This window comes from Pseudomonas sp. MC6 (genome assembly GCF_054790575.1).
This window is the reverse complement of record NZ_CP186504.1, coordinates 4,237,501-4,293,818: the sequence shown is the minus strand read 5'-3', so window position 1 is coordinate 4,293,818 and position 56,318 is coordinate 4,237,501. Positions and strand designations below refer to the sequence as shown.

General features: G+C 60.3%; 51 protein-coding genes and 1 pseudogene (1 of these 52 running past the window's edge). 19 read left to right on the top strand and 33 right to left on the bottom strand.

Features of this window, described 5'->3' with window-relative positions:
- Positions 1-206: 206 nt before the first annotated feature.
- Positions 207-1,148 (top strand): IS110 family transposase, encoded by a 942-nt coding sequence (locus tag ACOYXE_RS19270; RefSeq protein ID WP_405124250.1) that lies wholly within the window; start codon positions 207-209, stop codon positions 1,146-1,148.
- 120 nt (positions 1,149-1,268) lie between these two features.
- The gene (locus ACOYXE_RS19265) at positions 1,269-3,266 is read left to right on the top strand and encodes a pilus assembly protein TadG-related protein (protein ID WP_460926451.1); all 1,998 of its coding nucleotides are present in this window, start codon (positions 1,269-1,271) and stop codon (positions 3,264-3,266) included.
- Here the strand turns inward: ACOYXE_RS19265 and ACOYXE_RS19260 are convergent.
- Entirely contained in the window at positions 3,263-6,016 is a 2,754-nt protein-coding gene (locus ACOYXE_RS19260; RefSeq protein ID WP_460926450.1) for a PAS domain-containing protein, read from the bottom strand. The genes ACOYXE_RS19265 and ACOYXE_RS19260 overlap by 4 nt on opposite strands.
- Positions 6,013-6,456, bottom strand: coding sequence for a TadE/TadG family type IV pilus assembly protein (locus ACOYXE_RS19255; RefSeq protein WP_095121976.1), 444 nt, complete (start codon positions 6,454-6,456; stop codon positions 6,013-6,015). Before ACOYXE_RS19255 ends, ACOYXE_RS19260 begins: the two co-directional genes overlap by 4 nt.
- A 75-nt stretch (positions 6,457-6,531) precedes the next feature.
- Between ACOYXE_RS19255 and ACOYXE_RS19250 the strand changes: the two genes are divergently transcribed.
- The 3 genes from ACOYXE_RS19250 (at position 6,532) to ACOYXE_RS19240 (ending at position 9,325) form a co-directional block, all read left to right on the top strand.
- Positions 6,532-7,002, top strand: coding sequence for a prepilin peptidase (locus ACOYXE_RS19250; protein WP_405122383.1), 471 nt, complete (start codon positions 6,532-6,534; stop codon positions 7,000-7,002).
- A gap of 126 nt (positions 7,003-7,128) precedes the next feature.
- Positions 7,129-7,917 carry a response regulator gene (locus ACOYXE_RS19245; RefSeq protein ID WP_460926449.1) on the top strand — a complete coding sequence of 263 codons (789 nt, stop codon included), beginning with the start codon at positions 7,129-7,131 and terminating at the stop codon, positions 7,915-7,917.
- A 1,045-nt stretch (positions 7,918-8,962) separates the two neighbouring features.
- A complete protein-coding gene (locus tag ACOYXE_RS19240) occupies positions 8,963-9,325 on the top strand; it encodes a DUF6124 family protein (protein ID WP_150706227.1) in 363 nt (120 codons plus the stop codon).
- A gap of 116 nt (positions 9,326-9,441) precedes the next feature.
- On the opposite strand, the gene ACOYXE_RS19235 is transcribed toward ACOYXE_RS19240, so the two are convergent.
- From ACOYXE_RS19235 to cpaB, 8 genes are read right to left on the bottom strand one after another with little or no spacing between them, the layout of a single operon-like run.
- Complete coding sequence (locus ACOYXE_RS19235; RefSeq protein WP_095121984.1) at positions 9,442-9,714, bottom strand: DUF3613 domain-containing protein; 273 nt, start codon at positions 9,712-9,714, stop codon at positions 9,442-9,444.
- Positions 9,715-9,724: 10 nt separating this feature from the next.
- On the bottom strand, positions 9,725-10,447 hold the full coding sequence (locus ACOYXE_RS19230) for a hypothetical protein (RefSeq protein WP_460926448.1): 723 nt from the start codon (positions 10,445-10,447) through the stop codon (positions 9,725-9,727).
- Positions 10,448-10,469: 22 nt separating this feature from the next.
- Positions 10,470-11,354, bottom strand: a complete 885-nt coding sequence (locus ACOYXE_RS19225; RefSeq protein ID WP_460926447.1) for a type II secretion system F family protein — start codon at positions 11,352-11,354, stop codon at positions 10,470-10,472.
- Position 11,355: 1 nt separating this feature from the next.
- The gene (locus ACOYXE_RS19220; RefSeq protein WP_160055512.1) at positions 11,356-12,240 is read right to left on the bottom strand and encodes a type II secretion system F family protein; all 885 of its coding nucleotides are present in this window, start codon (positions 12,238-12,240) and stop codon (positions 11,356-11,358) included.
- Between the two features lie 18 nt (positions 12,241-12,258).
- The gene (locus tag ACOYXE_RS19215; RefSeq protein ID WP_460926446.1) at positions 12,259-13,527 is read right to left on the bottom strand and encodes a CpaF family protein; all 1,269 of its coding nucleotides are present in this window, start codon (positions 13,525-13,527) and stop codon (positions 12,259-12,261) included.
- Positions 13,524-14,714 carry a pilus assembly protein gene (locus ACOYXE_RS19210; RefSeq protein WP_160055516.1) on the bottom strand — a complete coding sequence of 397 codons (1,191 nt, stop codon included), beginning with the start codon at positions 14,712-14,714 and terminating at the stop codon, positions 13,524-13,526. The genes ACOYXE_RS19215 and ACOYXE_RS19210 overlap by 4 nt, the downstream gene beginning before the upstream one ends.
- Positions 14,711-15,928: a type II and III secretion system protein family protein gene (locus tag ACOYXE_RS19205; RefSeq protein WP_460926445.1), complete on the bottom strand. Its 1,218-nt coding sequence runs from the start codon at positions 15,926-15,928 to the stop codon at positions 14,711-14,713. The genes ACOYXE_RS19210 and ACOYXE_RS19205 overlap by 4 nt, the downstream gene beginning before the upstream one ends.
- Positions 15,929-15,948: 20 nt before the next feature.
- A complete protein-coding gene (cpaB, locus tag ACOYXE_RS19200; RefSeq protein WP_110721137.1) occupies positions 15,949-16,890 on the bottom strand; it encodes a Flp pilus assembly protein CpaB in 942 nt (313 codons plus the stop codon).
- Positions 16,891-17,228: 338 nt separating this feature from the next.
- Here cpaB and ACOYXE_RS19195 point away from each other — a divergent pair, with 338 nt between their 5' ends.
- Positions 17,229-17,435: a Flp family type IVb pilin gene (locus ACOYXE_RS19195; RefSeq protein WP_405124240.1), complete on the top strand. Its 207-nt coding sequence runs from the start codon at positions 17,229-17,231 to the stop codon at positions 17,433-17,435.
- Between the two features lie 71 nt (positions 17,436-17,506).
- Positions 17,507-17,917 carry a response regulator gene (locus tag ACOYXE_RS19190; protein WP_405122379.1) on the top strand — a complete coding sequence of 137 codons (411 nt, stop codon included), beginning with the start codon at positions 17,507-17,509 and terminating at the stop codon, positions 17,915-17,917.
- A gap of 495 nt (positions 17,918-18,412) precedes the next feature.
- Here ACOYXE_RS19190 and ACOYXE_RS19185 read toward each other — a convergent pair whose 3' ends face one another.
- The 4 genes from ACOYXE_RS19185 to ACOYXE_RS19170 all read right to left on the bottom strand — a co-directional run bounded on the left by ACOYXE_RS19185 (position 18,413) and on the right by ACOYXE_RS19170 (position 24,310).
- Positions 18,413-20,083 carry a ShlB/FhaC/HecB family hemolysin secretion/activation protein gene (locus ACOYXE_RS19185; RefSeq protein ID WP_460926444.1) on the bottom strand — a complete coding sequence of 557 codons (1,671 nt, stop codon included), beginning with the start codon at positions 20,081-20,083 and terminating at the stop codon, positions 18,413-18,415.
- 134 nt (positions 20,084-20,217) lie between these two features.
- Positions 20,218-21,801, bottom strand: coding sequence for a collagen-like triple helix repeat-containing protein (locus tag ACOYXE_RS19180; RefSeq protein WP_460926443.1), 1,584 nt, complete (start codon positions 21,799-21,801; stop codon positions 20,218-20,220).
- A 299-nt stretch (positions 21,802-22,100) separates the two neighbouring features.
- Complete coding sequence (locus ACOYXE_RS19175) at positions 22,101-22,955, bottom strand: MaoC family dehydratase (protein ID WP_160055530.1); 855 nt, start codon at positions 22,953-22,955, stop codon at positions 22,101-22,103.
- 2 nt (positions 22,956-22,957) lie between these two features.
- Complete coding sequence (locus ACOYXE_RS19170) at positions 22,958-24,310, bottom strand: 3-oxoacyl-ACP reductase (RefSeq protein WP_460926442.1); 1,353 nt, start codon at positions 24,308-24,310, stop codon at positions 22,958-22,960.
- A 284-nt stretch (positions 24,311-24,594) separates the two neighbouring features.
- Between ACOYXE_RS19170 and ACOYXE_RS19165 the strand changes: the two genes are divergently transcribed.
- The 3 genes from ACOYXE_RS19165 to ACOYXE_RS19155 all read left to right on the top strand — a co-directional run bounded on the left by ACOYXE_RS19165 (position 24,595) and on the right by ACOYXE_RS19155 (position 28,728).
- Positions 24,595-25,872: an acetyl-CoA C-acetyltransferase gene (locus ACOYXE_RS19165; RefSeq protein WP_160055534.1), complete on the top strand. Its 1,278-nt coding sequence runs from the start codon at positions 24,595-24,597 to the stop codon at positions 25,870-25,872.
- Positions 25,873-26,310: 438 nt separating this feature from the next.
- Complete coding sequence (locus tag ACOYXE_RS19160) at positions 26,311-27,207, top strand: PA4780 family RIO1-like protein kinase (protein ID WP_160055536.1); 897 nt, start codon at positions 26,311-26,313, stop codon at positions 27,205-27,207.
- Positions 27,208-27,519: 312 nt separating this feature from the next.
- Positions 27,520-28,728, top strand: coding sequence for an MFS transporter (locus ACOYXE_RS19155; RefSeq protein WP_160055538.1), 1,209 nt, complete (start codon positions 27,520-27,522; stop codon positions 28,726-28,728).
- Here ACOYXE_RS19155 and cueR read toward each other — a convergent pair.
- Together cueR and ACOYXE_RS19145 are read right to left on the bottom strand one after the other, a co-directional pair.
- Positions 28,682-29,095 carry a Cu(I)-responsive transcriptional regulator gene (gene cueR, locus ACOYXE_RS19150; protein WP_160055540.1) on the bottom strand — a complete coding sequence of 138 codons (414 nt, stop codon included), beginning with the start codon at positions 29,093-29,095 and terminating at the stop codon, positions 28,682-28,684. The genes ACOYXE_RS19155 and cueR overlap by 47 nt on opposite strands.
- Positions 29,092-31,485 carry a heavy metal translocating P-type ATPase gene (locus ACOYXE_RS19145; protein WP_460926440.1) on the bottom strand — a complete coding sequence of 798 codons (2,394 nt, stop codon included), beginning with the start codon at positions 31,483-31,485 and terminating at the stop codon, positions 29,092-29,094. The genes cueR and ACOYXE_RS19145 overlap by 4 nt, the downstream gene beginning before the upstream one ends.
- 93 nt (positions 31,486-31,578) lie before the next feature.
- On the opposite strand from ACOYXE_RS19145, the pseudogene ACOYXE_RS19140 reads away from it, so the two are divergent.
- A pseudogene (locus tag ACOYXE_RS19140) lies at positions 31,579-31,671 on the top strand (metal ABC transporter ATP-binding protein); the annotation flags it as partial.
- 9 nt (positions 31,672-31,680) lie between these two features.
- On the opposite strand, the gene ACOYXE_RS19135 reads toward ACOYXE_RS19140, so the two are convergent.
- Entirely contained in the window at positions 31,681-32,064 is a 384-nt protein-coding gene (locus ACOYXE_RS19135) for a hypothetical protein (protein ID WP_160055544.1), read from the bottom strand.
- Positions 32,065-32,211: 147 nt separating this feature from the next.
- On the opposite strand from ACOYXE_RS19135, the gene ACOYXE_RS19130 reads away from it, so the two are divergent.
- Positions 32,212-32,409, top strand: a complete 198-nt coding sequence (locus ACOYXE_RS19130) for a cation transporter (protein WP_160055546.1) — start codon at positions 32,212-32,214, stop codon at positions 32,407-32,409.
- 89 nt (positions 32,410-32,498) lie between these two features.
- On the top strand, positions 32,499-33,701 hold the full coding sequence (locus tag ACOYXE_RS19125; RefSeq protein WP_007914685.1) for a multidrug effflux MFS transporter: 1,203 nt from the start codon (positions 32,499-32,501) through the stop codon (positions 33,699-33,701).
- Positions 33,702-33,707: 6 nt separating this feature from the next.
- On the opposite strand, the gene ACOYXE_RS19120 is transcribed toward ACOYXE_RS19125, so the two are convergent.
- From ACOYXE_RS19120 to ACOYXE_RS19110, 3 genes are all read right to left on the bottom strand, one after another.
- Positions 33,708-33,881 (bottom strand): hypothetical protein, encoded by a 174-nt coding sequence (locus ACOYXE_RS19120; protein ID WP_007914687.1) that lies wholly within the window; start codon positions 33,879-33,881, stop codon positions 33,708-33,710.
- 153 nt (positions 33,882-34,034) lie between these two features.
- Positions 34,035-35,048 carry a zinc-binding alcohol dehydrogenase family protein gene (locus ACOYXE_RS19115; protein WP_160055548.1) on the bottom strand — a complete coding sequence of 338 codons (1,014 nt, stop codon included), beginning with the start codon at positions 35,046-35,048 and terminating at the stop codon, positions 34,035-34,037.
- A gap of 32 nt (positions 35,049-35,080) precedes the next feature.
- On the bottom strand, positions 35,081-35,374 hold the full coding sequence (locus ACOYXE_RS19110) for a putative quinol monooxygenase (RefSeq protein ID WP_460926439.1): 294 nt from the start codon (positions 35,372-35,374) through the stop codon (positions 35,081-35,083).
- Between the two features lie 119 nt (positions 35,375-35,493).
- Between ACOYXE_RS19110 and ACOYXE_RS19105 the strand changes: the two genes are divergently transcribed.
- From ACOYXE_RS19105 to ACOYXE_RS19095, 3 genes are all read left to right on the top strand, one after another.
- Positions 35,494-36,423: a LysR family transcriptional regulator gene (locus tag ACOYXE_RS19105; RefSeq protein ID WP_160055552.1), complete on the top strand. Its 930-nt coding sequence runs from the start codon at positions 35,494-35,496 to the stop codon at positions 36,421-36,423.
- 317 nt (positions 36,424-36,740) lie between these two features.
- Positions 36,741-37,475: an ArsR/SmtB family transcription factor gene (locus ACOYXE_RS19100; RefSeq protein ID WP_160055554.1), complete on the top strand. Its 735-nt coding sequence runs from the start codon at positions 36,741-36,743 to the stop codon at positions 37,473-37,475.
- A 126-nt stretch (positions 37,476-37,601) separates the two neighbouring features.
- Positions 37,602-38,984, top strand: coding sequence for an MFS transporter (locus ACOYXE_RS19095; RefSeq protein WP_460926438.1), 1,383 nt, complete (start codon positions 37,602-37,604; stop codon positions 38,982-38,984).
- A 119-nt stretch (positions 38,985-39,103) separates the two neighbouring features.
- Here ACOYXE_RS19095 and ACOYXE_RS19090 read toward each other — a convergent pair whose 3' ends face one another.
- From ACOYXE_RS19090 to ACOYXE_RS19080, 3 genes are all read right to left on the bottom strand, one after another.
- Positions 39,104-40,057 (bottom strand): adenosine deaminase, encoded by a 954-nt coding sequence (locus ACOYXE_RS19090; RefSeq protein ID WP_008082147.1) that lies wholly within the window; start codon positions 40,055-40,057, stop codon positions 39,104-39,106.
- An 80-nt stretch (positions 40,058-40,137) separates the two neighbouring features.
- Positions 40,138-41,103, bottom strand: coding sequence for a 2-oxoglutarate and iron-dependent oxygenase domain-containing protein (locus ACOYXE_RS19085; protein WP_460926437.1), 966 nt, complete (start codon positions 41,101-41,103; stop codon positions 40,138-40,140).
- A gap of 142 nt (positions 41,104-41,245) precedes the next feature.
- Positions 41,246-42,319, bottom strand: a complete 1,074-nt coding sequence (locus tag ACOYXE_RS19080; RefSeq protein WP_160055560.1) for a BMP family ABC transporter substrate-binding protein — start codon at positions 42,317-42,319, stop codon at positions 41,246-41,248.
- A gap of 274 nt (positions 42,320-42,593) precedes the next feature.
- Between ACOYXE_RS19080 and ACOYXE_RS19075 the strand changes: the two genes are divergently transcribed.
- Positions 42,594-43,685: a calcium:cation antiporter gene (locus ACOYXE_RS19075; protein WP_160055562.1), complete on the top strand. Its 1,092-nt coding sequence runs from the start codon at positions 42,594-42,596 to the stop codon at positions 43,683-43,685.
- A 124-nt stretch (positions 43,686-43,809) separates the two neighbouring features.
- On the opposite strand, the gene ACOYXE_RS19070 is transcribed toward ACOYXE_RS19075, so the two are convergent.
- From ACOYXE_RS19070 to ACOYXE_RS19060, 3 genes are all read right to left on the bottom strand, one after another.
- Positions 43,810-45,168, bottom strand: coding sequence for an 8-oxoguanine deaminase (locus ACOYXE_RS19070; RefSeq protein ID WP_077570872.1), 1,359 nt, complete (start codon positions 45,166-45,168; stop codon positions 43,810-43,812).
- A 253-nt stretch (positions 45,169-45,421) separates the two neighbouring features.
- The gene (locus ACOYXE_RS19065) at positions 45,422-46,108 is read right to left on the bottom strand and encodes an SDR family oxidoreductase (protein ID WP_460929856.1); all 687 of its coding nucleotides are present in this window, start codon (positions 46,106-46,108) and stop codon (positions 45,422-45,424) included.
- Positions 46,109-46,130: 22 nt separating this feature from the next.
- Positions 46,131-46,481 carry a MerR family transcriptional regulator gene (locus ACOYXE_RS19060; protein WP_160055564.1) on the bottom strand — a complete coding sequence of 117 codons (351 nt, stop codon included), beginning with the start codon at positions 46,479-46,481 and terminating at the stop codon, positions 46,131-46,133.
- 83 nt (positions 46,482-46,564) lie between these two features.
- On the opposite strand from ACOYXE_RS19060, the gene ACOYXE_RS19055 reads away from it, so the two are divergent.
- Positions 46,565-46,999 (top strand): hypothetical protein, encoded by a 435-nt coding sequence (locus ACOYXE_RS19055; protein ID WP_460929854.1) that lies wholly within the window; start codon positions 46,565-46,567, stop codon positions 46,997-46,999.
- Between the two features lie 40 nt (positions 47,000-47,039).
- On the opposite strand, the gene ACOYXE_RS19050 is transcribed toward ACOYXE_RS19055, so the two are convergent.
- The 7 genes from ACOYXE_RS19050 to ACOYXE_RS19020 form a co-directional block, all read right to left on the bottom strand.
- Entirely contained in the window at positions 47,040-47,966 is a 927-nt protein-coding gene (locus ACOYXE_RS19050) for an ABC transporter permease (RefSeq protein WP_460926436.1), read from the bottom strand.
- On the bottom strand, positions 47,966-49,072 hold the full coding sequence (locus ACOYXE_RS19045; RefSeq protein WP_127925727.1) for an ABC transporter permease: 1,107 nt from the start codon (positions 49,070-49,072) through the stop codon (positions 47,966-47,968). Before ACOYXE_RS19045 ends, ACOYXE_RS19050 begins: the two co-directional genes overlap by 1 nt.
- A 13-nt stretch (positions 49,073-49,085) precedes the next feature.
- Positions 49,086-50,633, bottom strand: a complete 1,548-nt coding sequence (locus tag ACOYXE_RS19040) for an ABC transporter ATP-binding protein (protein WP_460926435.1) — start codon at positions 50,631-50,633, stop codon at positions 49,086-49,088.
- A 644-nt stretch (positions 50,634-51,277) separates the two neighbouring features.
- A complete protein-coding gene (locus ACOYXE_RS19035; protein WP_460926434.1) occupies positions 51,278-51,859 on the bottom strand; it encodes an IMPACT family protein in 582 nt (193 codons plus the stop codon).
- Positions 51,860-51,866: 7 nt separating this feature from the next.
- Complete coding sequence (locus ACOYXE_RS19030; RefSeq protein ID WP_064387743.1) at positions 51,867-52,517, bottom strand: TetR/AcrR family transcriptional regulator; 651 nt, start codon at positions 52,515-52,517, stop codon at positions 51,867-51,869.
- An 88-nt stretch (positions 52,518-52,605) separates the two neighbouring features.
- On the bottom strand, positions 52,606-53,994 hold the full coding sequence (locus tag ACOYXE_RS19025) for a uracil-xanthine permease family protein (protein WP_160055570.1): 1,389 nt from the start codon (positions 53,992-53,994) through the stop codon (positions 52,606-52,608).
- 131 nt (positions 53,995-54,125) lie between these two features.
- Entirely contained in the window at positions 54,126-55,046 is a 921-nt protein-coding gene (locus ACOYXE_RS19020; protein WP_460926433.1) for a LysR family transcriptional regulator, read from the bottom strand.
- Positions 55,047-55,184: 138 nt separating this feature from the next.
- Between ACOYXE_RS19020 and aptA the strand changes: the two genes are divergently transcribed.
- A protein-coding gene (aptA, locus tag ACOYXE_RS19015; protein WP_034154752.1) for an omega-aminotransferase AptA crosses the window boundary here: on the top strand, positions 55,185-56,318 show its 5' portion. 216 nt of this gene lie beyond the right edge of the window; 1,134 of the gene's 1,350 nt are visible here — the first part of the coding sequence; its start codon is at positions 55,185-55,187; its stop codon lies off the right edge, out of view.

Genomic DNA, 56,318 nt, shown 5'->3' with positions numbered 1-56,318 from the left:
TATGGTAGGACTTGAAGGGAGGAGGAGGGACAAGGCTCGATTCTGGCTGTTGACGCAGCACAGACCGTGGGAGATTTCGCCCCTCCTCCTTTCACCCAAGCGCCGATAAAGAATGCATCTGGCTAGACCGACGATAGGAACAAGCCTGCGCCTCTGGGTGAGCCCTTCAAGTGCTCAAACCTTATCCCGGAGGAAATCCTGTGGCAATGCCAGTCGCTCTATCAAATCCGATCGTTGGCGTGGATGTCGCCAAAAATGAACTGGTGATTTATCAGGCCGATAGCGATCTGCTTGAAGCGATTCCCAACACCAAAACATCCATCAAGCAGTGGCTGAAGGCCTTGCTCGGCCCCGTGTCTATTGCCATTGAGGCAACCAACATCTACCACCTGGAATTCGCTGATTTGGCCTATGCGGCCGGTTGCACGATTTACATGGTGGGTGGCTATGAACTCAAACATTACCGCGAAGGCGTGAAGATCCGCGCCAAAACCGACGCCTTGGACGCCAAGCTGCTGGCCCGTTACCTGAAGAACGAAGCCGAGGAGTTGCGCCCCTGGACCCCGCCATCACCGCTGTACCGCCAGCTCCTGAGCCTTTTCCGCCGCCGCGCGGCTTTGGTCCAGGCAAGGGTCGGCCTGGTGCAGAGCTGGTCGAATGAGCCGCTGTTGAAGGCAGCTTTTGCTGAACAAATAAAATCCATGCAGCGGCTTGAAACGATGATCGAAAAGACGATCAACGATCAGCTCAAACAAGCCGGTTTGCTCTGCCAATTGAAGCGTTGCCTGAAAGTTGAGGGCATTGGATTTCTGACCGGAGCGCGCCTGCTCACGGCGTTTCAGCGGGGGGAATTTAGCAACGCGGATGCGTTTATCGCCTTCCTGGGCATGGATTTACGGGTATCGAAATCAGGGCAAAAGGACGGTCGCCGCAGCTTGACCAAGCGCGGAGACCCCGAGGCCCGCCGACTTTTGCACAACGCAGCGATGTCGGCTAGCCGTACGATAGCCTGGAAAGGGTTTTACGAAGCCCAAAGAGCACGGGGTTTCAGCACCACGCAGGCGTTGGTGATGCTGGCTCGCAAACTTGCTCGGGTGGTATTCGCCTTGCTGAAAGGGCAAAGCGAATATCAGACAAAAGTCAGTTGAGGGCTTCCCCTCAACCATAGAATCTCCCACAGGGATGTTTGTCTGTTCAAAATGGCGCGTTGCCATTAGGCGTGTCTACACTCAATTGCACCAATGGAGCTAGCGGCAAAGGAGTGCGCCATGTCGCCTCGTTCGCGATTCAACGGCCCGGCCCGCCAGCGCGGGGCGATTGGCTTGATGGCGGCGGCCACCCTCAGTCTGGCGGTGGTGATGCTGCTGTTGGTGGTCGACACCGGCCGCTTGTACATGGAACAACGCAAATTGCAGCGGGTGGTCGACAACGCCGCCCTCGAAGCCGTGAGTCGTGGCGGTAATTGCCTGCCGGGGCTGAGCGCCGCCAGTTACGCCGGGCAAAGCGCCGTGCGCAATGGCTACATTGTTGATGTCAGCAACACCCTCGCCACTACGTGCGGCACCTTGGTGACGGCCGCCACCGGCCTGCGCACGTTCGCGGTAGATGCCACGCAAGCGGCAGCGGTCAAAGTCGTTGCCAGTCGCACGCTGACCACCAGTTTTGCCGGTGGTATACAGGCCTTGTTCAGCGGTACACCGGTCAGTCTCAATACCACGCTCAATGCCTCGGCGGTGGCCGCCAAACCGCAGCCGACGGTGGCGCAACTGAATATTCGCAGCACCCTGGCCAGCATCGATACGGCCCAGTCGAACATCCTCAATCCGCTGTTTTCCGGGCTGCTAGGCGGCAACGTCAACCTCACGGCACTGGGCTGGGATGGCCTGCTGAACACCGACATCAACCTGCTCAAATACCTTGATCAACTGGCGATCAATCTCAACGTCGCGGCGGGCAATTACACGCAGTTGCTCAACACTCAGGCCACGGTGACGCAACTGATCCAGGCGGCGGCGACCGTGGTGCAACTCAATGGCGCGACCGCGCAGGTGACCACTGCGCTGGGCCAATTGCAGGTGGCGGCGATCAACGCGGCGCCGGTCAAACTGGGCGACATCCTGCAATTGCAGACCGGCACTACATCGGCAGGATTGGACGCCAATCTGCAACTGCTGCAGCTGATTCAGGGCGTGGTGCAACTGGCCAACAGCAAGAGTGCGGTGGCGGCGACGTTGCCGATCAGTGTGCTCGGGCTGGCGAATGTCACGGTGCGGGTGAAAGTGATCGAACCGCCGCAGTTTTCCGCGATTGGCGATCCGGCGCGGGCCAAGGTCAATCCGACCGGGGCGGACCGGATTTATGTGCGTACGGCGCAGGTTCGCACGCTGGTCTCCGTGAATCTGCCGGTACTGTCCGGGGTGACGGGGCTGACCAATGCCGTGCTGGGGCTGGTCGGTGGATTGACCCCGACCCTCAATGCACTACTGAGTCTGAATCTGGTCAGTACGCTCAATTCGGTCCTGTGCCTGTTGGGCGCGGGTTGCGAGCAACTTGATCCACAATTGCTGCCATCACCGCAAATCGACATCAGTCTGGATGCCGGCGGCGCCAAGAGTTATGTCACCGATTACAGCTGTCCGACGGGCACCACCGGCACCAAGAGCCTGACTGCGCATACCATTACGTCCATCGCTGACTTGAAACTCGGCAAGATCGATCCGGCCAATGCCTTTTCTTCAGCGGCCGAACCCACGGTGGCGCCTTTGGCGCTGATCGATCTGGGGATCGTCACCTGTCACAAAATCCTGCTGCTCGGCACCTGTGATCCTGCCACCCATGTTCCTTTCGGCGCGGGAGGCATCGGCATCATGCTCGACACCAGTGTCGGGCAAACTTCGCAAGACCTGGTGTTCACCAGCAGCACGCCGTTCGCCACCCCGGCCAACCTCAAACTGCCGCCGAGCATCTTGCCGGCCGCGCCAACCAGCAACATCGTCGGCAGCCTGTCGAGCACCCTCGCGGGCATCAACCTGATCGTCTACAAACCGCAGGGCAGCAACCCGTTGGGTGCCATCGTTACCGGCGTTGCCTCGTTGATCAGCGATGTCACCAACCGATTGTTGCCCGTGGTGACCGGTGCACTTAGTCCGTTGCTCGACCCGCTGCTGAACAACCTGCTCAAAGGTCTGGGCATCAATCTGATGGACGTCGACGTCGGTGCCAATATGACCTGCGGCCAGACCGGCAAGGCCTATCTGGTGATCTAGGCGTCCACGGCAACCGGCAACTCGATGCAGAACCGCGCGCCCTCCGCCGAATTGCGCACGCTCAACTGGCCGCCCATGTTGTCGATGATGCCGTAGCTCACCGACAACCCTAGCCCGGTGCCGACGCCGATCGGTTTGGTGGTGAAGAACGGCTCGAAGATCCGCTCCAGCAGACGCGGATCAATGCCGCCGCCGTTGTCCTCGACCCACAACCGCACGTTCTGTTCATCGCGCTCGGCGTAGATCGCAATCCACGGTTTGAAGCTCGAGTCCTTCTCGCGTTTGCTCAACAACGCGTCGCGCGCATTGACCATCAGGTTGATCAGAACCTGCTCAAGCTGATCGACGTAGCCACGCACTTGCACCTCGAACCCTGTCTCGCTGATGTGCAAATCCACGCCTTTACCGCGCATGCCTTCGGCCAGCAGCGACAGCGTGCCTTCGATGGCCGAGGCGGGGTTGAACAGTTGCTGCTCAATCTCCGAACGCCGGCCGAATACCCGCATGTGATCGACCACTTTCGCGGCGCGCTGCACCTGCGCATCAATGCGGTTGAGTTTGTCGGTCAGGTAGTCGACCTGCACATCGCCGTTGCCCAGACGCTTGAGCACGTTGACGATGGCCATGCGCATCACGTTCAGCGGCTGATTGATTTCATGGGCAAGGCCGGTGGCCATTTCGCCGAGGGTGGCCATTTTCGCGCTTTGCGTGAGTTGTTGCTGCGAGCGGCGCACTTCGGTGTTGTCGCGGCCCACTGCTTGCACTTCGATCAATTGGCCGTGTTCATCGAACACGCCGCGATCGGACCAGACCCACCAGGCGTGTTCGCGGCCGGGCAGTTGCAGGCTGATTTCTGCGGTGCTTACCGGTTCATCTGTGGTCAGTGAAGCGAGGCGCAGGACGAATGCGGCGCGTTGTTCTTCGGACATCCAACTGCCCAGATCGACCCCCGGCAGTTGCTCCGGTGTGCATTCCAGGTACGTCGCCAACGGCCGGTTGCCGAAAGTCAGAATCAGGTCCGGGCGGTAGCGACAGATCATTGCCGGCGAGTCCTCCACCAGAATCCGGTAGCGCTCTTCACTCTTTTTCACCTGCTCGGCCGCCAGGGTCGCTTCGGTGACGTCCAGCCACAAACCGACCGCTTCCACCGGCAGGCCGAGGTCATTGCGCAGCAACCTGGCTTCATCGAGCAGCCAGTGATATTCACCGTGACGGTCGCGCAGGCGATAACGCGCGCGTACCGAACCTTCGCGTAACAGCTGACGGCTGCGGGCGAAATAAAGGTCGCGATCTTCGGGATGGATCATCTCGACCAGTGCGCCGTCGCCGCAGTCCTCAAGGCTCCAGCCCAGCAAGGGTTGCAGACTGGCACTGAAGAACGCCGGGATCAGCGCGCCTTCTTGGTAGTGCTGGACGTAAATCACCGCCGGCGAACTGGCGATCAGGTTGTCCAGCCGTGCATGTGCGGCGGCGGCCCGTTGTTGCTGGTTCTGGATGTCGCTGATATCGAGCATGAAACCGACCAACCGGCGGTACTCGCCATTGCCAATCACTTGGCCCTGCACGCGATACCACGTGGGCGCCTGTTCGTTATTAACGCCGCGCAGGCGCACCGATAACGTCAGGGCTTCACCGTGTTGTTGCAAGGCTTGCAGACGGCTGCGCAACTCGTCGCGGTCGGCGGGATGGATTTGCGCCAGCCAGTCTTCCAGCGCTAATCCGCCAGAGTTCACGTTCAGGGCCGCCGCCAGCGCGGGGGCCAGTTGAATGTGGGCGTCGCCTGCCAAAATCTCCCACCAACCGGTGCCCAGCAGGGTTTGCAGCGACTCGATACGTTCCAGTTGCAGGTGATGTTGTTGTTCGCGCAGGCGTCCGAGCAACGGTCCGGCCAGTGCGCCGACCAGCGTTATCCAGTCGCGCTCGGTGAGGTATGGCGCGGCGCTGTCCACGGGATAAAAACCGCAGAGCAGCCAAGCCACCACACCGCGCTCATCGCTGTACGGCACTGCGAAACCTTCGGCACTGCCGAACAAAGCCTGCACCCGCGAATGTTCATCGAGGCCATGGTGTGCGCCGACGCGTTGCGGCGCGGCGCCGTTCAGGCTGTCCAGCGGCGTGCCCAGGCGCTGGCCGTCATGCCACAGGGTCGGTGCATCGTGGGCGCGATACTGGCGATGGATTTGCCACCCCTGTTGTTCATCATCAAGCAAGGCCAGCGCCAGACAGGGGATATGCCAGCGCTGGGCGATCATTTGCAATTGTTCGCTTACGATCACCGGCAAACGCACTTGGCTGCAAGCGCGTAACTGTTCGCTGACCTGCCCGGCAATCAATTGGCAGGCATCACGCTGACGCGATTGTTGGCGTTCGAGCAGCAAGTCAGCGATGTCGATCAGCTGCATCAGCCAGCCTTCGCCCAGCGGCTGTACCCAGCCCCGCAGGTGCACGGTTTGCTCACCCAGACCGAAGAAGTCGAGATCCAGCAAGAGCCCCTGCCACTCCCTCGGCCGACCTTCGATGGTCAACGTGCTGTGGGGCAGCAGATAAGTGCTGAGTGGCAGGGGTTGATCTTGAGGTTTGAACTGCGCCAGCAGATGCCGCAGCGGGCCGGCGATTTGCAGCACGTCACCGTCGTCGTTCAGGTACAGGTGCAAGCCTGTTGCGGGTGAGCCGAGTGGGTCGGGCAACTCGTGGGCGGCGGGCGGCGTGCGTTTGAGCAAGCGCCCGAAGAGGTTGTCCCCCGACGTCAAAATTGCAGACTCGATTTGGCGGTCAGGTAGGTGGGCAGATTGGGCACTGTGCCAACGACCGGAAGCACCAGAAACGGCATGACCTGATTCAACTTGCTGACCGGATAATCCACTCGCACCGTCAGCAGGCCTGAAGCGCTGTATTGGCTGCTGGTATCAACGCCGACCACCAGGTTGAAGACCGGCGGAATCCAGGACAATTGCTGGGTCAGCGTAGCGTTCGCGGTGTTGAGCACCACCGTTGAATAGTTGGGCGTGTTGGGATCGACCGCGACACTGCGGCGTACCGCTTCGGAGGTGGCCTGGTTGAACGATTGCATCATCACCAAGGGCAGGCTGTAACTGACCAGACCGTAAAACACGGCGAAAAAAATGATGAACACCAAGGCGAACTCAATCGCCACCGCACCTTTTTGCGACTTCCGAAAGCCGGTTTTCATGAGTGCGTCTACCCTGACTGTCACTGCGTAGTATCAGCATAGAATCATTCCGCAAAAATGGACGGTTTTTACCCGATGTACAGTTTTATCCTCCTGATCTGGTTGGGGCTGTGCGCTGCGCAAGATGCTCGCCAGCGGCGCATTGCCAATGGGCTGACCCTTGGCGCGGCGGCGCTGGCGCTGATCTGGCTGCTGTGGACGGGCAGCACTTGGCTGGGCGCTGACGCAGGGCAGGGCGGCTGGGCCTGCCTGATCGCACTGGGGCTGACCCTGCCGGGGTTTTTCATGGGCCGGATGGGCGCCGGCGATGTGAAATTAATGACAGCTCTTGGCCTTGCGACGGACGGTCTGTTCATTCTCGGCGTGTTTATTGGCGCGGGGCTCGGCAGCGTGATCTGGCTGCTGCTGGCGCCAAGAGTCTGGCTCCATATGAGTCAAGGGCTTAGAGAACGTCTGCGATATCTGGCTCCCGACATGTCAAAAAAGCTGCCATTTGCTCCGTTCGTGCTGGTCGGTGCTGTGCTCGTTGTACTTTGGATCCATTAGTCGCCAAGCGCCATTAGTTCTATGTACATAGTCGGAAAGTACGTCTACTTTCAAAGGAACTGGTTATACAGCCAAAGGCTGGCAGTACAGGAATGGTCAGCTTTGGCCTGGGACATGGAGTAGCACGTGAACAAGCTTACGTCTGCGGTAAAAGTCCTCGTGGTCGACGATCAGCCGTTGATTGTGGAGGAGTTGTGCGAGTTTCTTGAAAGTAGCGGTTATCGCTGTGTGCCGTGTGAGTCCAGTGCGCAGGCGATCGAGCGTTTCAGTGAGGACGCGGAGATCGGTCTGGTGCTGAGTGATCTGCACATGCCGGACATGGATGGCATTCAGTTGATTCAGGAATTGCAGCGGCTGGCGGGCAAGCATCGGGCGTTCGAGGCGATCATGCTGACTGGGCGTGCCGACAAGCAGGACGTGATCAAGGCGTTGCGTGCCGGGATTGCCGATTATTATCAGAAACCGATTGATCTGGATGAATTGCTCGAAGGTGTGCGGCGACAGGAGGTGGCTCTGCAGGAGCGGCAGAAGAATCTGCAACTGGGGCATTTGAATCAGAAGTTGCAGTATTTGTCTGAGTCGATTGATGACCTTTATCAGGATCTGGACAAGGTGCGGCGCAGTCCTTCGTCGGTGGTTCGCGATGGGTTGGGTGGTGAGCCCACCGAGGTTGAGGCGCAGGAGATGCCGGCGATTTTCAATCAGTTGTCGCCGCGGCAACTGGATGTGGCGCGGTTGGTCGGTAAGGGGCAGACCAATTATCAGATTGCCTGTGAGTTGGGGATTACCGAGAACACGGTGAAGCTTTATGTTTCGCAGGTGTTGCGGTTGACGCATATGCATAATCGGACGCAGTTGGCTTTGGCTCTTTCGCCGAGTGCTTCGGCTGCGCGGCAGCGGGTTACGGCGCATTGACTTGGCGGCCTTTGGGCCGACCAGGTTCTTGGGGTTTGGTGTGTATATCCGTTTTTTTGGGTGTTGCGGCTGGCGGTTCCGCCCTTACGGCGGGTCACTTTTTCAGACGCCAAAAAGTAACCAAAAGGCTGGGCCCCGGCGTTCGGCCCCTCGCTGGGGCTCGGGGTTCCTTCGTTCCGGGATCTATCCGGGGGCATCGCCTACGGTTTGCTTCGCTGCACCTCCTCTCGATGTGTTTGGCTTCGCCAAACGGTCGCTGCGCTCCCACCCCCGGATAAATCCCTCCACTCAGCCTGCCGAAGGGGCCAACAGATCAAAAGCTGCAGCCGAGCTAACGCTCATCCTGTTGAGTGGTTAGGAGCGGGTGAGGGGCTTTTGATCTGGTTCAAAATCTGAATTCGACTCGATATTTCACGTCGGCGTAGCTCTCCCAAACACCACGGTCAGTCCCCTCTCCCTCTGGGAGAGGGTTAGGGTGAGGGGCTTTTGATCTATTTCATAATCTGAGTTCGACGCGGTATTTCACGTCGGCGTACCTTTTCCAAACACCTCGTTCAGTCCCCTCTCCCTCTGGGAGAGGGTTAGGGTTAGGGTGAGGGGCTTTTGATCTATTTCATAATCTGAGTTCGACGCGGTATTTCACGTCGGCGTACCTCTACCAAACACCCCGGTCAGTCCCCTCTCCCTCCGGGAGAGGGCTAGGGTGAGGGTTGGCTTTTGGCTGTTTAAATTTGTGGCAGATAACCAGAACCTTCCCACACTGTTTTCAGGTTGTCCGTCGGACGTGAGCTCTCTAGTCTCTGGCTGTCGCTGAACACTCAGCGATCGGGTGTGAGAACCCGGCAATTTATGGTCATCCAGTCCTTGTGCACGCATAATCGCCGCCAGCTTGTCTGCTGTCTGCAATGTGTCATGGCGGCTGTGTGCGGGCAGACTTCGGTCTGGCCGGGTGTCCATAACCGGTATTCTCACCCCGCATACAGCTGCCACCTTTTGCCCCGTGAGAATGGCAGAGGGTGGCGGCAAAGACTTTGGAGTTGTTTCAATGGACAAACTGATCCCCGACCCACCCCTCGAATCCACCACCCCGCTCGAAGAAGCCATCCGCGCCGACAACCTCGCCAAAAACCGCGAAGCGATCAAACGCGCTCTCGATTTCTACCTCTGCCCCGAACCTGCAAAACCCCGCCAACCGAGCACGATGTTTCTCATCCATCCGAAAATCGATACGGAAAGCCTGCTCGCCCACGCCTGCGAATCCCTGGCTTCGGCCAATACGCTGGCCGGTAACTTTGCCGATCAGCTCGGCCGGCCCGAGCGCAATACCGCGCTGGCGATTCAGCAGATCATCATGCTGGCTGAGCTGGCGGTAAACCGGGCACTGGATCGGGTCGATCCGCAGACCTGATCCGTCACACACCGCGTCATCGTTCTTCGCGAGCAGGCTCGTTCCCACAGGTGGAGTGCATTTCAAAAGGTGGGAGCGAGCCTGCTCGCGAAAGCGCTCGCAAGGTCAGCACCTCACTAATTCTTGGTCTCGATCTTCCCACCCGCATCCGGATCATAAAAATCCGGAATCTCATATTTGTACTTCTTCAACCAGCGCTGCATCGCCAGATCCCGTTCGGTCGCGGTTGCCGTTTGTGGCTTGGGCGAGGCGGCTTTGTTGCGGCTTTGCAGGACCAGCCAGCCTTCGGTTTCCTGTTGTTGCGCCGAGGCGGGGCCGGCGTCGATGGCGGTGGCGCTGAGGGGCAGGCTGAGCAGGGTCAGGTAGCACAGGCCTTTAAAGGGATGCATGGCTGTCTCCTTATTTGATCGGTGACGGCAACGGGTCGACGACGGCGGCCACTTGGTTGCTGGTGGCCGGTTTGGTCTTGACCGGGGCTTTGAGTTTTTCTGCGCGTTGCTGGGCTTCGGTGAATTGTTGCGGGGTCAGTTTCGCGCGGCTGACGATTTCGGCGGCTTGTGGCCAGTCGTTCTGGTACAGCAGAAGGGTGACCATGTTCAGGGTCGCCAGTTGGTTGTTCTGCTTGAGTTCGATGGCGGTGAGAAACTCGAAACGTGCGTCGTTCAGGCGCAGCTGGTTGAGGTAGACCACGCCGAGGTCGTTGCGGATTTTTTCGTCGGTGGGGGCCAGTCGGGCGGCGCGTTGCAGGTGGGCCTGGGCCTGGCCGTTGTCGCCGCGAGCGGCGTAGAGCTGGCCGAGGCCGTGTTCGGCTTCGGCGGTCAGGCAGCCGCCGAGCAGGCTGCGGTACAGCGGCTCGGCTTCGCTGCGGCCGAGCAGGCGATAGACCTTGGCTTTGCGCAGGCGCACTTCGCTGATGTTGTCCGGCAGGCTTTGCAGGTTGGCGAGGCTGGCATGCAGTTTGCCGTCGTTGGCCAGGTCGTCTGCGAGGTTCAGGGCCAGCTCCTGCTCCTGGGTCATTTTGCTGCAACTGCTCGGTGACAGCAGTGCCGTCCAAGGTGCCTGGCCGTCGGTGGCGCAACCGCCGAGCAGCAACAGACTTGCGATGACTATCAGTACTTTCATCAAACGCTCTCCATGAGCAAGGTCAGTTTGCAAACGCCCGGGCAATGGCGGTGAAGCCCGGGCCGGCGAGGACGATCAGCAGTGCGGGAAACAGAAACAGCATCATCACCACCGACATCTTCGCCGACATTTTCGAGATGTATTCCTGCAAGCGCGTCAGGCGGCGGTCATCCAGCAATTGCTTGAGCGCCAGCAGCGATTTCATCGCGCCACCGCCCTGTTGAATCAGTTGCTGGAGGATCACGCAGGTGTCAGTGAATTCGTCGACGGCGAGCATTACTGCGGTTTTGTTTAACTCTTGGCCGAGTTCCAGGCCAGAGTCGACACGGGTCAGGATCAGGCGCAGTTCGCTGGTCAGTTCCGGCAGCAGTTTTTGCGCTTCGATGCTGAGCACGCGCAGGGCCTGTTCGACGGCCATGCCGGATTCGAAGAGGATGCGCAGCAGCGGAATGAACGTCGACACCTCCACGGCGATGGTTCTTTGCCGACGTGCCGCCGCGTAGGCCAGCAAGCGTTTGGGCAGCAGATAGCCGGCGCCGGTGGCGAGCATCGGCACGATCCAGCGGTTGTCAGCCTCCGGGAAAAACACCTCTTGCAGAAAAATCGCCAAACCCAACGTCAGCAACGGCGTGCCGATCTGGCAGGCGGCGTACAGCGCCCGTTCGCTAGAGCGGCGCCAGCCGATGCGGTTGAGCAGAGTCTGGGTTTCGCTGTCGATGCTCACCGAGCGTTGTCCGAACTTACTGCCGCCCAGTGCGCGCAGCCAACTGCCGAAGCGGTTTTCACGCACCAGATGCCCTTGCAAGCGCTGATTGACCTGACGCACCCGGCGCCGTTCGGTGAGCAAGTGATTGACCACGAGTAGCAGGGCGCCGAGCAGCAACATGAGAGCGGCGAGGTAGACCATGTCAGACGCTCCGTAACATGCGCCACAGCGCCAGGCTTCCGAACACTTGCAACACGGCAGCGCTGATCAGCATGTGCTGCCCGCTCGCGTCGTTCCACATCCCGAGCATGTAACCGGGGTTGGTCAGCATGAAGTAACTCACCAGCAGCAACGGTAACGAGCCGAGCACCCACGCGGTCATGCGCGTTTCGCCGGTGAGCGCACGCAGTTGCCGCGCGCCTTGGTCGCGTTCGCGGATCAGTTTGATCAGGTTCTCCAGCAGCTCGCTGGCGTTGCCGCCGTAGCGATGATTGACTTTGAGGCCGAGGGCGAACATGCGCAGTTCGTCCTGTTCATACAGTTCGGCGAAATCGCTGACGGCGTCCGGCAAGTTCACGCCTAGTTGCACGTTGCGCTGGACCCGGCCCATGGCTTTTTTCAGCGGATCTTCACTGGCTTCAATGCCGCCCATGACTGCGTCGCTCAAGGTGCGCCCGGACTTCAGGCTGCGCACGGTGTGGTCAAGCAACTGCGGCAGTTGCTCGATCATCCGTTTGACCCGGCGCTGGTAAAGAATGCCGATGTACAGCCGCAACAGCAGTGGCGGTATGACGATCATCAGCAGCAGCCCGACCCAGTCGGCGAGAAAAAACCCCAGCGCCATCGCCAGCGCCCACAGACTTAGCCACAGACCGAAACGCTCGGTCGGGCGGCCCAGTCCTGCACGCAGAAACATCCGCTCCAGCCCGACCCACACAGGTTTTTCCGGCGCCAGTTGCGGCTGCCCCGCGGCGAGTCGGTTGAGGACTTTTTCCGTGGCGGTCTTGCGCAGGCCTTGCAGGAACAGACGGATCGACAGCCCCAGCAGCGTCAGGCAGATAACAATGAGAATGATCGGTCCCAACATGCTCGGTGCTCCTTGCCGTCAGCCCAGATGAGCCTCGTGGCGCAGCTTGTCGCCGGCCGGATTGACGGCTTCGCGCAGGAAGCCGAAACCGCTGCGGCGGTCGAGGCGGAACAAGGTATTGGTGACGTAAACGTCCTCGCGAATGCCGACCACCTCCACGACTTCACTGACGCAGCGGCGCCCGTCAGGCATGCGCGTCAACTGGATGATCACGTCGAGGGCGGCGCAGATCATCTGGCGCAGGGTGCGTTCGGCGATGGAGCGTCCGGTCAGGTCGACCAGTGTTTCCAAGCGCAACAGCGCATCCTGGGCGTTGTTGGCGTGCACGGTGCTCATCGAACCGTCGTGACCGGTGTTCATCGCGGTGAGGACGTCGACCACTTCGACGCCACGAATCTCGCCGAGGATGATCCGGTCAGGGCGCATCCGCAGGGCGTTGCGAATCAGGTCGCTGGCCTTCACTTCACCGTGGCCATCGGCATTCGGCGGCCGCGTTTCCAGGCGCACCACGTGCGGGTGACCGAGCTGCAATTCGGCGACGTCTTCGATGGTCACCAGACGCTCGTGCGGGTTGATCAACTGGCTGAGAATGTTCAACAGCGTGGTCTTGCCGGTGCCCGTGCCGCCGCTGATCAGGATGTTGCAGCGCTTGCCTACGGCGTCCTGGAAAAACTCGAAGATCGACAGGTCGATGGTTTGCATCGCCATCAGGTCGCTGCTCTTGAGCATGTCCTTGCGAAATTTACGGATCGACAGGCATGGACCGTCGAGGGCGATCGGCGGAATGATTGCGTTGACCCGGCTGCCATCCGGCAGGCGTGCATCGACCATCGGCGAAGACTCGTCGAGGCGCCGACCGAGCGGCGCGAGGATGCGCTGCATCACGCGTTCGACGTGATGCGCGTCGATAAACCGCAGGTCACTCTGGTGCAGTACACCGTCGCGTTCGATGAACACCCGGTGCGGGCCGTTGACCAGAATCTCGGTCACCGACTGATCGCGCAGCAACACTTCCAGCGGGCCGAAACCGGTGAGTTCGTCGACGATCTCTTCGGCCAGCCGTTCCATTTCGTAGCGGGAAATCGCCAGGTGCAAACGGGCGATGTATTCGGCGACTTTGTCGGTGACGAATTGCGCGAGCTGCTGGCGAGAACCTTCCAGCAGGTTTTTCCCGGACTCTTCGAGGGCGTCAATGATGTAGCGATGCAGGACCAGTTTCAGGCCTTCGTGATCGCTGTTGCCGACGCCACTGCGGGGCGCCGCACCGAAGAGTTTTTCTGCGCTCATGAGGTGCCTCGCAAGCGGTCGAACCAGGTCACTTTAGGTTTGGCCAGGCCTTCGGAACGTTTGGCCAGACGTTCGCCGAGGGCGCGCAGGCTCTGGGTGAGTTTTTCGCGCGGGGCCAGTTCGAACAGGCTCACGCCCTGGTTTTTCGCGTTCAGACGAACTTCCGGGGTGAGGGCCAGTGTGGCGATCACTTCCAGATTGAAGGTCTTGCCGAGGGTTTCCGAGTTGGGCGCGACATTGCTCAGGTAGCGGTCGATCAGCAGGCGCCCGTGGTCGAGCTTCATGCCTTTTTCCCGCCACAGATTGAGCACGGCGAGGTTGCGTCGGCAGTTGAGCACGTTCTGATCGGTGTACCAGAGCAACTTGTCGCAGTGGCTGACAAAGGTGCGCAAGGCTTCGCTGTCGGTCTGCCCGGTGAGGTTCACAACGATGTGCTGGAAGTGCTGGCGCAAGGCGCTGAGCAACATGTACAGCTCGGCGGCGCTGGTGTTTTCCAGCGGCTCGTCGTTGCTGGCGTAGGCGAGAATCCGCAGGCCGGCTTCGGCACTGGTGAAGGCGCTGTCGATCAGCGTGGCGTCGAGCCTGCGCAAGTGGCGCAAGGCATCGCCGAAGTGGAACGAACTTTCCAGCCCGAGCAGGGCGAGGCTGTCACCGCGCGGCAAACCGAGATCAAGCAACAAGGTTTGCTGACCGCTTTTTTGCACCACCAATGCCATGTGATTGGCCAGCAGTGCGCCGTCGGAACTGCTCTGCACGCCATACATCACCGTGAGGCCGCCCAATTGCGTATTCGGTGCCACGGGCGGCAGGCGTTTGCTCAAGCGCCGCACCAGCCCGGCGACTTCACTGGAGCGTGAACCGTAAGCGACAAAATCCCGGGCGCCGGCGCGCATCGCGTTGAGCACCAACTGATTGTCCATGCCGTCACCAAGGGCCACGATCGCCAGCATCGGTTTGGCCTCCAGCGCGCCTTCGATCAACGCGCTCTGGGCGACCACGTGCTCGCGATCAAGGCCGACGAACACCAGATTGGCAAAGGTCACGTCCACCAGCGCCAGCAGTTCATCAAGGCTGCCGCCACCGGCGCTGACCACTTGGCCCAACGGTGCGAGCGCGCCTTGCAGCCACTCCAGATCGGTGCTGTTGCGGGTGATGGCGAGAAAGGTCTGGCTCAGGCTCTGGCTCATTGCGATAACCCGCTGCGCTTGTCGAAGTTGCCGTTTTCAAGGAAGAACATGCGGTAGAAATTCGGATCGTAGTTACGCAGTTTTTCACCCGGTAGCGACGGCAGTTGCGCATCGGCGGCCAGTGGCTGGACCAGATGCGGGGTGACGATCATCAGCAGTTCGCGTTCTTCGCGCTTGATCTGCGAGCCTTTGAAAAACGCACCGAGCACCGGGATGTCGCCGAGGCCGGGAAACTTGTTCACTTGTGAGCTGTTGGTGGTGCTGATCAAGCCGCTGATGACGAAGCTTTCGCCATCGCCGAGTGACACGCTGGTGTCGGTGCGGCGGATGGTCAGGGCCGGCACAGTGGTGCCGGCAATCTGCACGGCGTTGCTGAAGTCCAGTTCGCTGACTTCCGGGGCGACCTTCAACGCAATGCGATCGCGGCCGATGATGGTCGGTGTCAGGGTCAGGCGGATACCGAATTCCTTGTATTCGATCGACACGCTGTCGCTACCGGAACTGGGCACCGGAATCGGAATTTCACCGCCGGCCAGAAAGCTTGCGCTCTGCCCGTTCAGTGCCACCAGACTTGGCCGCGCGAGGGTATAGGCGAAACCGCTGGTTTCCAGCGCATTGATGATCGCCATGGTCTTGCCGCCGACCCACGAGAAGTTGAACAGTGAGTTGTCCACCGGCAGGCGTGGCTGCGGCACACCATCAATCGGTGGCAGGGTGCCGGGCGAACCGAACAGAAAGTTGCCGCGCGTGCCGATCAGCGAGGCGGTGGCTTCCTTGAGTTTGGTCCGGCTGACTTCGACGAAACGAATGTCGGTCTGCACTTGCGACGGCAGGCTCGGGTCATCCGAGGGCAGGGTGGCGGTCATGGCGGCAGTGGCGGCGCCCTGAACAAAGACCATGCTTTGGCGCGGCTCGCTTGAACACGACGTCCAGACCATCAGGCTGGTGGCCCCGGGCGCAACGCCGGTGAGCAGAAAGGACGAACTGCCGTTGGCGTGCACGTCGGCGATTTTCGGATCGCCAATCGCCAGACGGGTGATCGCTACCGGCGACTGTACGTCCTGTTGAAAGCCTTCGCCGATTTCGATCACCGGCGGCATGCGCCCCAGTGCCGAACAATTGCCGACCGCCGCCAACGCGGCGTCCATCGACAGGCCCATCAGTAGCAGGGCGCGCAGCATGGATTTGAATGTCGGCGTGAAACGACTCTGCATGCCCTTGGATCCTTGCGCAGTCATGGGTTTTGTTGGGTGATCTGATTGCCGCGAATGATTTCCACGGCAGGCCTCGGGGCCGCGCCGGAACCGCCGCCGGTAGGCGCTTTCGGTCCAGCGCCCAAGGCCAGTTGGGTGAACTGGAAGAGTTGGCTGTTGGCGCTGCTCAGATGCTCCGGCGCCTGAGTTTCGCCGGCCCAGTATTTGGCCAGGCGTTGTTCTTCACTGCTGCGTACGGCCAGACGCAAGGTGCCGACTTGCGTTGCCAGCATCAGTCGGCTGAGCAGTTGTTCCGGCACCGCCAGCACCACGGTGCGCGCGGCGATGCGGCGTTGATCCTGTTTGAGTTTTTCCTCGGCGCTCAGGGCCGGCGAGGCGGGTTGGCCGTCGTTGGTCAGGCCGTATTGATCGCCGACACCCAGCACGCGCATGGCCGGTAAAACGATCTGTGCCGACTGTTCGAGGTTGCTGGAATCCTGGCGCAGGTAGAGCAAGACATCGACGTAATCCCCGGGGATCAGTTGCCCGGCCGCGCCGATCACTTCGTCGACCGCTACGGTGAGCGCGCGTTCATCGCTGTGAATCATGCGTGCCAGTGAGCCGCCGGCGGTGAAGCTTTCATCGTTCAGCCAGGTGCCGGCGCTGAGGTGCCGCCAGGGTGTGCGGCCGATGGCCTGATCGACATTGCTCAAGCTGCCAGCCGGTGCACTGCGCAGTTTTTCCACCGCTACATCGGCAGCGGTCAGCGCGGTAAAGGGTGGCACGTCGTGCAGCAGTACCACCACCGGTTGGCGGGCCTGGTCTTCGGCGATCGCGACAGTTTTTTCAACGGTGACGGCTGGGGCAACGGGGGCTTCGGCGACGGGTGCCGGTTGACGACTGAGCACCAGTCCCCAGTAACCGACAAAGATCGCTCCAAGCATAAGGATGGCTGCAAGGCCCATGGTGACGCGACTGTTCATGACGGCTCTCCCTTTCCTGCTGCACTACCCACCGCACTTGCTTACGAGAGAAGTTCCCAATCCGGCAGCTATGAACATGCAACTATTTCGCTATTTCCACGCTAGCTGATCCAAGCCAAAACGCCATTAGTGACAGGAAAATAACCCACTAAAGTATGAGTCTTGGCCAATTAACAGCAGCAATCGGCAACTTCGCGATGTGATTAATCCTTTGTGATTAATCCGTTCTTACAGTTGTTGGGTGGGGGTTTGTTGACAATGCTCAAATGGCACGGTGGTTCTTTGCCGTTGTAGTGACATCAGCGCCAGAGGCGCAAAGGAGCAGTCCTATGTTTCGCATGACTTTCGACTATCTAATGTCCAGAACCCGGGTGTTCATCAAGAACGAAGAAGGGGCTTCGGCGATCGAGTACGCCATTGTGGTGGCGATGGTCGCCGTCGTGGTTGTGGCATTCGTAACCCCTCTTGGCGATAGGGTGCTGGCGATCTTCAATAATATTTTGACGTCTCTTGATGGTACGGCTGTGACACGGCCGACGCCTTGAGTCATGGGAACGCTGCACCTGGCTGATATCGCACTACAATGGATTTTCCATTCAGCTTTCAGGTATTGCCTATGAACGCGTCTTCGCCGCAGCGCCAACAGTTGCTTCTGGTTGACGACGAGGAGGACGCGTTGCTGGAGCTGGCGGAGTTGCTGGAGGGTGAGGGGTTTACTTGTCATACCGCAACGTCGGTGAAGCTGGCGTTGCATCATCTGACGCGCCATCCCGATATTGCGTTGGTGATTACTGATTTGCGTATGCCGGAGGAGTCCGGGATGTCGTTGATCAAGCGGTTGCGTGAGCATACTTCTCGGCAGCATTTGCCGGTGATTGTGATGTCGGGGCATGCGGATATGGAAGACGTCAGTGATCTGTTGCGGTTGCAGGTGGTGGATCTGTTTCGCAAGCCGATTTATTACGTCAGGTTGTTGGAGACTCTGGATAATTTGTTTCCCAAGCCTCGGAGTAATGTGGCTGGGTGATTGGGGGGCATATCCGTTGCTGCGGGTGTGGCTGATTAGGGTTCCGCCCTTACGGCGGGTCACTTTTTCCAGACGCCGAAAAAGTAACCAAAAAGGCTTGCTCCTACGTGCGGCCCGCTCGCTGGGGCTCGGGGTTCCTTCGCTGCGGGATCGATCCGGGGGCAGCGCCTACGGTTTGCTTCGCTGCACCTCCTCTCGCTGTGTTTGGCTTCGCCAAACGGTCGCTACGCTCCCACCCCCGGATCAATCCCTCCACTCAGCCTTCCGACGTCGCCCGTGGATCAAGATCAAGAGCTGCAGCCGAGCTAACGCTCATCCTGTTGAGTGGTGAGGAGCGACGCGGTGCGAGGTGGGCTCACCGACCAAATTTCTCTCTGTATGCACCCAGTTCAACTGTGGGAGCGAGCTTGCTCGCGAAGGCGGCCTGCAAGCCGACCCATTTCTGCCGGTTGTACATTCCACCCGCCGCTGCTGAAGCCTCCTTGGTGTTTCAGCTTACAACTGGTAGCTGAAACTGATGCTGTACCGGGGCTTGCGATTGAACGTGTCCAGGGCTTCATCCGACATCGCCTTCGCCGCCTCCAGCGCAATGTTGTAGTACTTGGCATCGCCAAACCGTAGCCCGATTGCGGCCGATGACAGATTGTTGGCCTTTACCGGCAGTTCATTGAACCAGCTGCGCGAGCGGTCGAGCACCACGTACGGTTGCAGGATTCGCACCCAGTTGCCGTCGCGGTTGAAGCTGTAGTTGACCTCGTACGCTACGCCCCAGCCCTTGTCGCCGGACGCTTGATCGTCGGGATAACCGCGACCGAAGTTCTGCCCGCCGAACACCGCGCGTTCGCTGTCTGGCAGGGTGTCGTCGCTCCAGTACAGCGCGGCCGACAGCACGCCTTGCCAGTTATCGAGGAACTTGTCGCTCTGCACGCCAGACAGGCGCAGGCGAAAGAAGTCGAGGTCGATGGCGTTGTTGTTGGTTTTCGCGCCCATGCTGTCGACGCCTTGGTACACACCGCCACTGAGGATGCGCAGTTGGCGGGCATCGGCCTTGCGCCAGTCGCTCTCGAAGGCGAGGGCGCGGATGTCGGTTCGTTCTTCGACACTCAGCGGGAAGCCGATCACCTTGTAGCGGGTCTTGTCGTTGACCGCGTAAAGCCTTGAGCCGGCCGTCAGCAGTTCGTTGGAAGCGGCAATCAGCGGCAGGGTGAAACCGATCGAGTAGCGGTCGTTTTCGCGGTGCGGTTTGAGTTGCAGGCCATTGTCGAGCAGGACATTGGTGCCGGGGTCAGCACGGTAGCGTGAAGCAGACAGCGCCAGTTGCGCGCCCTCGTCATTGAGGAACTGGTTGTAGTCGAGGCGGTAGTAATGTTCGTGATCATCACCCGGTGGAAACAGACCGCTGAGGGTCAGTTGTTCGCCCATCGAGGTTTGCGAATTGCTACTGACGCCGAGCAAAGCCTGGGTGCCGTTGCGGTTGTCTTCGGTGGTGCTCAGCGTACTGGTGAAGGGTTTGCGACTGGCCTGGGCGACCAGCGTTGTCGCGCCGTCTGTGGTACCGGGCGGTGGTACCTGGGCCTGGATCGTTACGCCGGGGATGCGCGTCATCAGCGTGGTGTAGCGCTCGAACGTCTTGCGGGTCAGCGGCCGTTCGGCCTGGATCTTCGCCGCCAGTTTGTCGAGCAGGGCTTTGACCCGACCGACATCGCCCTCGATCTGGATATCGCGCACGTAGCCTTCCACCAGCACCACGCGCGCTACGCCGTCATTGAAATTTTGCTGCGGCAAGAACGCGTAGGACAGCAGGTAGCCGTCCTGCTGATAGCGTCGAGTGATGCTGCGCGTGGCCTCGATCAGTTCGGCGAGCGTGGCTTGGCGGCCGATCAGGGGTTTGTAGATTTCGGCGAGTTCGTTGAGCGGGTAAAGGGTTCCGCCTTCGATCTGCACGGTTTGCAAATTGATCTTGGTCTCCATCAACAGTGGTTGCGCAGCGGCGGCACCGGCGTCCGGCACTTGCACGGGCGTGGCGCTCGGGCGATAGGCGTCGGCGGGCAGGTTCGGCACCGGCAGGTTGCGGATGGTTTCGTTGCTGTTGAGAAAACTGGGCAGGGTGTCGGCGAGGGCGGCGGAACTGAGACTGAGGAACAGCAGGGATGCCATTACGCGCATAGGACACTCCATGGTCAGATCACAGCACTGGGCTGAATTCTCCTAAGAAAAAAGGCGGAAGACTCGTGGGAATCTTCCGCCCTCAACCAAGCGTAGGCGCTGTAGGTGAGGCCGTCGAATCGGCCAGGTGCAATTTAGCGTTTGTTGCCCCCCAGGGTATTAGTCAGACCACCGAGTACACCGCCCAGACCGCCACCGGTGGCAGCTCCGCTGGTACCCCCGTTGACCAGTCCACCGACGGCGGCAACGGTGCCGCCCACGTTGCTGACCAGACCACCGACCGCTGTGGTGACCGGATTGTTGGTCGCGGCAATGGTGTTGCCGATACTGCTGACCGCACCGCCAACCTGGCCGGTGAGACCGGCGACGGGTGCTCCGATACCGGTCGCTGCGCCGAGTTGTTGGGTCACGTTGGTCACAGCGCTGGTGACCGGATTCAGACCCGTGCCCAAGGTGGCGCCAACCGTGGCCAGAGGTGAGGTGGTTGCGGTGATCGGGGTGCCCGAACCGCCAAGTACGGTGTTGAGCGAAGCCACGGTATTACCCAGGCCGACAGCGGTAACGCCGCCTGCGCTGACCACGCCATTGGTATTGCCGGCATTCAGGCCTGCGCCGACGTTGACCACGGCACCGCCGACGGTTTGCAGCAGGCCAGTACCACCGAGGCCGCCGCCCAGACCACCACCCACACCGCCAGTACCCGAGCCGGTGCCGTTGGACACCAGACCACCAGCCTTGCCGACCGCGGTGCCGGTATCGCTCAACGCGCCGCCGAGGGTGTTGGTCAAGGCATTGCCGTTACCCGCATCGGTGACCTTGCCGCCCAGGGTGTTCACCGCGCCGCCGACTTGCGAGATCGCGCCTTTGAGTGGATCGCCGAGCCCGGTGGCAGTGCCGAGTTTGTCGGTGGTGCTTTCGACCATTGCGATCACGGGAACCAGACTACCGCCGACTTTGTTCGTCAGTTGGCTGGTCGGGCCGTTGGTCAGCGTGGTGTCGAGGGTATTGCCGAGCATGGTGACTTTCTCGCCGACACCGTCAAGCAGCGGCGCGACTTTGGTCACAACACCGCCCACCACCGGAACGCTGCCGGTCGCGGTTGCCAGTTTGCCGCTGAGATCAGAGACACCGTTGCCCACATCGGTCACCACACCGCCGACCGAAGCGACGGTGGTGGTCAGGCCTTTAGGGTCGGTCGCCAGCTTGCCTACGCCATTGGCGACACCGTCACCCAAGGTGCTGACGACATTGCCGGCGGTGTTGGCCGCACTTTGTACAACGCCACCGACAACAGGAACGCTGCTCAGCGAGTCACCGATCTGGCCAACGCCATCGCCGACGCCAGCGACGGTATTACCGACATCCTGCACCAGTGTGGTGGTCACCAACGGTGTGGTGGTTGGATTGGTCGGGTTGGTGGGATCGGTCGGATCTGTCGGGTTGGTTGGATTGGTCGGATCGGTGCCACCTGTACCACCGGTTCCGCCAGTACCACCTGTGTTACCGGTTCCGCCAGTGCCGCCAGTGCCCGCAGTATCACCGGTGCCCCCCGTACCGCCAGTACCCGAGGTGCCGCCAGTGCCGGCGGTGCCGTCCGCCGCGGAACTGCCGGAACTGCTTTTATGACCGCCACCACCGCTGCTGCACCCGGTGAGGTCAAGGGAGAGAATCAATGCCAGAGCGATTGCCGATTTGCACCATACGCCTTGAGTTTTCATGATCGTAATTCCTTGCACCTGTCACAACGTTCGTTGACTTCGATGGCTCGCCGATCTGTCGTCGGTGATGCCTTCGACCGTTGTGCTCAATCTCAGTCCAGGGGCGGGTTTCAGGCCATTCTCAAGTTGGTATTAACGCCTTTATATAGAGGGCGAAATTCAGCGCCTAAGGACTAATACCCACGATATAGCCGCACAAAAAAAGGCCTTGATAATCAAGGCCCGGGTTTTTTCAGTGGAAGGGGCAAGGACGGCGGAAACTTAAGTTATATACACACAATTAACGGTGTCCCGCGAGCTCAGGCAATGGGTTGCCACTGCCCGACCATGTGTTCGAGGTCTTGTGCACCGATCAGCCGCAACTCACCACTGGACCCCGCCGCACTCGCCAGCAAGGTCACTTCACTGGGCAGGCGCACCGGTTTACGAAAGTGCACGGCGATCTCGAGGTTGGCCTTGGGCAAATGATCGCCCAGCGCCGCGAGCGTTCGCGCCTTGTTCCACAAACCATGGGCGATGGCTGTTGGAAAACCGAACAGCTTGGCGCTGGCTGCACTCAGGTGAATCGGGTTGTAGTCTCCGGAGACTTTGGCGTATTGCCGACCGATATCGGCCGGGGCTTTCCAGCGCGCCACCTCCACCAATGATTGCGAGGGCTCCCAGGTCTGCTCGACAGCCTCGCCCTCAAGCTTCACCCCCCGACAGAGCATCTGGCTTTCGGCTTCCCACAACGGCCCGAGCTGGTCATCCAGCGTGGTCAGCAGATCGAACGTTGCACCTTTGGGATGCGCTTGCAGATTTGTCACGCGCACGCTCACTTGCGCCCGACCGATTCCGCCCATCGGTCGCAACACGCGAATGCGGTTGCTCAGATGAATCAACCCCAACAGAGGAAACGGAAACTCCCTGGCGGTGAGCAATTGCATCTGCAAGGCAAAGGCGAGGACATGCGGATACGTCGGCGGCAACAGACCGTCATCGGTGAATCCGCAGACCTTGCGATAGGCCGCCAAGCGTTTGCCATCGACATCGACCCAACAGCGCAAACCACTGTCGGGCAACCGGGTACCGGTGATTTTCCGTCGCGTCGCCGCCCGTGCATACAGCCCGGGCAGACTCGGCTCGCGATCCAGCGTATGCCATTCGATGCTCATGCCTAAGCCCCCAGAACACTTTGTCCACAGACCCGCAGCGCTTGCCCGGTAAACGCGCCGGTGCCCGGCTGCGCCAGCCACGCGACCGCTTCGGCGACGTCTTGCGGCAGGCCGCCCTGACCGAGCGAACTCATGCGCCGCCCGGCCTCACGCAGGCCGAACGGAATGTGTGCGGTCATCTGCGTTTCGATAAAACCAGGGGCGACGGCGTTGATGCTGATACCACGTTCCAGCAGCGTCGGCGCCCAGGCTTGCGCCAGACCGATCAGCCCGGCCTTGCTCGCGGCGTAGTTGGTTTGCCCACGGTTACCGGCAATGCCGCTGATCGAGGCCAGCAAAATCACCCGCGCGTTGTCGTGCAGCGTGCCGCTGTCGAGCAGCGCTTTGGTCAGCACTTGCGGCGCGTTGAGGTTGACAGCCAGCACCGCGTCCCAGAATTCCGGGGTCATGTTGGCCAGGGTTTTGTCACGGGTGATGCCGGCGTTGTGCACCAGAATATCGAGGCCATCAGGCAGTTGTTCAATCAACTGTGTGGCGGCGTCGGTAGCGCAGATATCCAGGGTGATCGCTCGGCCACCGAGGCGGGCGGCGAGGGCTTCCAGATCGGTCTTGGCCGGCGGGACATCGAGCAGGATCACGTCGGCGCCATCGCGCGCCAGGGTTTCAGCGATGGACGCACCGATGCCGCGCGCCGCGCCGGTGACCAATGCCTTGCGCCCGGCCAGCGGGCGCGTCCAGTCACTCACTGGCGTCGCACAAGCGGTCAGGCGAATCACCTGTCCGGACACAAACGCACTTTTCGGCGAGAGGAAAAACCGCAGCGGGCCTTCCAGCTGATCTTCCGCGCCTTCGCCGACATAGATCAGTTGCAGCGTGCCGCCGCTGCGCAGTTCTTTGGCCAGCGAACGTGAAAACCCTTCCAGCGCGCGCTGTGCGCTGGCGGCAAACGGATCACTTAGGGTTTCCGGCGCGCGACCGAGAATCACCAGATGGGCGCTGTGGTCGAGGTTTTTCATCAGCGGCTGGAAGAATTCGCGCAGCTGTTTGAGCTGGTCGGTGTGCAGCAATTCGCTGGCGTCGAACACCACGGCTTTGAGTTTCGGGCCGTGGCCGGGAATCCATTCAGTCGCGGTCGTCGGTTGCTCGCCGTAGCGGTAAATACTCTCGGTCAAACGGTTGGCGAAAGCGCCGACGCGTTCGGCCAGCGGCCCGCCGCCGATCAGCAGCGCACCTTCCACCGGCCGCAGGCGCCCGGCCTGCCAGCGTTCCAGTCGCACCGGCGACGGCAGGCCCAGCGCCCCGACCAGACGATGGCCGATGGACGAGTTGGCGAAGTCGATATAGCGGTCAGACATGGAACGCTCTCCAGAAGTTGGGGTTCAAAGTGTGGACTGTCGATGGCAATCAATCGTTCGATTAACGCAATAAGGCCTACGCTTGAACAGCAGAGTAGTTTGCCCCCGGCGTTTGTGTTGCCGAACGCACATTCATAAACACAGCTGACCCCCTGTAGGAGTGAGCCTGCTCGCGATAGCGGTGTATCAGTCAAGAAATGTTTATCTGACCCACCGCTATCGCGAGCAGGCTCACTCCTACAAGGGATTGGCGTGAATTCAGACCTTTGGAAAAGGAGTTATTCATGAGTCAGCTGCGCCGCGTCGCGATCATTGGTGGTAACCGTATCCCGTTCGCCCGCTCCAACGGGCCGTACGCTACGGCCAGCAATCAGGCAATGCTCACCGCCGCCCTCGAAGGCCTGATCGAACGCTATAACCTGCACGGCCAGCGCATCGGCGAAGTGGTGGCGGGCGCGGTGCTGAAATTGTCACGAGATATGAGCCTGACCCGTGAATGCGTGCTCGGCTCGCGTCTGTCACCGGCGACTCCCGCCTACGACATTCAGCAAGCCTGCGGCACCGGCCTGGAAGCGGCGATCCTGGTGGCGAACAAAATCGCCCTCGGTCAGATCGAGAGCGGCATTGCTGGCGGCGTCGACACCACCTCGGACGCGCCGATCAGTGTCAGCGAAGGCCTGCGCAAAATTCTCCTGCAAGCCAACCGCGCCAAGACCACCGGCGACAAGCTGAAAACCTTTCTGCAACTGCGGCCCAAACATCTGATTCCGGATTTTCCACGCATCGGCGAACCACGCACTGGGCTTTCGATGGGCCAGCACTGTGAATTGATGGCGCAGACCTGGCAGATCCCGCGTGAAGAGCAGGATCAACTGACCCTCGAAAGCCACCAAAAACTGGCTGCGTCTTACAGCGAAGGCTGGCACAACGACTTGATGACGCCGTTCCTTGGTCTGACCCGCGACAACAATTTGCGTCCGGACCTGACCCTGGAAAAACTCGCGACGCTGAAACCGGCGTTTGAAAAAAGCGCCAAAGGTACGCTGACGGCGGGCAACTCCACGCCGCTGACCGATGGCGCGTCTGTGGTGCTGCTCGGCAGTGAAGAGTGGGCCAAGGAGCGCGGCTTGCCGATCCTCGCGTATTTGCGCGATGGCGAAGCGGCGGCGGTGGATTTCGTCAACGGTGCGGAAGGGCTGCTGATGGCGCCGGTGTACGCCGTGCCGCGATTGCTCGCACGCAACGGCCTGACCTTGCAGGACTTCGACTACTACGAAATTCACGAAGCGTTTGCGGCGCAGGTGCTGTGCACACTGAAGGCTTGGGAAGATCCCGAATACTGTAAAACCCGCCTGGGACTCGACGCGCCGCTGGGCTCGATCGATCGCAGCCGACTCAATGTGAAGGGCAGTTCGCTGGCGGCCGGGCATCCGTTTGCTGCGACTGGCGGGCGTATCGTGGCGAACCTGGCGAAGTTGCTGGACGCGGCGGGCAAGGGCCGGGGTCTGATCTCGATTTGCGCGGCGGGCGGGCAAGGCGTCACCGCTATCATCGAACGCTAACGCTAGAAGAGCCCCTCACCCTAACCCTCTCCCAGAGGGAGAGGGGACTGATTGGGGGATGTTTGAGGTGATCGAGCTTTACCGAATCCATAATCGACGGTGTTTAACTCAGATGGTTAGCCCAATCCATAATCGACGCGGTATTTCAGGTCGATGTATAACGTCAGACACCTCACCCCAGCCCTCTCCCTCCGGGAGAGGGCTGGGGTGAGGGTAAAAGGGCTAAAACCGCAGATGTCAGATTCTGTCGCAAATGCCCTCAACGGCCGATACCAACAAACAGGCAAGGCTCGGCTATGATTCGCAGCGGTCGATTTTTCGGCACAGTGTGTGCATTCACAGGTTCACAGGTCGGCAACCCCTCCCCGTGATGCGAGGATTGCCGTATAACGAGTGACATTCGCGTGTTTGGTAATAAAGGACCCACAATAAAAGCTGATGAAGACTCCAAAACGCATTGAACCCCTGATCGAGGACGGTCTGGTCGACGAAGTGCTGCGCCCACTGATGAGTGGTAAAGAAGCAGCTGTTTATGTGGTGCGCTGCGGCAATCAGTTACGTTGCGCAAAGGTCTACAAGGAGGCGAACAAACGCAGTTTCCGCCAGGCGGCCGAGTATCAGGAAGGCCGCAAGGTGCGCAACAGCCGACAGGCTCGCGCAATGGCAAAAGGCTCCAAGTTCGGTCGCAAAGAGACCGAAGATGCTTGGCAGAACGCCGAAGTGGCGGCGCTGTTCCGTCTGGCCGGCGCCGGCGTGCGGGTACCCAAGCCGTATGACTTCCTCGACGGCGTGCTGTTGATGGAGCTGGTGGCCGACGAATTCGGCGACGCCGCGCCGCGTCTGAACGACGTGGTGCTGGAGCCGGATCAGGCGCGCGAGTATCACGCGTTCCTGATTTCGCAGATCGTGCTGATGTTGTGTACCGGTCTGGTGCACGGTGACCTCTCGGAGTTCAACGTGCTGCTGACGCCGACCGGCCCGGTCATCATTGACCTGCCGCAGGCCGTCGACGCTGCCGGTAACAACCACGCGTTCAGCATGCTGGAGCGGGATGTCGGCAACATGGCTTCGTACTTCGGTCGCTTTGCGCCGGAATTGAAGCTGACCAAGTACGCCAAGGAAATGTGGGCGTTGTACGAAGCCGGCACTTTGCACCCGAACAGTGTGCTGACCGGTGAGTTCGATGATCCGGAAGACCTGGCCGACGTTGGCGGGGTGTTGCGCGAGATCGAAGCGGCGCGCCTCGACGAGGAACGCAAGCAGGCCATCCGTGCGGCGGACGACGAGCCGAAAGGCAAGTCCGAAGAACCACCGCCACCACCGTGGATGCAGTGATTGCTTGATGAGAAACCCGGCTTCGGCCGGGTTTTTTGTTTGGTTTCGAAATGCACCCTCACCCCAGCCCTCCCGAAACGTCGGACCGCCCAGAGGGAGAGGGGGCCGACCGAGGTCTCTTGCGTCATACATCGACCTGAAACACCGGGTCGATTATGGATTCGACGAAAAACGTTCAGATCGGTGTACCCCCAAATATCCCCCAATCAGTTCCCTCTCCCCCTGGGAGAGGGTTAGGGTGAGGGGCCTCTTTCGGATCCCCGCAAATTCACGTCTACTGTCCACCGCCCCAACCACACTCAAGGACTGAATGTGACCACCCCCCGCAACACCCGCCTGATCGTCACTGCCCGACTGATCTCCGATTTCGGCGCCTTCCTCAACATGGTCGCGCTGGCCACCTACGTCTACCTGCTGAGCAACAGCGCCATGAGCGTCGGGATTTTCCTCGCCAGCCGCGTGGGCGGGGGGATATTTGCCAGCCTGATCGGCACCGCGTTTTACCGCCGTTGCAGTGGACGTGCACCGCTGATCGCGTTCGATCTGCTGCGCGCCAGTGTGCTGGGTCTGTTATTGATTGTGCCCGTCAGCCAGCAAGCCATGCTGTTGCCGGTGATTGCCTTCGGCCTGGGCCTGGGCAACTCGATGTTCGCCATCGGCCTCAACAGCCAGTTGCCGCGTCTGATCCCTGCTGATCAATTGCTCAAGGCCAACGCCTGGATCACTTCGGCCTCATCCGGCGCGATGGTCGCTGGCAGTCTGGTGTCGGGTTTGCTGGTGGCGGGTTTTGGCTTTGAAACGGTGTTCGCACTGAATGCACTGACCTATTTGCTGGCAGCGTTATTGATCGTGCCGCTGCGTTTCGAACCCACGACCGTCAACGATGAACCCGAACGGGGCGAATGGACAGCACTCAAGCAAGGCCTGCGTTCGGCACCGGTGATTGCCGCGATGCTTGCGGTGACGATGGCCGACACGTTGGGCAGCGCTGCGCACAACGTCGGCTTTCCGATTATTTCCAAACTGCTCACACCGGATTCTGCGAGCACCACACTGGGGCTGATGCTCGCGGTGTGGGCCAGCGGCAAACTGCTGGGCGCGCGAATCGCCAGTCGTCTCAAGGGCTCGGACAACAGCCATCTGGAACGGCGGTTTTTCTTCGGCGTGGCGCTGATGTCCTGCGGCTTCATCCTGATGTTCCAGCAACACAGCCTCTACGGTCTGCTGCTGTTTTCATTGCCGGCGGGCCTCGGTGACGGCTTTTCCGAAGTCGGGTTGATGTCGCGGCTGCAGCGCGAACCCGAGCAGTTGCGCCTGCCAGTTTTCAGCGTGCTGACCTTGCTGCAAATGACCGGGTTCGGCATCGGTATGCTCATCGCCGCGCCGTTCTACGGGTGGTGGACGCCGGGCGCCGTGGTCATGCTGTTTCACGGCATTCCCCTCGGCACATTGCTCGCGGTGAAAGTCCTGGCACTCAGGCGCGGGCGGGTTGTGCGCAGCAGCCCGACGCCAGTTCCTTGAGGATCGGGCAGTCGGGGCGGTGGTCGCCGTTACAGTGCTCGACGAGGTCTTGCAGAGTGTCGCGCAACTCGCCGAGTTCGCGGATCTTCTGATTCAACTCGTCTATGTGCTGGCGCGCCAACGCCTTCACATCGGCGCTGGCGCGTTGGCGATCCTGCCAGAGGGTCAACAGTTTGCCGACCTCTTCCAGGGAAAAGCCGAGATCCCGCGAGCGCTTGATGAATGCCAGCGTGTGCAGGTCATCGTCACGGTAGACCCGATAACCGCTGTCGGTGCGATGGGCGGCTTTGAGCAGGCCGATCGACTCGTAGTAACGGATCATTTTCGCGCTGAGGCCACTGTGTTTGGCCGCTTGACCGATGTTCATCGGTGCTCCTCCAGATCCTTGGGTTTCCAGGTTTTCAACAGTAGCGCATTGCTCACCACGCTGACGCTCGACAGCGCCATCGCCGCACCGGCCAGCACCGGATTAAGGAAGCCGAACGCCGCCAGCGGAATGCCGATCAGGTTGTAGACGAAGGCCCAGAACAGGTTCTGGCGGATCTTCGCATAAGTCTTGCGGCTGATTTCCAGTGCCGCCGGCACCAGCCGTGGATCGCCGCGCATCAGGGTAATGCCCGCCGCGTGCATGGCGACGTCGGTGCCGCCGCCCATGGCGATACCGATGTCGGCAGCGGCGAGGGCCGGGGCGTCGTTGATGCCGTCACCGACCATGGCGACCACGCCGGTTTTCTTCAGCTCGCTGACGGTGGCGGCTTTGTCCGCCGGCAGCACTTCGGCGTGGACGTTGCTGATGCCCAGCGCTTCGGCGACCACACGTGCGCTGCCACGGTTGTCGCCAGTCAGCAGATGGCTGTGAATATTGCGGGCAGCAAGTTGTTGCACGGCTTCAAGTGCGCCGGGTTTCAAGGTGTCACCGAAGGCGAACAAGCCGAGTACTTTTTGCTCAGGACTTTGCTCGATCAACCACGACAACGTGCGGCCTTCGGTTTCCCAGGCGCTGGCGGATTCGGCAAGGTCTCCAGCGCTCAAGCCGCTTTCGTCCAGCAAGCGCCGATTGCCCAGCGCCAGACGCCGGCCGTCGAGATTGCCGGCAATGCCGCGACCGGTCAGCGACTGGCTGTCGCTGACATCTGGCACGTTCAGACCTCGTTCAGCAGCCGCATCCAACACTGCTTTGGCCAGTGGGTGTTCACTGCCGCGTTGCAGGGCGCCGGCCAGTTTCAGCAGCGCGTCTTCATCACCATCCACTGCACTGAAATGGGCGATACGCGGTGTGCCAGAGGTCAGCGTGCCGGTCTTGTCGAAGGCCACGCTGCTAACTTCATGGGCGCGTTCCAGCGCTTCGGCGTCCTTGATCAGAATGCCGTGACGCGCCGCTACGCCGGTGCCGGCCATGATCGCCGTCGGCGTGGCAAGGCCCAATGCACACGGGCAGGCGATGACCAGCACCGCGACGGCGTTGATCAACGCGGTCTCCATCGGTGCGCCGTAGAGCCACCAGCCGATCAGTGTCGCCAACGCTAAAACCAGCACGGTGGGCACGAATACCTGACTGACTTTATCCACGAGTTTCTGGATCGGCGCTTTGGCGGCTTGGGCGTCTTCTACCAGACGAATAATCCGTGCCAGAACGGTTTCCGCACCGAGCGCCTGGGTGCGCACCAGCAAGCGACCCTCGCCATTGATCGCGCCGCCGGTGACCTTGTTCCCCGGTTGTTTCGGCACCGGCAGACTCTCGCCGCTGATCAGTGCTTCGTCGGCATGACTCTGGCCCTCGATGACTTCGCCATCGACCGGGAAACGTTCGCCGGGTTTGACCAGCACCAGATCGTTGAGGCGCAACGCGCTGATGGCGACATCCTGCTCGCGGCCGTCGATCACTTGAATCGCCCGCTCCGGACGCAACGCTTCCAGCGCGCGGATGGCGCTGGCGGTCTGGCGTTTGGCGCGGCTCTCCAGGTATTTGCCGAGCAGTACCAGGGCAATGACCACCGCCGACGCTTCGAAATACAGATGCGGCATGCGCCCGGCAGCGGTGGCCCATTCGTAAAGGCTCAAGCCGTAACCGGCACTGGTGCCGAGGGCGACCAGCAAGTCCATGTTGCCCGCTCCGGCACGCACGGCTTTCCACGCGGCGACATAGAAACGTGCACCGAAAATGAACTGCACCGGCGTGGCGAGGGCGAATTGCGCCCAGGCAGGGAGCATCCAGTGGATGCCGAACGGTTGCAGCAACATCGGCGCCACCAGCGGCAGAGCCAGGGCGATCGCGCAGATCAGCGCCCAGCGTTCATGTTTCAGCTTCTGTTGCTGGTTATCGGTTTGTGGGTGTTCGGCTTGCCAGATGCTGGCCGAATAACCGGCCTTGCTCACGGCGTCGAGCAGGGTTTGCGGATCGACCTGGCCGAGCAATTCGAGGTGGGCGCGTTCGTTGGCGAGGTTGACGCTGACGCTTTTCACTCCGGGGACTTTGTTTAGCGCACGCTCGACGCGACCGACGCAGGACGCGCAGGTCATGCCTTCGATATTCAATTCGATAGTCTGCTGCGGGACGCTGTAACCGGCACGTTCGACCGCGTCCATCAACGCCGGCAGACTGTCGCCCGGCGCTTGCACACGGGCCTGCTCGGTGGCGAGATTGACGCTGACGGCACTGGCGCCGCTGACTTTGCTCAAGGCCCGCTCGACACGCCCGGCACAACTGGCGCAGGTCATGCCGGCAATCGGCAGGTCGAAAGTGATGGAATCGGACATCGGTCGTACTCCCTGTAGTAGATACCTACAAGGATCAACCTTGCCATGCGGGCAAGGTCAAGCGCCATTCTTTGACGCGCCGCAAAACCAACTGTGGGAGCGAGCCTGCTCGCGAAAGCGGTGGGTCAGTCAACATCATCGCTGAATGACACACCGTATTCGCGAGCAGGCTCGCTCCCACAGGTTTGTATTTGCTTAATAGCCGAGATCGGCGCGCTTCAGGTACACGCCTTCCTGTGTCATCGCGATCCGGTACTTCTGCACATCGCCCGCCTGCAGTTTTATTTCCTGCGAACCCGGTGCGAGCAAGCCCGGATTGCAACCCGGTACCTGCCCCGGCAGTAGTTTCAGACGCAGCGATACAGTGCCCGGTGGCAGGTTGAAAGACGTGCTCTGTTCCTGAAACAGGCGCGCCGACAGCTGATCCTGGATATACACACCGATTTCGCAGGAGGTTGCCACTTCCAGGCGCTCGCGGGAGATGATCAGAACGCCGTAATCCTCACCAGCGGCTTGCACTGTAGGAACGGCGGCAAAGAGACTGAGAAAGCCAAACAGGCTGAAAGCTGACCAGCGCATGGCTGAATCTCCTGAATCGAGTCATTGATGTACGCAGCTTGGCCGAGCGCGGCGCCGATTGCCAGCCCGGCAGTTTATTGAAGAACTTGACCTTGCCATCGTGGCAAGCTCGAAACTGCCGGCAACCTCACTCAAAGGAGTCATTCCATGCAAGTGTTCAACGTTCAAGGCATGTCCTGCGGTCACTGCGTCAAAGCCATCACCAGCGCAGTTCAGGCCAAAGATCCGGCGGCCAGTGTGCGGGTCGATCTGGCGGCGAAAGAGGTAGGCGTTGAGAGTGCGTTGACCAGCGATCAGGTCATCGAGGCGATCAGCGAAGAAGGCTACGCAGTGAAACTCGTCTGAAGTTTTATAGTTAGCGAGCTATCGGAATGTTCAAGGCGTCCGGGCGCGGCTAGACTGTCGGGCTGCCGACTTGCCAACCTGGATGCCTGATGAACTTCCGTACCATTCTGATTCTCGGTGCCTTGACCGCCTTCGGGCCCTTGGCGATCGACTTCTATTTACCTGCCTTTCCCTCGATGGCGCTGGCGTTCGGCACCGATGAGAAACACGTGCAGATGACGCTGGCGGCGTATTTCGCCGGGTTGTCGATTGGCCAACTGGCTTATGGCCCGGTGGCGGATCGCTTTGGCCGACGCATTCCATTACTGGTCGGTCTCACGCTGTTCACCCTGGCATCCCTGGCCTGTGCTTATGCGCCAAATCTGGAATGGTTGATCGGCGCGCGTTTCGTCCAGGCACTTGGAGGCTGTGCAGGGATGGTGATTTCCCGGGCGGTGGTCAGCGACAAATGCGACGCGGTGGGCTCGGCGAAAGTCTTCTCGCAATTGATGCTGGTGATGGGCCTGGCGCCGATTCTGGCGCCGATGCTCGGCGGTCTGCTGGTCAACACCACCGGCTGGCAGTCGATTTTCCTGGTGCTGACCGGGTTCAGCGCGCTGGCCGGTTTGGCCGTGGCGCTGGGCCTGCCGGAAAGTATGCCGGCGCACATGCCTCGCCAGCCGTTGTCCGGCGCGCTGCGTCAGTACGGTCGCTTGCTCAAGGACCGGGTTTACCTCGGCCATGCTCTGACTGGCGGCATCGCCATCGCCGGGATGTTTGCCTACATCGCCGGTTCGCCGTTTATCTTCATCAAACTGTATGGCGTGCCGGCCGAGCATTTCGGCTGGCTGTTCGGCACCAACGCGGCGGGGTTCATTCTGGTGGCGCAGGTCAACGCGCGGATGTTGGCCAAGCGCGGCCCGGCGTTCCTGTTGTCGCGGGCAGTGTGGGTGTATTTCGCTGCCGGGCTAGCGTTGCTCGCGGTCAGCGCAATGCACACCGAATCCTTGTGGCCGCTGCTGATTCCCCTGTTCATCTGCGTATCGAGCCTGGGTTGCATCAGCCCGAATGCCGCTGCCTGCGCGATGAACGGTCAGGGCGCACGGGCCGGCAGTGCTTCGGCACTGCTCGGCTGCATGCAATTCAGTGTCGCCGCTGGTGCTTCGGCGCTAGTGGGGGTGTTGCACGACGGCACCGCCGTGCCGATGGCAATAGTCATCAGCCTGTGCGGTTTGCTGGTGGTGTGCGTGGCGCTGCTCACCCGCCGTCTGCAGAATGCCCGGGCACTGGCGCAAGCTCAGGCCGAGGCATAAATAACCTCAGCCGGCGGCGCGCTGCTGGCTGCGGTCGGGAATCTGATGGGGCGCGCAAAGTCGCGCTTCGAGGGTGCGGGTGAAGGCCAGTGCTTCGGCTTCACTGCGGAATGTCACGGCGTGTTGGTCCAGACGAACCTGCCATTGAGACTTTGCCACTTCTTTTATCAGGATCTTCATTGCTGACCTCCCTTGCGTAAAAGATGTATCGCAGAGGCTTCGATTGTAGACCTGAATACGATCGCAATTGTGACAACGGTCAAGCATCGGACTGACGGCAAAAAACCTCCGGCAGCCCCTGTAGGAGCTGCCGAAGGCTGCGATCTTTTGATCTTAGAAACCTTCTAAAACAATTTTCCCCTTGGCTTTGCCACTTTCCAGCAACTCATGGGCGCGGCGCAGGTTCGCCGCATTGATCGTGCCGAAATGCTCGCCCACCGTAGTCTTCAAGGTTCCGGCATCAATCAGCTCCGCCACGCGATTGAGCAGTTTGTGCTGCTCGATCATGTCCGGCGTTTCGAACAGCGAGCGGGTGTACATGAACTCCCAGTGCAGCGACAGGCTTTTGCGCTTGAGTTTGCTTACGTCCAGCGACTTCGGATCATCGATCAATGCCAGTTTGCCCTGCGGCGCCAAGGCTTCGACCAATTGATCGAGGTGCTGATCGGTCTGGGTCAGGCTGGCGACGTGAGTCACGCTGTCGATCCCGGCGCGCTTGAGCTCTTCGCTCAGCGGCTGGCTGTGATCGATGACCAGATCGGCGCCCAGCTCTTTGACCCAATCGCGGGTCTGCTCGCGGGAAGCGGTGCCGATCACCTTCAGGCCTGTCAGTTGTTTGGCCAATTGCGTGAGGATCGAGCCAACCCCGCCGGCGGCACCGACGATCAGCAGGCTCTGATCTTCGTTGGTTTTGCTTTCGCGGATCTGCAGGCGTTCGAACAACAATTCCCACGCGGTGATCGCGGTCAGTGGCAGTGCGGCAGCGTCGGCAAAACCGAGGGATTTCGGCATATGGCCGACGATGCGTTCATCCACCACGTGCAGTTCGCTGTTACCGCCGGCACGGGCGATGGAGCCGGCGTAAAAGACCTTGTCGCCGGTCTTGAACAATGTCACTTCGCTGCCAACAGCCTTGACCACACCGGCGACGTCCCAGCCCAGCACTTTCGCCGCGCCGTTTTCCGGCGCCACGTTCTGCCGAACTTTGGTGTCGACCGGGTTGACCGAGATGGCTTTGACTTCCACCAGCACGTCGCGCGGGCCGGCGACCGGTTCTGGCAGTTCGATGTCTTGCAGGGATTGGGCGTCGCTGATCGGCAAGGAAGCGTAATAGGCGATGGCTTTCATGAATGGCTCCGTACAGGTAATAGCAGAAGGAATCAGGCAATCGCGCCGAGGCGCTTGAGCTGGAAGTGTTCGATGGTGTGGCCGGCGCTGGCCTGGAAATGCTGAAAGTGCGCGCTGTTGTTGTGCGCCTCGAGAATCGCTTCGCTGGCCCAGTGTTCGATCACATAAAACACCTGCGGGTCGGCGAGGTCGCGGTGCAAGTCGTATTGGCTGCAGCCGTCTTCGGCGCGGCTCGGTTCAACCAGGGCGCGTAGACCCTGTTCGAGGAGATCCTGTTGGCCCGGTTTGGCAATCAGGGTGGCGATAGCGGTGAATGGCTGGGACATGCTCGGCTCCAGAGAAGCGGGATGAATGTGATGGAGAGATGATTGGCTATTTCTCTGCGAGATAAAACCGGCTAAAAGAGCAGTCTCTTTCAATATTTTTTTGATAATCGAGGCTGAGCATGCTGCGTTTCGATGACTTGCAGTTGTTTGTCCGGGCGGCGGATCTGGGCAGTCTGTCGGCGGCCGCGCGAGTAATGGACATGTCTGCGGCCGTGGCCAGTGCGGCGTTGAAACGGATCGAACAGCAACTCGGCGCGCGCTTGCTCGCGCGTTCGACCCGCAGTTTGCGTCTGACGGCCGAGGGTGAGGGCTTTCTCGAATACGCCCGCGCGGCGTTGAGCAACCTCGATGAAGGCCGGCGCTTGCTGGCCAGCGGGCAGGATCAGGTCAGCGGGGTGTTGCAGTTGTCGGCGCCTTCGGACTTCGGCCGCAACCTGTTGCTGCCGTGGCTCGATGAGTTCCAGCGCGAGCACCCGAAGCTGACCGTGCGTTTGCTGCTTGGCGACCGCATCGCCGATCTGTTTCGGCAACCGGTGGACGTCGCCTTGCGTTATGGCGAGCCGGAAGACTCAAGCCTGGTCGCATTGCCCATCGCCCCGAACAATCGTCGTGTGCTGTGCGCCTCGCCGGCGTATCTGGCCCGGCACGGCGAACCGCGTCAGCTCGAGCAATTGGCTCAGCACAACTGCCTGTTGTACATGCTCGGCAGCCGGGTTCATGACCATTGGAGTTTTCACGACGGTAAACGTGAAGTCGGCCTGACCGTCAGTGGCGACCGTTTCAGCGATGACGCCGACGTTGTGCGCCTGTGGGCGGTGGCTGGCGCCGGAATTGCCTACAAGTCGTGGCTGGACGTGGGCGCCGATGTGCTGGCCGGGCGTCTCAAAGTGCTGCTGCCGGAGTTGCTGTGTGAGCGCGCACCGCTGAATTTGTTGTGCGCCCATCGCGCTCAATTGAGTAAGCCGGTGAACCTTCTGAGGGAAATGCTCGCCAGCCGATGCGCTGATTTGAGTAGTCAATTTCCCGCTTTTCCGAAAGTTGATCATTAGTCGCAGGTAAATAGAGAAATTTCTGTCAGGAACAATCACCACCTGCGCAGGCCCCGGCGCGGGACGTGGGAGCTAACCCGCTTATACTAGCGCCCGCCTCATGCCAGCACCGACACCCCGGCCCGGAGACCCTCGCACCGCGTCGCCAGTATTCGAGTGATGGTCGCGCAACTGCTGCGGGTTCTGTGCCGGAGCAGGCTGCATCAGTGGCCTGCCTTGCCCCGGTTCATGGCGATTTTCGCGTCTTGGCCGATGACTCATTACCGGCCAAGATGTCTCCGAGCAGTAGACGATACGATTCAACAGGGAGTGAACACATGGAACATGCACCTTGCATCAGCCAGATCGCCACGTTGCTGGCCGACCCCAAGCGCAGCGCGATGATGTGGGCGTTGATGGATGGCTCGGCCCGGCAAACCGAGGAGCTTGCGCTACTGGCAGGGCTGTCGACGTCGTCGGCCAGCGCGCACTTGGCGCGGCTTTCCACGGGTGGTCTGTTGAAGGTCGAAGTCCGTGGTCGCAAACGGTTTTTCCGTCTCTCGGCACCGGAGGTCGGCGCTGCGATAGAAGCGCTGGCCAGCGCTACCATCGCCAGTGCTCCAAGGGAGATTCCCGAGGTATTCAAGCGCACCACCCCCATGGCCAAACCGCAGACCGCGCCGTCCTCATTGTTGCGCGCGCGTTTTTGCGATGACCATCTGGGCGGTACGCTGGCGGCGGATCTGTATCAGCGGATGCTCGATGCCGGTTGGATCGAACAGCTTGAACAACGCGTCGTGGTGACCCACAAAGGGGCGAAATTGTTGGCTGGGCGCGGTGTGTTCATTCAAGCGCTGGCTCATCGCAACGTACAAGTGGCGTGCGCTTGTCCGGACTGGAGCGAGCGCCGTCCGCACATGGGTGGCTCACTCGGCGCAGCGTTGTTGCAGCTGTTCATGCAGTCCGGTTGGCTGACATTGCCCAACGACTCAAGAGCCTTGCAATTGACGGCCACCGGCCAGCGCGAATTGCACCGCTTCGCCAAGGAAACCGAGCTGGAAATGGCGTTCTAGAGCAATCGCATTCGACGTCAGCACTTCTGGCGTCGTTCACGGCTGCGAACAGGTCGCATCCAGCACCAACGCCTGGGCGCTATCGCGCACACTCGATCCGGGGATATTTCGGAGGGGGGAGGCGCCATGGATACACACGGCTACAGCGCGGCAGAGCGCTTGGAGCGACTGCCAATCAGCGGTTATCACCGGATCATTTTCATCATCATTGCCCTGGCGTTTTTCTTCGACTCCATGGATCTGGCGATGATGACGTTCTTGCTCGGCTCGATCAAAGCCGAGTTCGGCCTGAGCAGTGCGCAAGCGGGATTGCTCGCCAGTTCGAGTTTTTTCGGCATGGTGCTGGGGGCGTCGCTGTCTGGCATGCTCGCCGATCGCTTCGGGCGTAAACCGGTGTTTCAGTGGAGCATCGTGCTGTGGGGCGTGGCCAGTTATCTGTGCTCGACGGCGCAAACGGTCGAGACGCTGACGCTGTTCCGCATCTTGCTGGGAATTGGCATGGGCATGGAGTTCCCCATCGCCCAATCGATGCTGTCCGAGCTGATTCCGGCGCAACGACGCGGGCGTTACATCGCGTTGATGGATGGTTTCTGGCCGCTCGGTTTCGTGGCGGCCGGCGTACTGTCTTACTTTCTGCTGCCTTTGATTGGCTGGCGCGACATCTTTCTGGTGTTGGCAGTGCCGGCGGTGTTTGTGCTGGCGATCCGCTTTTTCATTCCCGAGTCACCGCGCTGGCTGGAGCAGGCAGGGCGCGATGCCGCTGCGGACAAGGTTTTGAACGGCATCGAGGCGCGGGTGCGCAAATCGCTGGGCGGCGCGGCACTGCCGGAACCGATTCGTTTGCCGCGCACGGTGACGCCGCCGGGCAACTTCTTTGCGGCACTCAAGCAGATCTGGTCGCCGCAGTATCGCCAGCGCACGACGATGATCTGGAGTCTGTGGTTTTTTGCGCTGCTTGGCTTTTACGGGCTGACGTCGTGGCTGAGTGCCTTGCTGCAACAGTCGGGTTTTGCCGTGACGCAGTCGGTGTATTACACGGTGCTGATTTCCCTTGGCGGGATTCCCGGCTTTCTCATGGCGGCGTGGTTGGTCGAGCGTTGGGGGCGCAAACCGGTGTGCATCGTCACCTTGCTCGGTGGTGGGGTGATGGCGTTTCTGTACGGGCAGAGTGCGGTGTTTGGCGGCAACGTGGCGCTGCTGATCAGCACCGGGCTGTTGATGCAGTTTTTCCTGTTCGGCATGTGGGCGGTGCTTTACACCTACACGCCGGAGCTGTATCCGACGTCGGCACGGGCGACAGGCTCGGGCTTTGCCTCGGCAATTGGCCGGGTCGGCTCGCTGCTCGGGCCGTTGGTGACCGGGCTGGTGTTCCCGATTACCGGGCAGGGCGGGGTGTTCGCGCTGGGGGCGGCGTGTTTCGCGATAGCGGCGGGGGTGGTGTGGCTGTTCGGGATGGAGACGCGGGGCAAGACCCTGGAAGAGCTGACCGAAACCCAAATCCCAGGCTGAACACAAATCCAATGTAGGAGTGAGCCTGCTCGCGATAGCGGTCTGTCAGTTAACACATCGGTGTCTGACACTCCGCTATCGCGAGCAGGCTCGCTCCCACATGGGTACTTCGGTGTTGCTTATGGTTTTACCAGACGCGCATCGAGGCTGTTCTGCGCCAAACGCTTGGCCTGATCCTGGGTCATGCCCAAATGCTCATGCAGCGCGTAGAAGTTCTCGGTCACATAACCACCGAAGTACGCCGGGTCATCGGAGTTCACCGTGACCTTTACGCCACGCTCGAGCATGTCGAGAATGTTGTGCTGCGACATGTGATCGAACACGCAAAGCTTGGTGTTCGACAGCGGGCACACGGTCAACGGGATCTGCTCGTCGATGATCCGCTGCATCAGGCGCTCGTCTTCGATGGCGCGTACGCCATGGTCGATACGCTGGATTTTCAGCAGGTCGATGGCTTCCCAGATGTACTCCGGCGGGCCTTCTTCGCCGGCGTGGGCAACGGTCAGGAAGCCTTCGTGGCGGGCTCGGTCAAATACCCGCTGGAACTTGCTCGGCGGGTGACCCATCTCGGAACTGTCCAGACCGACCGCGACAAACGCGTCACGGAACGGCAGCGCCTGATCAAGGGTTTTCTCCGCTTCTTCTTCGCTCAGGTGGCGCAGGAAGCTGAGGATCAAACCGCTGGTGATGCCCAGTTGTTGCTCGCCATCCTTCAATGCCGCCGCGATGCCGTTGAGCACCACTTCAAACGGGATACCCCGGTCGGTGTGGGTCTGCGGGTCGAAGAACGGTTCGGTGTGAATCACGTTCTGTGCCTTGCAGCGCAGCAGGTAGGCCCAGGTCAGGTCGTAGAAATCCTGCGAGGTGCGCAACACGTCGGCGCCCTGGTAATACAGGTCGAGGAATTCCTGCAGATTGTTGAAGGCGTAAGCCTTGCGCAGGGTTTCCACGTCGTTCCACGGCAGGGCGATCTTGTTGCGCTCGGCCAGGGCGAACAGCAACTCAGGCTCCAGCGAGCCTTCCAGATGCAGGTGCAGTTCAGCCTTGGGCAAGGCGTTGAGCCAGTCGTACATATTCTTTTCTCATCAGGTGCAATGACGGCATTCTACAGATGCGCGTCGAAACAATTGGCAAAACCTGACCAAGCGATCCATCACACGGCTTCTTGCTCGCGGCGATAGGCGTAGGTATCGGCGAAGCGCGACAACAGGAATTCGGCGCAGGTGGTGGTCGGATATTTCGCTGGATGCAGTGCGTCCTGACAACCCGGCAGGCATTCGATGCGCGTGTCCGGGTGCGGCTCGGCGAAGAACGGCATCGAATAGCGATCGACCCCGAGCGGGCTGATCACCCGGTGCGGCGTTGAGCGATAACGATCATTGCTCCAGCGCGCCATCATGTCGCCGAGGTTGACCACGAACGTGCCCTCGATCGGCGGCGCGTCGATCCATTGACCCCGCACATTTTTGACCTGCAAGCCACCGGCGCTGTCCTGATAGAGCAGGGTGATGCAGCCGTAATCGGTGTGCGCGCCGGCGCCTTGCTGCTCGGTGGAGCTGGCGGTGTGGCGCGGTGGGTAATGGATCATGCGCAGAACGCTCACGGGTTCGTTGAAGCGGCTGTCGAAGAAGTCGCGTTCGATGTTCAGCGCGACGGTCATCGCCCGCAACAAGGTTTGCGCGAGGGCCTGCATGTCGAGGTAGTGCTGCTCCATCAACTCCGCCCATCCGGTTTGCGCCGGATGACGGTTCGGCCCGCGCAACGGTTTTTCCGCGAGTACATCAGGATGGTTGGCCGGCAGGTGCAGACCCATGTCGAAGGTTTCTTTCAGATCGCTGGGTTTGCTTGGGTCGAGTTGCTCGGTGGCGATGGCGCCGTAGCCGCGATGGTGGCGCGTCTGGGTGATGTCGATCTTGAGTTTTTCCGCTGCGGGCAGGGCGAAAAAACGTTGGGTGTGATCGAGCATCGCGTCGATGCGCTGCGCGGAAATCGGATGACCCTTGATGTAGAAGAAACCCCATTCGCGGCAGGCGTGGTCGATTTGTTCAGCCACGGCAGGCCAAGCGTTTTCGTCGTCGCCATAGAGCGGGCTGATGTCGATGATCGGAAGCTGATCCATACACAATCCTTGAATACGCTGAAGATCAAATGTAGGAGTGAGCCTGCTCGCGATAGCGGTGTATCAGGCGACACTTTTGCTGAATGACCCACCGCTATCGCGAGCAGGCTCACTCCTACAAGGGATGGTGGTATGACTGAAATTACTTCGGCATCTCAGCCTTCATGCCTTCAACGTAATAGTTCATCGACGCCAGTTCCGCATTCGTCGCGCTCACGCCCGCCGGGATTTTCTCCACGCCGACCTGATCCTTGATCGGCCCGGTAAACGGCTGAAATGCGCCGCTCTTGATGTCGGCAATGATCTGCTCGGCCTCGGCTTTCACCGGCGCTGGCACTAGATCGCTGATTGGCAGTTCAACCGTGCCCTCCTTCAACCCGCCCCAGTAATCCTGGGATTTCCAGGTGTGGTCGATCACGCTTTGCGTCGCCTGAATATAGTGCGGCGCCCAGTCGTTGACGATCGAGGTCAGTACTGCTTTCGGCCCGAAGTGCGCCATGTCCGAGGCGTAACCCACTGCGTACACGCCACGCCGTTCGGCGGCTTGAATCGGCGCCGGGCTGTCGGTGTGCTGGAACACCACGTCGACGCCCTGATCGATCAGCGCGTTGGCGGCATCGGCTTCCTTGCCAGGATCGAACCACGAGTTGACCCACACCACTTTGATCTCGGTGCCCGGGTTGTACTTGTTCAAGGCCAGTTGAATCGAGTTGATATCGCGGATCACCTCGGGGATCGGGAACGAAGCGACGTAACCGATTTTCTTGGTCTTGGTCATCTTCGCCGCGAGGAAACCGCCGACATAACGCCCCTCGTAAGTGCGCGCCAGATAGGTGCCGAGGTTCTTGTCCTGTTTGTAGCCGGTGGCGTGTTCGAAGGTCACCTTGGGAAATTGCTTGGCGACTTTCAACGTCGGGTTCATGTAGCCAAACGAGGTGGTGAAGATCAGGTCGTACTTGTCCTTGGCCATGTTGCGAATCACCCGCTCGGCGTCGGCGCCCTCAGCGACGTTCTCGACGTAGTTGGTGGTGATCTGCGTACCGAGTTTTTCTGCGAGAGCCTTGCGTCCCTGCTCATGCTGATACGTCCAGCCGTGGTCACCGATCGGGCCGATGTAGACGAAGCCGACCTTCAGCGGATCGGCAGCGCTGGCGCTTAGACTGATCCCCAGACCGAGGGCGGCGCACAGCAGTTTGTGCAGCGGACGTATTTGCATGAATTGGAGCTCCATTTTGTTGTGTGTGGTCAGGGCCAATGCAAATTGCTGACCAACAGGACAACAAACAAAAAAGATCGCAGCCTTCGGCAGCTCCTACATGGGAATGCGCAACCTGTAGGAGCTGCCGAAGGCTGCGATCTTTTCAGCGTCAGAACCAACGCAGTGCAAGTCCGCGAGTTCACGCCAACGCTTGGTGCGCTAAGGTGTAACGAAACGTTAGCGCCGCCCCGCAGTCAGTAGCTCATTCGCACTCTTCGGCAAAAGGCCCGTTATGTTCACAATCCTCAAGCAAGAAAGCTTTCTGCTACTGGCCGTCATCGCCGCGTGCGTCGCCTATCCGTTGGAACACTGGATGCTGCACAGCGGCCAGATCGTCGCGCTGACTGCCGGCCTGGCGCTGATCGCGTTCATCGTCGCCGCCTCGATGCGCGTCGCCCATCACGCAGAACTGCTCGCCGAAAAGGTCGGCGACCCTTACGGCACGATGATCCTCACCCTCGCGGCTGTTCTGGTCGAAGTGGTGATCCTCGCGATCATGATGAGCAACGAAGCATCGCCCACGCTGGTGCGTGACACGATCTATTCGGCCGTGATGCTCGACATCAACGGCATCCTCGGCCTCGCCGCGCTGATGGGCGGGATCAAACATGGCGAGCAGTCGTACAACGACGATTCGGCGCGCAGCTACAGTGTGATGATCCTCACCGCCATGGGCGTGTCGATGGTGGTGCCGGAGTTCATTCCCGAGGCCAACTGGAAGATTTATTCGGCGTTCACCATCGGTGCAATGGTGGTGCTTTACGCGCTGTTTCTGCGCATGCAGGTCGGCCCGCACAGTTATTTTTTCAGCTACAGCTACCCAGACAAACGCCGCAAGAAAGAACCGCTGGGCGCGCAGGCGAAAGCGCCGAGCATCGGCCTGTCGATCGGCATTCTGGTGTTTGGCATTGTGGTGATCGGTGCACTGGCCGAAGTGATGTCGAAGACCCTCGATCTGGGTCTGGAAGGCACCGGGGCACCACCGGTGATCACGGCGATTCTGGTGGCGGCGATTTCTGCGGCGCCGGAGATTTTGACGGCGTTGCGCGCAGCGTTGGCCAACCGCATGCAGTCGGTGGTCAACATTGCGATGGGCGCGTCACTGTCGACGGTGATTCTGACGGTGCCGGTGATGGAAGCGATGGCGCTGTACACCGGCCAGCCGTTTCAAATGGCGATGACGCCGGTGCAGACGGTGATGATCTTCATCACGCTGATCGTCAGCGCGATCAACCTCAATGACGGTGAGACCAATGCCATCGAAGGCATGACCCACTTCGTGCTGTTCGCGACGTTCATCATGTTGTCCCTGCTCGGCCTTTGAGGCTGACAGAAACCAATGTGGGAGCGAGCCTGCTCGCGAAAGCGGTGTGTCATTCAACAAACATGTTGTCTGACACTCTCTCTTCGCGAGCAGGCTCGCTCCCACAGTTTTGAACGGCGGTGTATCAGGTACCGGCGATCAGTTGGCGAGCCGCCTGGCTGTGGTCGGCGATCAGGCCCTTCAGATCCAGCCCTTCAACCTGGCCATCCACCACACGCCACTTACCACCAATCATCACCCGATCCGCACGATCGGCGCCGCACAACAACAGCGCCGAAATCGGATCATGGCTGCCGGAGAAACGCAGCTCATCGAGCTTGAACAACGCCAGATCCGCCTGCTTGCCCACAGCAATCTCACCAATGTCGGTACGGCCCAGCAAACTCGCCGAACCCTTGGTCGCCCAGCCCAGCACGCGTTCCGGAGTGATCTTCTCGGCGCCATAACGCAGACGCTGTATGTACAACGCCTGACGCGCTTCGAGAATCATGTTCGACGCATCGTTGGACGCCGAACCGTCGACGCCCAGACCAAACAACGCGCCCGCGTCAGTCAGATCGATACTTGGGCAGATGCCGGAAGCCAGACGCATGTTCGAGCTCGGGCAATGGCAGATACCGGTGCCAGCCTCGCCGAGACGAGCGATTTCATCCGGGTTGAAATGGATGCCGTGGGCCAGCCATGTGCGCGGACCGAGCCAGCCGACGCTGTCCAGGTAATCAACGGTGCGCAGGCCGAAACGCTGCAGGCAGAAATCTTCTTCGTCGAGGGTTTCGGCCAAATGCGTGTGCAGGCGTACGTCGAGCTTGTTCGCCAGTTCGGCGCTGGCCGACATGATTTCCGGGGTCACCGAGAACGGCGAGCACGGCGCCAGTGCGATCTGGATCTGCGCGCCGTCGCCACGCTCGTGGTACTCGTGAATCAGGCGCTGACTGTCGTCGAGAATCACCTGACCTTCCTGCACGGTCTGCTGCGGCGGCAGGCCGCCGTCCTTCTCGCCGAGGCTCATCGAACCGCGAGTGAGCATGGCGCGCATGCCCAGTTCACGCACGGTTTCGACTTGCACGTCGATGGCGTTTTCCAGGCCGTCCGGGAACAGATAGTGGTGGTCGGCAGCGGTGGTGCAGCCCGACAGCAACAGCTCGGCCAAAGCGACTTTGGTGGCGAGTGCGAGTTTTTCCGGTGTCAGGCGCGCCCACACCGGGTACAGGGTTTTCAACCACGGGAACAACGGCTGATTGACCACCGGTGCCCAGGCGCGAGTCAGCGTTTGATAGAAGTGATGGTGGGTGTTGATCAGGCCCGGCAGGATCACATGCTCGCGGGCATCGAACACTGCATTGCACGGCGCCGACGGCTGCTGGCCAGCGGCGAGGACTTCGACGATGACACCGTCTTGCACGACAAGACCGCCACGGGCATCGAGCTCGTTGGAAGTGAAAATGGCGAGGGGATTTTTTAACCAGGTACGGGTCGCGGGCATGTTGCCGGCTCCTCTGAAAATGGGGTTCAGGGTTGCCAGCTCAGTGATGCCCTGTCTGCTGATCCAGGGTCGCCGCGGGGACGAGGTGCGCAGTTTCAAACAAATTGTCGCAGCGGGCAAGCCCAACCCGACCATTCACCACGGTCCCTTGTAGGAGTGAGCCTGCTCGCGATAGCGGTGTATCAGGCAACACTTTTGCTGAATGACACACCGCTATCGCGAGCAGGCTCACTCCTACAGGGGATTTGTATGCTTACCAGGGGATGGTTTCACCCTTGTAGTTGATGAAGTGGTGCCCGCCCTTGCCGGTATACGCATTCACCTGATCGACCAGCCCACGGGTGCTGGTTTCCACATCAAGGTCCGCGCCTTCGCCGCCCATATCCGTCTTCACCCAACCCGGATGCAGCGACAACACCGTCATCTTCCGCTCGCCCAATTGCGTGATAAAACTGTTGGTCATCGAATTCAGCGCAGCCTTGCTCGCCTTGTACAACGCCAGCTCAGGTGCGTCTGGCACCGTCACGCTGCCCAGCCCGGAACTCATGAACGCCAGCACACCGCTGCCATCACGAATCTGCCCGACAAAACGCTGAGCCAGATTGATCGGCGCCACCGCGTTGGTGAAAAACAATTGACCGACTTCAGCCAGTGTCGCGCCACCCGGGGTTTGATCTGCCGGGCCTTTGACCCCGGCGTTGACGAACAGCAAATCGAAGGTGTCGCCCTTGAGTTGTTGGCTCAAAGCGATGACTGCTTGCTGATCGTCCATGTCGAGCTTCTCGATCCGCACCTTGCCCAGCGCTTGCAGCGCCTCGGCGTTTTGCGGATTGCGCACGGTGGCGGTAACTTGCCAGCCGTCGGCCAGCAGGGTTTTCACCAGACCGAGGCCAAGGCCCCGGGAGGCGCCGATGATCAGTGCGTTTTTTGCAGACATGATGGGCTTCCTTGATGAATGAGGATCATGGATTCAATGGACAGGCCTGACCGAGCCGAAGTTGCAGCTCCTGACGCAACGCGTCGAGTTCGCTCATGCGGGTTTCGATCAATTGCAGTTTGTCGCGCAGCAACTGCGCCACGGCGTTGTCCGGGTCGGGCACGTTCCACAATGCGGCAACGCTGTCGCCGATCTCGCCGAGGGTAAATCCCAGGCGCTGCGCGGTTTTGATGTAGAGCACCAGTTGCACCATCTCCGGCGGATATTCGCGATAACCGTTGGCACTGCGTTGCGCCGCGATCAACCCACGCTGCTCGTAGAAACGCAGGGTGTCACGGCTGACGGCGCTGGCCTGGGCTAATTCACCGATGCGCATGCTGGCTCTCAAAAGAGGTATTGACCCTGGAGCATACTCCAGGCTTTACCGTGCTTGCTCCCTGAATTTCTGGAGCATGGATGATGTGGACTTCAACGCAGTATCGCAACGTGGTGCGCGGCAGTGCCTGGTATGACTTGATCGTCACGGCAGCGTTTGCCACGCCTTGGAGTTTTGCCCTTGTGCACGGGTTATTGAGCGCACTGGATTTGCCCGGCGAACTACCCGCGTTTCAGCCTGTGCATCTGTTGATGGCGAATTTGTTGGGTTCGGTCGTGTGCGTGTGGGCGGTGCTGCGGATTCGCGATCCGCAGGCGCGTTATGGAAGGTATGACGCGGTGGCCAGATTTTTGTTTGCGGCTTGGCAGGGGTATGCCTTGCTGCACGGCGCCAGTTCGATTTTGCTGGTTTTTCTGGTCTTCGAGTTAGCGTGGGGCATTGCTCAGGTGTTGCCTGTTGAACAGCCATCGCGAGCAGGCTCACTCCTACAAGGGAATTGTGAATCCGATCCAATGTAGGAGTGAGCCTGCTCGCGATAGGGCCAACAAGGTCACCGCATCAATGCCCCGCCTGCCACGGCTGCCCCAACGAAACCGGCGCATACAACCGCGTCCGCAGCGCATCCCGCGACAACAACACCAGCACCACAATCGTCGCCACATACGGCAGCATCGCCAGCAAACTCGACGGAATCGCCAGCCCCAACCCCTGCGCCACCAAATGCAGGATGCTGGCGAGGCCAAACAGATACGCCCCGAGCAACAACCGCCATACTCGCCAACTGGCAAACACCACCAGCGCCAGCGCGATCCAGCCACGCCCGGCGGTCATGTTTTCCGCCCACATCGGCGTATACGCCAGCGACAAATAAGCCCCGGCCGACCCGGCCATTGCCCCGCCAAACAGCACCGCCAAGGTACGCACGGTCAACACCGGCAAGCCCATCGCACTCGCTGCATCCGGGTTCTCGCCCACGGCCTGAATAATCAACCCGACACGACTTTTGATGATCACCCACGCCACTAGCGCAAACAGCGCGAACGACAGATACACCAGCAGATCCTGAGCAAACAGCATCCGCCCGATCAGCGGAATTTCACTCAGCCAAGGAATCGCCAACGGCTCAAAACCCGCCAGCGGTTTACCCACCCAGGCCGCGCCGACAAAGGTCGACAGTCCGACACCAAAAATCGTCAGAGCCAAACCGGTCGCCACTTGATTGGCATTGAACACCAGCGCCACCAGCGCAAACAGTGACGACAACAACATCCCTGCCAACATCGCCAACAACACCCCAAGCCACAGGTTGCCGCTGTTCAGCGCGACGATAAAACCGATCACCGCGCCAAACAGCATCATCCCTTCCTGCCCAAGGTTGAGCACGCCGCTCTTCTCGCAGATCAGCTCACCCAACGCCACCAGCAACAGGGGCGTGCCGCAACGCACCATGGCGTAGAAAATATTGCTCAACAGATCGATATCCATCACAGCGCTCCGGCGGTTACGGCGGTGGTCGACGTGCGCTTTACCCAGCGCAGGTTCAGGCGTGGCCGATAGAGGATCAGCACGTCACAGGCGAGCAGGAAAAACAGCATCATTCCCTGAAACAATTGGGTGATCGCTTGCGGCAGATTCATCGTCATTTGTGCGCTTTCGCCACCGATATACAGCAGCGCCATCAACAGGCTGGAAAACAGAATCCCGATCGGATTGAGTCGCCCAAGAAACGCCACGGTAATCGCCGCATAGCCGTAACCCGGTGACACCTGCGGCACCAATTGGCCAATCGGCCCGGTGACTTCGCAGACTCCCGCAAGCCCGGCCAATCCGCCGCTGATCAACAGCGCCAGCCAGATCAGCCGCTTCTCGCGAAAGCCGACAAACCCCGCCGCACGCTTGTCCAGCCCGAGCACTTTGATCTGGAAACCGACAAAGCTTTTCTGCAACAACACCCACACCGCGACCAGTGCGAGCAGGGCGAAATACACCCCGGCGTGCACGCGGCCATCCTCCATCAACAACGGTAAACGGCTGGCATCGCCGAACATCGCCGATTCGGGAAAGTTGAAGCCGGCGGGATCTTTCAACGGCCCGTGCACGCAGAACAGCAGCAGGTTCAGGGCGATGTAATTGAGCATGATGCTGGTGAGGATTTCGTTGGCATTGAAGCGCGTGCGCAACCACGCGGTCAGCCCGGCCCACGCCGCGCCTGCGACGGTGCCGGTGAGCAGAATAAATACCAGCGCCCAACGGCTTTGCATGCCGATGATGTTCACCGCCAAGGCACTGCCGGCGAGCGCGCCGAGGAGTAATTGGCCTTCGGCGCCGATGTTCCAGATTCGCGCCTGATAGGCCACCGCCAGACCCAGCGCGCAGAGCAGGATCGGCAGCGCTTTGACCAGTAATTCGGAGACGCCATACAAGTCGCTGACCGGCGCGATCAGCAGCGTGTGCAAGGTTTGCAATGGGTCATGGCCAAGGGCGATAAACAACAGCGAGCCACAACCGAGCGTCAGCGCCGCCGCCAATAACGGCGAGCACCACAGCATCAAGCGCGATTGCTGGCCACGGGGTTCGAGGGAAAGCAGCATGTGGAAAACTCCGTTAAACCGTGGCGGCTGAAGGTGGGTTGTCGAACTGGCCGGCCATCCAGCCGCCGACGTCGCTGAGTTGCGTATCGGTGGTGTTGTGCAGCGCCGACAAGCGTCCGCCACACAAGGCGCCGAGGCGGTCGCTGATCTGGAACAGTTCGTCGAGGTCTTCGGAGATCACCAGAATCGCCGCGCCGGCATCGCGCAAAGCGATCAACGCGCGGTGGATGGTCGCGGCAGCGCCGACGTCCACGCCCCAGGTCGGGTGCGCGGCGATCAGCAGTTTCGGTTGCTGAAGGATTTCCCGGCCGAGGATGAATTTCTGCAGGTTGCCGCCGGACAAACTGCGCGCGGCGGTTTGCGTGCCCGGGGTTTTCACGCCGAAGCGCTGAATGATCTGTTGGGCGAGGGCTTCGACTTTGCCGCGTTCGATCAAACCGTGGCTGACCAAACCTTGTTGGAAAGCGGTGAGGAGGGCGTTATCGGCCAGACTCAATTCCGGCACCGCGCCGTGGCCGAGACGCTCGGCAGGCACGAATGCCAAACCCAGTTTGCGCCGTGCATCCGGGCGTAAATCAGCGACATGTTGTTCGGCGAATCGAATGGTCGCGGCTTGCGCCCGAGGCAAGGTTTGTTCGCCGCTGAGCAGGGCCAGCAATTCATCCTGACCATTACCGGCGACCCCGGCGATACCGACGATTTCACCGCTGCGCACCTGCACATCAATGTCAGTCAGCGAACAACCAAACGGGTCCGGGTTGTGCCAGCTCAAGCCGTTCACCTGCAAAAACGCCGCGCCGCCGCTGACCTTTGGATAATCGCCAATCAACGCCGCCGCTTCGCCAACCATCAACTGCGCCAATTGCTGATCGGAACATTCGGCCGGTACGCAATGCCCGGCCACGCGCCCGCCGCGCAGAACCGTCGCGCTGTGACACAGCGCCCGAACTTCGCCGAGCTTGTGGCTGATAAACAGAATGCTGCAGCCCTCGGCGGCGAGACGGCGCAAGGTGATGAACAATTCATCCGCCTCCTGCGGTGTCAGCACTGACGTCGGTTCGTCGAGGATCAGCAGACGAATGTCCTGCATCAGGCAACGGATGATTTCCACGCGCTGGCGCTCGCCGATCGACAGGCTGTGGACAAGTCGCTCCGGCTCCAGCGCCATGCCATAACGGCGCGAGACTTCACGAATCTTCGGCTCCAGTTGTTTCGGCGTGCCAGCCTTCGCGCCCATCGCCAGCGCTATGTTCTGCGCGACGCTGAGGGTTTCGAACAGCGAGAAATGCTGGAACACCATGCCGATGCCCAACTGCCGTGCCTGCGCCGGATTGCGGATGTTGACGCGTTGGCCTTGCCAGAGCATTTCCCCGGCGTCGGCCTGGGTGACGCCGTAGATAATTTTCATCAAGGTACTTTTGCCCGCACCGTTTTCCCCGAGCAGGGCGTGAATTTCTCCGGGCGCAATGCTCAGGTCGATGGCGTCGTTGGCCAGACAGCCGGGATAACGTTTGCTGATGTGGCGCAGTTGCAGGCGCGGGAGGGGAGGCGCGATTGGCATGACAGGCTCGACTTGCTTGAAGTTGTGCCTGTGGATAAAGCAATTTCCTGGCCATTGAGTCAGGAACCCGAGCGGGCTGCGGCTGCGTGCGCTCGGCGCAGAGCATTGCGGTGAAAATTGGCGGGATTCGCAGCACCATTTCAGCGCAAAGCCGTTGATCGGGCTCCAGTTTTGCCCGCCGGCAACTGATCAAAAAACGAGCAAACCCGTGGGAGCTAGGCAGAACCTGCGACTGCGGCGGTCATGAACGGGTTATCCACAGGTTGCTCCACAGTTATTGTGCGCAAGCTGCAAACCCGGGCATAAGCACTGCAGTGCTTTCTTCTAATGGTGATAAACCGCGCTAACCATCTGTTTCTATTTGAAATATTCGTTTCGTCGGGTGAATTGAACGAAAAGTGAACAAACCGCGCAAAGCCACGTGACAGAAGGGTTACAGCGGAATGTACTCAGGTTATCCACAGTCGGGTGCACAGCAGATGTGGGCAACTCTGTGGAATAAGAAATTTCGGGGTGCCCCAAAAGATCGCAGCCTTCGGCAGCTCCTACATGGAAACGCCGAAACCGGAATCACCCCCCAAAATTCGTGACAACCACGGATCCGTGTAGGAGCTGCGGAACGCTGCGATCTTTTGATCTTGGCTTCACCGCTGCAACAAAATCCGCCCACGACTCAAATCCGCCAACTGGCTTTGTAACAACTCGATCTGCGCCTCACCCACCGCCAACTTCAATTCAACCCCGTTTGCCGTGAAGTTTTCCTCCACCACCAATCCACCCAGATCGGCAACGCGCAACTTCACCAACGCCAATTCGGCAAACCCGCAAGCACAACTCAATGGCACCCGGCTTATCAACTCAACCTTGGCCGCCGTTTGCAGGCATTTGTTCGCACCACCGCCATAAGCCCGGGCCAAGCCGCCCGTGCCCAATTGAATACCGCCGTACCAACGAATCACCAGCACCGCGACCTGATCGCAATCCTGCGCTTCAATCGCCGCCAGAATCGGTCGCCCGGCCGTGCCGCCCGGTTCGCCGTCATCATTGCTACGGTATTGATCGCCGAGCTTCCACGCCCAGCAATTGTGCGAGGCGTTGAAATCGCTGTGTTGTTCGAAAAAAGCCTGCGCCTCGGCAGGGCTGCCGATCGGCTCGGCGAAAGTGATAAAGCGGCTTTTGCGAATCTCTTCGCGGTACTCGCAAAAACCGCTGAGGGTGAAAGGCATAAACGTCTTATAGAGGAGGAGTGAGGCCGCAGCCTTTGAGAATGATGCGGATCAGGTTGTTGCCGGCGTCTTCCATGTCCTGCTTGGTCAGCTTGCTGCGACCGCTGACGCGGCAGATCTGCGTGGCGAAGTCGGCGTAATGCTGAGTGCTGCCCCATAACAGGAAGATCAGGTGCACCGGATCGACCGCGTCCATTTTGCCCGCATCGATCCACGCCTGAAACACCGCCGCACGGCCAGTGAACCAGGCGCGGTAATCCTGATTGAAATATTCGGTGAGGCATTCACCGCCGCTGATCACTTCCATCGCAAAGATTCGCGAGGCTTGCGGCTGGCGACGGGAGAATTCCATCTTGGCGCGGATATAGCGGGTCAGCGCTTCGGCCGGATCGTCTTCGGCGGTGAGCGTATTAAAGGTGCTGTCCCACAGCTCGATGATGTTGCTCAGCACCGCCACGTACAAACCGAGTTTGTTGGTGAAGTAGTAATGCAGGTTCGCCTTGGGCAACCCGGCATTCTGCGCGATGGTGTTCATGCTGGTGCCTTTGTACCCGTGACGGGCGAACTCGTCTTCGGCGGCTTTGAGGATGGTCTCTTCGTTCTTCTGACGAATGCGGCTGGCGGGTTTGCCGCCATGGGCAGGGACTTCAAAGGTCATAGGCACTTCCGGGTTTGTCTGTGGGTGCAACCAGTTGCGTTGATAGCGCACCCACAGACATCCGACAAGTCCTTGCGCGATAAAACCGTTACGCCTGTTCGATCTTGTTCAGCGCCGCGTGCACTTCAGCGGCCTCGGTTTTCGACTCCGGCAGCAAAAGGCACAGGATGATTGCCGTCAATCCACCGCTGGTGATCGCCGAGTCGAACAGGTTCTGCACCAGTTTCGGCAGCAGGTGCAGCAGGTTCGGTTGTGCGGCGATGCCGAGGCCAACGCCGAACGACGTGGCGATGATCAACATGCTGCGTCGATCCAGCGGCGACTGCGCGAGGATGCGCACGCCGGCAGCGGCCACCGCGCCGAACATCACCAGGGTCGCACCGCCGAGTACCGGTTTCGGAATCTGTTGCAGCACCGCGCCTATCATCGGGAACAGGCCGAGACAAAACAGAATCGCGCCGATGTACAACCCGACGTAGCGACTGGCCACGCCGGTCAACTGGATCACGCCGTTGTTCTGCGCGAACGTGGTGTTGGGGAAAGCGCTGAAGGTCGCGGCGATCATGCAGCTCACGCCATCGCCGAGTACGCCACCGCGCAGGCGGCTTATATAAGAAGGGCCGCTGATTGGCTGGCGGGCAAGCATGCAGTTGGCCGTGAGGTCACCGACGGTTTCGATGGTGCTGATCAGATAAATCAGCGCGACCGGCAGGAAAGCCGTCCAGTCGAAGCTGAAGCCAAACTTGAACGGCGTAGGAAAACTCACCAGCGGCAAGTCAGGCAAAGGCTGCGGCACCAGTTTCCCACTGAACCACGCGGCCAGACTGCCGAGCAGCAAACCGATGATGATTGCCGACAAGCGCACCCATGGCGTGTTCGAGCGGTTGAGCAGAATAATCGTCAGCAGAACGAACACGCCCAGCGCCAGATTGCCCGGCGCACCGAAGTCAGGCGCATTGAAGCCGCCGCCGAGATCAGTGATGCCGACCTTGATCAGGCTGATGCCGATCAGAGTGATAACGATCCCTGTCACCAGCGGCGTAACGACTCGACGCAATTGACCGATGAAACGGCTGAGAACGATCTGCACCAGCGCGCCGAAAAAGCACACACCGAAGATCATCGCGAGAATGTCTTCCGGGCTGCCGCCACGTTGCTTGACCAGAAACCCCGCCGACAGCACCGCGCCGAGAAAGGCAAAACTGGTGCCTTGCAGACAGATCATTCCCGCGCCAATCCCGAATGGCCGCCGCGCCTGAATAAACGTGCCGATGCCGGAAACCATCAAGGCCATGCTGATCAGGTACGGCAAATGCGCGGTCAGCCCGAGGGCCGAGCCGATCACCAACGGCGGGGTGATGATGCCGACGAAACTGGCGAGCACGTGTTGCAGCGCCGCGAGTGTCGCGGCGAGCGGTTTGGGGCGGTCGTCGAGGCCGTAGATCAGGTCGCTGGACGGTGCGGAATCTGGCTGCATGGCTTAGGGCTTCTTATCAGAGGAACGAAGTAATTCCCCCTCTGCAAAAACCTGTCCACTTGCTCAGCTTTATCGGCAAATAACCCGCAAATGCAGGAGCTGCCGCAGGCTGCGATCTTTTGATCTTGCCTTCAACGCGTCGCCGCCAAACTCTCCAAAAAGCTCTCCAGCACCAAATGAGGGCGCCGCCCCTTGCGCGTGACCGATGCCAGACTCAAATCGTAAAACCGCGTTCCTGCTTTCAAAGCACGCAAACGCCCCTGCTGCACCCAAAGACTGGCGTAATGATCCGGCAGATACCCAATGTAACGCCCGGTCAAAATCAAAAACGCCATGCCTTCCCGGTCAGAAGCACTGGCCGTGCAATTGAGTGCCTGGTAATGCGCCTGAATCTCCGCCGGCAAACGAAACGTCGGCGCGATCGCGTCCTGACTGTTCAGGCGTTCGTCATCGAGCTGTTTGTCATCGACATAAAACAACGGATGGCCGACCGCGCAATAAAGCAGTGAACGCTCGCTGTACAGCGGCTGATATTCCAGTCCCGACAACGCGCTGGCCTGCGGCACCACGCCGACATGCAGGCGCCCATCGAGCACGCCTTGCTCGACTTCATTCGGCGCAATCATGCGGATCTGGATCTGCACATCCGGTCCACGCTCCTTCAACTGGGCGAGGGCGTGGGTGATGCGCATGTGGGGGAGGGTGACGAGGTTGTCGGTCAGGTCGATGATCAGCTCACCGCGCAAATGCTGGTGCAGGCCGTTGACCTCGGTGCGGAAACTTTCCAGCGCACTTAATAGTTGCAGCGCCGATTGATACACCTCGCGACCTTCTTCGGTTAGCGAAAAACCCGCGCGCCCACGCTGACACAAACGCAAACCGAGACGCTGCTCCAGATCGCTCATCTGCTGACTGATTGCCGAGCGCCCAATGCCGAGCACGGTTTCCGCTGCCGAGAAGCCGCCGCATTCCACCACGCTGCGAAAAATCCGCAGCAGGCGAATATCAAAGTCACTGACCTGGGCCAGCGGATCGGGGCGACGGCTGCTCATCCTATTGTTCTCATTGTTTAGCAAAGTTCTAACTGAAGGTTAGAAGAGTTGGATTTCACCGACTTTATCCGCGTGGCAATTTAGCTGCAACAACGCTTCTTATCTCCCTGACGCTTATGCCCTGCGAGGTTTTGCCCGATGAACATGCCTGAAAACGCGCCGTCGCCACTGGCCAGCCAACTGAAGCTGGACGCGCACTGGATGCCGTACACCGCCAACCGTAACTTCCAGCGCGATCCGCGTCTGATCGTTGGCGCCGAAGGCAGCTGGCTGATCGACGACAAAGGCCGCCGGGTATACGACTCGCTGTCCGGTCTGTGGACCTGCGGCGCTGGCCACACTCGCAAGGAAATTCAGGAAGCTGTCTCGAAACAGTTGGGCACCCTCGATTACTCGCCGGGCTTCCAGTACGGCCACCCGTTGTCGTTCCAGCTGGCCGAAAAAATCACCGAGCTGACTCCGGGCAACCTCAATCACGTGTTCTTCACTGACTCGGGCTCCGAGTGCGCCGACACCGCGGTGAAAATGGTTCGTGCCTACTGGCGTCTGAAAGGCCAGTCGACCAAAACCAAAATGATCGGCCGTGCCCGTGGCTACCACGGCGTGAACATCGCCGGCACCAGCCTTGGTGGCGTCAACGGCAACCGCAAGCTGTTCGGTCAGGCGATGATGGACGTCGATCACCTGCCGCACACGCTGCTGGCCAGCAACGCATTTTCCCGTGGCATGCCGGAGCAGGGCGGTATCGCGCTGGCCGATGAGCTGCTGAAGCTGATCGAACTGCACGACGCTTCGAACATCGCTGCCGTATTCGTAGAACCTATGGCCGGTTCCGCTGGCGTACTGGTACCGCCGCAGGGTTATCTGAAGCGTCTGCGCGAGATCTGCGATCAGCACAGCATCCTGCTGGTGTTCGACGAAGTGATCACCGGTTTCGGTCGTACCGGCAACATGTTCGGCGCCGACACCTTTGGCGTGACCCCGGACCTGATGTGCATCGCCAAGCAAGTCACCAACGGCGCGATCCCGATGGGCGCGGTGATTGCCAGCTCCGAGATCTACCAGACCTTCATGAATCAGCCGACCCCGGAATACGCCGTGGAATTTCCACACGGCTACACCTACTCGGCGCACCCGGTGGCTTGTGCCGCTGGCCTGGCGGCTCTCGACCTGCTGCAAAAGGAAAACCTGGTGCAGAGCGTCGCGGAAGTCGCGCCGCATTTCGAAAACGCGCTGCATGGTTTGAAAGGTTCGAAGAACGTTATCGACATT

Excerpts from the sequence above, each read along its gene's own strand:
- ACOYXE_RS19115 (WP_160055548.1), bottom strand. The coding sequence starts at position 35,048 with ATGAAAGCCATCGCCTATTACGCTTCCTTGCCGATCAGCGACGCCCAA.
- ACOYXE_RS19180 (WP_460926443.1), bottom strand. The coding sequence starts at position 21,801 with ATGAAAACTCAAGGCGTATGGTGCAAATCGGCAATCGCTCTGGCATTG.
- ACOYXE_RS19170 (WP_460926442.1), bottom strand. The coding sequence starts at position 24,310 with ATGTCTGACCGCTATATCGACTTCGCCAACTCGTCCATCGGCCATCGT.
- ACOYXE_RS19050 (WP_460926436.1), bottom strand. The coding sequence starts at position 47,966 with ATGGATATCGATCTGTTGAGCAATATTTTCTACGCCATGGTGCGTTGC.
- ACOYXE_RS19250 (WP_405122383.1), top strand. The coding sequence starts at position 6,532 with ATGTACAGTTTTATCCTCCTGATCTGGTTGGGGCTGTGCGCTGCGCAA.
- ACOYXE_RS19090 (WP_008082147.1), bottom strand. The coding sequence starts at position 40,057 with ATGTACGACTGGCTCAACGCCTTGCCCAAGGCTGAACTGCACCTGCAT.
- ACOYXE_RS19220 (WP_160055512.1), bottom strand. The coding sequence starts at position 12,240 with ATGTTGGGACCGATCATTCTCATTGTTATCTGCCTGACGCTGCTGGGG.
- ACOYXE_RS19210 (WP_160055516.1), bottom strand. The coding sequence starts at position 14,714 with ATGAGCCAGAGCCTGAGCCAGACCTTTCTCGCCATCACCCGCAACAGC.
- ACOYXE_RS19130 (WP_160055546.1), top strand. The coding sequence starts at position 32,212 with ATGCAAGTGTTCAACGTTCAAGGCATGTCCTGCGGTCACTGCGTCAAA.
- ACOYXE_RS19070 (WP_077570872.1), bottom strand. The coding sequence starts at position 45,168 with ATGCCCGCGACCCGTACCTGGTTAAAAAATCCCCTCGCCATTTTCACT.
- ACOYXE_RS19205 (WP_460926445.1), bottom strand. The coding sequence starts at position 15,928 with ATGCAGAGTCGTTTCACGCCGACATTCAAATCCATGCTGCGCGCCCTG.
- ACOYXE_RS19125 (WP_007914685.1), top strand. The coding sequence starts at position 32,499 with ATGAACTTCCGTACCATTCTGATTCTCGGTGCCTTGACCGCCTTCGGG.
- ACOYXE_RS19030 (WP_064387743.1), bottom strand. The coding sequence starts at position 52,517 with ATGACCTTTGAAGTCCCTGCCCATGGCGGCAAACCCGCCAGCCGCATT.
- ACOYXE_RS19165 (WP_160055534.1), top strand. The coding sequence starts at position 24,595 with ATGAGTCAGCTGCGCCGCGTCGCGATCATTGGTGGTAACCGTATCCCG.
- ACOYXE_RS19120 (WP_007914687.1), bottom strand. The coding sequence starts at position 33,881 with ATGAAGATCCTGATAAAAGAAGTGGCAAAGTCTCAATGGCAGGTTCGT.
- cpaB (WP_110721137.1), bottom strand. The coding sequence starts at position 16,890 with ATGAACAGTCGCGTCACCATGGGCCTTGCAGCCATCCTTATGCTTGGA.
- ACOYXE_RS19095 (WP_460926438.1), top strand. The coding sequence starts at position 37,602 with ATGGATACACACGGCTACAGCGCGGCAGAGCGCTTGGAGCGACTGCCA.
- ACOYXE_RS19270 (WP_405124250.1), top strand. The coding sequence starts at position 207 with ATGCCAGTCGCTCTATCAAATCCGATCGTTGGCGTGGATGTCGCCAAA.
- ACOYXE_RS19080 (WP_160055560.1), bottom strand. The coding sequence starts at position 42,319 with ATGCAAATACGTCCGCTGCACAAACTGCTGTGCGCCGCCCTCGGTCTG.
- ACOYXE_RS19040 (WP_460926435.1), bottom strand. The coding sequence starts at position 50,633 with ATGCCAATCGCGCCTCCCCTCCCGCGCCTGCAACTGCGCCACATCAGC.
- ACOYXE_RS19075 (WP_160055562.1), top strand. The coding sequence starts at position 42,594 with ATGTTCACAATCCTCAAGCAAGAAAGCTTTCTGCTACTGGCCGTCATC.
- cueR (WP_160055540.1), bottom strand. The coding sequence starts at position 29,095 with ATGAACATCGGTCAAGCGGCCAAACACAGTGGCCTCAGCGCGAAAATG.
- ACOYXE_RS19025 (WP_160055570.1), bottom strand. The coding sequence starts at position 53,994 with ATGCAGCCAGATTCCGCACCGTCCAGCGACCTGATCTACGGCCTCGAC.
- ACOYXE_RS19230 (WP_460926448.1), bottom strand. The coding sequence starts at position 10,447 with ATGAAAGTACTGATAGTCATCGCAAGTCTGTTGCTGCTCGGCGGTTGC.
- ACOYXE_RS19225 (WP_460926447.1), bottom strand. The coding sequence starts at position 11,354 with ATGGTCTACCTCGCCGCTCTCATGTTGCTGCTCGGCGCCCTGCTACTC.
- ACOYXE_RS19110 (WP_460926439.1), bottom strand. The coding sequence starts at position 35,374 with ATGTCCCAGCCATTCACCGCTATCGCCACCCTGATTGCCAAACCGGGC.
- ACOYXE_RS19190 (WP_405122379.1), top strand. The coding sequence starts at position 17,507 with ATGAACGCGTCTTCGCCGCAGCGCCAACAGTTGCTTCTGGTTGACGAC.
- ACOYXE_RS19240 (WP_150706227.1), top strand. The coding sequence starts at position 8,963 with ATGGACAAACTGATCCCCGACCCACCCCTCGAATCCACCACCCCGCTC.
- ACOYXE_RS19020 (WP_460926433.1), bottom strand. The coding sequence starts at position 55,046 with ATGAGCAGCCGTCGCCCCGATCCGCTGGCCCAGGTCAGTGACTTTGAT.
- ACOYXE_RS19215 (WP_460926446.1), bottom strand. The coding sequence starts at position 13,527 with ATGAGCGCAGAAAAACTCTTCGGTGCGGCGCCCCGCAGTGGCGTCGGC.
- ACOYXE_RS19105 (WP_160055552.1), top strand. The coding sequence starts at position 35,494 with ATGCTGCGTTTCGATGACTTGCAGTTGTTTGTCCGGGCGGCGGATCTG.
- ACOYXE_RS19135 (WP_160055544.1), bottom strand. The coding sequence starts at position 32,064 with ATGCGCTGGTCAGCTTTCAGCCTGTTTGGCTTTCTCAGTCTCTTTGCC.
- ACOYXE_RS19195 (WP_405124240.1), top strand. The coding sequence starts at position 17,229 with ATGACTTTCGACTATCTAATGTCCAGAACCCGGGTGTTCATCAAGAAC.
- ACOYXE_RS19085 (WP_460926437.1), bottom strand. The coding sequence starts at position 41,103 with ATGGATCAGCTTCCGATCATCGACATCAGCCCGCTCTATGGCGACGAC.
- ACOYXE_RS19185 (WP_460926444.1), bottom strand. The coding sequence starts at position 20,083 with ATGCGCGTAATGGCATCCCTGCTGTTCCTCAGTCTCAGTTCCGCCGCC.
- ACOYXE_RS19145 (WP_460926440.1), bottom strand. The coding sequence starts at position 31,485 with ATGTCCGATTCCATCACTTTCGACCTGCCGATTGCCGGCATGACCTGC.
- ACOYXE_RS19055 (WP_460929854.1), top strand. The coding sequence starts at position 46,565 with ATGTGGACTTCAACGCAGTATCGCAACGTGGTGCGCGGCAGTGCCTGG.
- ACOYXE_RS19265 (WP_460926451.1), top strand. The coding sequence starts at position 1,269 with ATGTCGCCTCGTTCGCGATTCAACGGCCCGGCCCGCCAGCGCGGGGCG.
- ACOYXE_RS19045 (WP_127925727.1), bottom strand. The coding sequence starts at position 49,072 with ATGCTGCTTTCCCTCGAACCCCGTGGCCAGCAATCGCGCTTGATGCTG.
- ACOYXE_RS19035 (WP_460926434.1), bottom strand. The coding sequence starts at position 51,859 with ATGCCTTTCACCCTCAGCGGTTTTTGCGAGTACCGCGAAGAGATTCGC.
- ACOYXE_RS19235 (WP_095121984.1), bottom strand. The coding sequence starts at position 9,714 with ATGCATCCCTTTAAAGGCCTGTGCTACCTGACCCTGCTCAGCCTGCCC.
- ACOYXE_RS19100 (WP_160055554.1), top strand. The coding sequence starts at position 36,741 with ATGGAACATGCACCTTGCATCAGCCAGATCGCCACGTTGCTGGCCGAC.
- ACOYXE_RS19160 (WP_160055536.1), top strand. The coding sequence starts at position 26,311 with ATGAAGACTCCAAAACGCATTGAACCCCTGATCGAGGACGGTCTGGTC.
- ACOYXE_RS19060 (WP_160055564.1), bottom strand. The coding sequence starts at position 46,481 with ATGCGCATCGGTGAATTAGCCCAGGCCAGCGCCGTCAGCCGTGACACC.
- ACOYXE_RS19255 (WP_095121976.1), bottom strand. The coding sequence starts at position 6,456 with ATGAAAACCGGCTTTCGGAAGTCGCAAAAAGGTGCGGTGGCGATTGAG.
- ACOYXE_RS19175 (WP_160055530.1), bottom strand. The coding sequence starts at position 22,955 with ATGAGCATCGAATGGCATACGCTGGATCGCGAGCCGAGTCTGCCCGGG.